Below are 40,563 nucleotides of genomic sequence, written 5' to 3'. Positions count from 1 at the left end.
CGGAGCAACTCGACCTGTTCGAAGCATTGAGCCTGCCGAAACCCGCCTGACGCACCTTGTCGTCACAAAAACGCGAACTCCCCGCCAACAATATCAATCGCTTATCGGATCAACTGTCGAACTTCGGCGCGCCGGTCGCCGCGCGACGCGGGGCGGCCCCGACGCCCGGCCGCGACCGGCGAGCCGACCGTGCGAAGGGCGCGTGAGGGCGGGGGGCGCGTGAAGGCGGGGGGCGCGTGTCGGGCAGGCCCCCTGCGCCGGGATCATGGCCGGCGGGCGATGCCGTCGATCTCGACCAGCGCGCCCACGGCCAGCGCGGTGACGCCCACGGTGGTGCGGGCGGGGCGGCGATCGGCGGGGAAGAACGTCTGGTAGGTCGCGTTGAAGGCGCCGTAGTCGCGCTCGAACTGGGTCAGGTAGCACCGGCACTGGACGAGGTGGGACAGATCCAGCCCCATCTCGCCGAGGATCAGCTCGAGGTTCCGCATCACCCGGATCGTCTGCGCCTCGATCCCCTCGGGCAGGGGCGCGTCGGGCGCGGCCGGGTCGGTCGGCATCTGCCCGGTCAGGATAACCCACCCGTCGCTCTCGACCGCATGCGAGAACGGCGCGACGGGCCGGGGGCCGCTGGCGAAGAGGTGGAAGTCGGGCATATCAATAGCAGTAGTGAGCGTGGATCATCATCATAGCAGATCATCAGTTCGGCCTTGGGAAATGAACTCAGTCACATCTTTCACTACATACCCGGTGTTAAGCCATACCCCCTCATCTTCGGACCAGCTCTGATGTATTTCCATAGTGCACTTTATGGCGTCCCCATTGCCAATTGAAAACTGCCGGCCCAGCAGTCCAGCAATAAAGGCAGGGTCCTCAATGTATGCCGAAATCTTCACGCCCCGCCAGACGAACTCCCACTTCCGCCGCTGCCTTGAAAAAATCGCCTTAAGTATCACTAGCTCCACTTCTTCCTCGACAACTCTGTCACGCGGACCGGCAGCTGCCGTAAGTCCATACTCCCTAATTCTATTCCAGTCCCTCCTCGGCAGATCGACAATTGGATCCGGATCGTCTATGTGTTTAACTAAGCCGAAGCTCTCGACGCTGTCGTCGTCTTCGATAGCCTCAATCGCCCTTGACATATGTTGATGCACCCGCTCCGGGCGAGGCAGCTCTTTCTGTTGCTGGTAAGCAGAGCGAGGAATGATGATCTTATCTCGCCCACGCTGGATGATCACAGTGTCATCAGTTGTTGAAATCTCAAGGCCATCTTGGTCGACATAGTTGTCGTAGAAGAAAGCCACCAGTAATGGCAAAACAGTCAACTCAGCAGCTTTTGAAAAGAGCCCCTTTAGGCCCGATAGTTGTGATTTGACTTTGCCCCTAAAGCTTCCAGGCCCAACCGCCTGCAAGCTAAGCTCCACAGCCAACTCAGGATGAACCTGGGACGCGATCTCTCTATACGCATCGGTAAAGGCAACGAGGGAATGGGCGAACGTATATACGTTAACCTCATGAGGCCTTCCTCCGTAGTTCAGAACGAACCCATCGGAGTCTCGAAACTCAGAAAGATCTATTATGGCCATTTTCGCCCTTACGGCAAGCAACCCACGGTAAACAGCTGACTTGTCAAGAAAGCATAGTTGCGATCAAGCGTTAAGATGCTCTGACTGACGGCTGCTACCTGTTGCCCTTCCGCCGCTTCTTGTTCCCCCCACGCTGCCCGGCCCGTCCCGCCGTCGACCGGCCCGAGGCGGTATTGGCCGACTCCACCGCCTCCTGCACGGCGGACTGGCGGGCCAGCGGGTCGTCGGACACGGCGAGGTCGACCGCCTCCAGCCGCTTGATCTCGTCGCGCAGGCGGGCGGCTTCCTCGAATTCGAGGTTCTCGGCGGCCTTGCGCATGTCCGTCCGCAGCCCGTCGAGATGCGCCTCGAGGTTGGCGCCGTGCAGGGGCTTGTCGACCTTGGCCGTCACCCGGTTCATGTCGACGTCGCCCTGATACAATCCTGCAAGGATGTCCTCGACGTTCTTCCGGATCGTCGCGGGGGTGATCCCGTGTTCCTCGTTGTAGGCGATCTGCTTGGCGCGGCGGCGGTCGGTCTCGCGCAGGGCGCGCTCCATCGAGCCGGTGATGCGGTCGGCATACATGATGACGCGGCCCTCGGCGTTGCGCGCCGCCCGCCCGATGGTCTGGATCAGCGAGGTCTCGGAGCGCAGGAACCCCTCCTTGTCGGCATCGAGGATCGCCACCAGCCCGCATTCGGGGATGTCGAGCCCCTCGCGCAGCAGGTTGATGCCCACCAGCACGTCGAACGCGCCAAGGCGCAAGTCGCGCAGGATCTCGATGCGCTCGATCGTGTCGATGTCGGAATGCATGTAGCGCACCTTGACGCCCTGCTCGTGCAGGTAGTCGGTCAGGTCCTCGGCCATGCGCTTGGTGAGCGTGGTGCAGAGCGTGCGGAAGCCCTTCTGCGTGACGTGGCGGATCTCGTCGAGCAGGTCGTCGACCTGCATCTCGACGGGCCGGATCTCGACCTGCGGGTCGAGAAGGCCGGTGGGGCGGATCACCTGCTCGGTGAAGACGCCGCCGGTCTGCTCCAGCTCCCAACTGCCCGGGGTGGCCGAGACGAAGATCGACTGGGGGCGCATCGCGTCCCATTCCTCGAACTTGAGGGGGCGGTTGTCCATGCAGGAGGGCAGGCGGAAGCCGTGCTCGGCCAGCGTGAACTTGCGCCGGTAGTCGCCGCGATACATGCCGCCGATCTGGGGAACGGAGACGTGGGATTCGTCGGCGAAGACGAGGGCATTGTCGGGGATGAATTCGAACAGCGTCGGCGGCGGCTCGCCTGGCGCGCGGCCGGTCAGATAGCGCGAATAATTCTCGATCCCGTTGCAGGAGCCGGTGGCCTCGAGCATCTCGAGGTCGAAATTGGTGCGCTGCTCCAGCCGCTGCGCCTCGAGCAGCTTGCCCTCGTCCTCGAGCTGTTTCAGGCGCTGCGCCAGTTCCACCTTGATCTGCCTCGCGGCCTGCTGAAGCGTCGGCCGCGGCGTGACGTAGTGCGAATTGGCGTAGATGCGCACGCGCTCGAAACTGCCGGTCTTCTCTCCGGTCAGCGGGTCGAACTCGGTGATCGCCTCCAGCTCCTCGCCGAAGAACGACAGCCGCCAGGCGCGATCCTCGAGGTGGGCGGGCCAGATTTCCAGCACGTCGCCGCGCACGCGGAAGCTGCCGCGCTGGAACGCCTGATCGTTGCGCCGGTATTGCTGGGCGATCAGGTCGGCCATGATCTTGCGCTGGTCGTAGTCTTTCCCCGTGAACAGGTCCTGCGTCATCGCCCCGTAGGTCTCGACGCTGCCGATGCCGTAGATGCACGAGACCGAGGCGACGATGATCACGTCGTCGCGTTCCAGCAACGCCCGGGTGGCCGAGTGGCGCATCCGGTCGATCTGCTCGTTGATCTGGCTTTCCTTCTCGATATACGTGTCGGAGCGCGGCACGTAGGCCTCGGGCTGGTAATAGTCGTAATACGAGACGAAATACTCGACCGCGTTTTCAGGAAAGAACCCCTTGAACTCGCCGTAGAGCTGGGCCGCGAGCGTCTTGTTGGGGGCGAGGATGATGGCGGGGCGCTGCGTCTCCTCGATGACCCTGGCCATGGTGTAGGTCTTGCCGGTGCCCGTGGCGCCCAGCAGCACCTGGTCGCGCTCGCCGTCGGTCACCCCCGCGCTCAGCTCGGCGATGGCGGTGGGCTGGTCGCCCGCGGGGGCGAACTCGGTATGCATGACGAACCGCTTGCCGCCCTCCAGCTTTTCGCGCGCCGCCACGTCGGGCGCGGCATGGGCGAGCACGGGCATGTCTTCGGGCGAGTTGTTGTGCATCGGGCGCACCTCCTTGGCTGGAATGTGCGGCCTGCGCGGCGCATTGCAAGCCGTATGGCGTGGCCGGTCCGGGACGCTTCCGCCGCGCAGAGGTGGCCTCGGGGACAGGCACACGCGCGGTGCGGCGCTCGTGACACCTTGATGCGCCGCCCTCTTCGCCCTTATTCAGCGATGAGTGACGGAGGAGCGGATGCGCGCACGGATCTACAAGCCCTCGAAGACGGCTACCCAGTCGGGCACGGCCAACGTGCAGAAGTGGGTGCTCGAGTTCGCCCCGGCGGAGAAACGCGAGCTCGACCCGCTCATGGGTTGGACGTCGTCGGGCGACATGCGCTCGCAGGTGCGCTTGCGTTTCGACACCAAGGAGGCCGCGCTCGACTACGCGCGCGCCCACGGGATCGAGGCCGTGGTGCAGGAGCCGCATCGACGCAAGCCCAACATCCGCCCCCGTGGCTACGGAGAGAACTTCGCGACCAACCGCCGGGGGTCCTGGACGCACTGAGCGGGTCTGCCGTTGCTTCCGCTTTCCCGGGGCCATCGTCGCCATTGCGCCGGCCGCGCGCGCTGGCTAGAGCGTGAGGGGCGCGGCCCCGTAGCTCAGCTGGATAGAGCAGGTGACTTCTAATCATCAGGTCGGGGGTTCGAGTCCTCCCGGGGTCGCCATGAAGCCGGCACCTTGGACCGATCGGCGCTTCGGGCTGAGCAGGTTATTGCCCTCCCCGGACACGACCGATAATCTCGGGTTTAGAATTGCCGCGCGCAATCCGTACGGGGCATAGGTGAAGGCTGTGCGCCTTGTTCGCCTCCAAGTGACTGCTTGGCGCGCCTTCAGCTTCCGCAGGTTCCGGTGCCAGCCGGCCACTCTGCTTTGTCTTGTGTGGCCATGAGCGTGTAGACGAGCTCGTGGAAGCCGCCGATGTCCGTCTTGGAGTATATGCTGCGCAAATGGCTGCGAACGGTGTTGCTCGTGACGCCCAGTTCGTGTGCGATCGACTTGGCCGTAAGCCCGCGCGAGGCAAGTTCGCAGACACGCCACTCGCTCCTCGTCAGCATCGAGGGATTGTCGTAATCGAGGATGTTCCTGCCCGGCAAGCTCTTGGCCTGCTCGGCATGGGCGGCAACCTCACGCTCCCTGCTGGATATTTCCGCGTCGACCCGCGCCGACTTTCCGAGCTGGTATGCCTTCAGCAATTTCGGTGCTATCCACGCAACAATCCGCCGACCCTCGCTGTCAGGGCGCCGATCGTACAACAGCTCCAGCAACTCCACGATGCCACGGCGCTTTCCGACGCAGATGAAGAGAGCGTCCTCGACGCCCAAGGCGGCCAGGTCCGTGTCGATGCCGCCGCTCAGCCGGTAGGGTAGCTGCCCCATGCGGCTGAGAAATTGATAATCGCCGGGCTCAATGCGGCGGAGATCTGCGCGAAGAACGCCAGCACCGAACGCCGCGACTCGATCCGATTTTGTCGAAGTGAAACTGCAGGTTTCGGTTCCGGCGATTTCGCTCGCCATGCTAGCGAGATGGACCGTAACCAATGAACAGCGCATCGCCCCGAAGAGTTCGGCAGTTGCTCCAAGGGCGGTTTCCAGCTCGACCTTTCCATGGCTCCATTGAGCCATTCGAAGCACGCCAGTAATGGAAAGCTCCGCGATCTCTACATCGACATGCGGCCCGGACGCCCCCAAACTCGCAAGCCTGCCCTTGTGCCCGGGCATGCCGCCGGACACCACAAAACCAGTAGGCACCCCCCGTACCTCCACGCTGCTATCCCGAGAACAATGTAACAGGGACGTGTCAAAAACTCAACGAATTCAGGGCGCCCCGGGGTGCGACAGACGGCGCCCGCGGGTGCCGGAACCCGCCCGCCGTCTCCCCAAGGCGACAGATTGATGGCGAGCGGCGAAGATATGCTATATCTTGATTATGTTGGGCGATCTGGCTGGTCGACCGGCAGGTTCCACCTGCCATGTCCGGCGACTGAACCATGGCAGATTGAAGGCAGGGGATCGCAATGCCCCTTGAAAATGAAACTATTGTTTCGCTCGTTCACGCTCTGGCGCTCCGCGCGACCGAATCGCTCCCAGAAAGAGACGAGCCGCCCGACTCAGGTGAACGTCGCCATGTAACGAATGATGATCGGCGTCAGGATGAGCGCGATCAGAGCGGGCAGCATGAGCGATGCCATCACCGCCGACATCTTGACGGGCAGCTGGTTGGCCTTTTCCTGCGCCCGCATCTCCCGGGCATAGCGCATCTCGTTGGCGTATGTCGTGAGGGCCTGCGCCAGCGGCGTGCCGAACCGTGCCGATTGCATCACCACATTGGCGAACGACAGCATCTCGTCGATGCCCGTTCGCCGGGCCATGCCGAACAGGGCGTTATCACGGTCTCGCCCGGCCTGGATCTCGCCTTGCATGATGAGCATCTCCTCGGCCAGTTCCGGGGACGCAAGCTGGATTTCCTGGGCGACCTTCGTGAAGGCCTGGTCGAACCCCATACCCGCCTCGACCCCCACCTGGAGGAGATCCAGCATGTTGGGAAAGGCATCCTCGATCGCCTGCCTGCGGCTGCGGATCCGGGAATCGAGCCAGAACGACGGGCCGAAGAACCCCACACCGCCCAGAATGGAAAGCCATTGGATCATCGAGACGCCGCTCATCCCCGCTAGCGATCGCGCGAGCCAGTCGGGCGCGTAGGATGACCCGGCGACGGCTATCAGAAGCATGAAGCACAGTGGCAGGCCGATACCGAGGCCGACGCGGACCAGATAATACCCCCAGAGTGCCCGCGACCCGCGGAAGCCCGCGCGCGCAAGGGCCTGGACGACCTGAAACCGCTCCATCTCGTCCTCTGGCACGAGGGCCGCGGCCATCCCCTTCGGCGCGGGCGTCGCGGCGAAGATGCTGCCGGCGGTGACCGGCAGTGTGCGGCGACGGCGCATGGCCTCGAGGCGCTCGGCGGCCACCGATTTTTCGGAGAGCTGCCGCCCGATCCCGACGACCGCCATCATGACGCCGACACCTATCGCCAGAATGAGGAAACCGTGCGAGGTCATCAGCTCCGCAAGGGTGTCGAGTTCGAACGCGGGCATCCTCGCCTCCTTCAGATTCTGAAATTGACCAGCCGGAACAGGATCACGGCGTTGGCGATCACGGCAGCGAGGATGCCGCCCATGATCGGCCAGAAATGGGGCGCATCCGTCACGTCGAGGTAATAGGAGGGCTCCGCGTACATCATGAAGCCGGCGATCATAAAGGGCAGGGCCGACAGGATGTAGGCCGTCATGCGGCCCTCCGACGAAATCGCCTTCACCTTTCGGCGCAGCGCCATCCGGGCCCGAACAACGCGCGACAGGGTGCTGAGCACTTCGGCGAGGTCGCCGCCCGTGCCGTGCTGCATGGCGATGGCGATCGACATGTACCTGATGTCTTCCTCGTCGATCCGGTCCGCCAGTTCGCGCACCGCCACCGGCAACTCGTCGCCGTAGGTGATCTGATCGACCACGATACCGAATTCGGTCCCGATCGGGTCGGGCATCTCGTCGGCCACGCTTTGCAGCGAGACGTTGAGCGGGTGGCCCACCTTCAGACCGCGCGCCATCAGGTCGAGCGCGTCGGGCAGTTGCTTGAGCAGACGGGCCCGGCGCCGGCGCTCGTTCGCGCGCAAGAGGACGAGGGGGAGGGCGATGAAGGCAGCGAAGGACAGGGCAACGGCGACGGGCGGCCGGTAAACCTGCGTGCCGAGCACCGCTGCCACGGTGCAGGCAGCCAGGCAGCCCGCGAGGAAAAGCCCCGGTGGCATCCGTACGCCGGCGGCCCTCAGGGAGGCCGGCAGATCGCCGACGATGGGCGGGCGGTTGAGCGGGCCCCTCTTCTCCGAAGGTTTGAGGAAGCGAAGGCCGTCACGGTGGTTTTCGCGATTGCCCGGATCGCCTTTGAGGCGAGCGATCGCGCGGCGGCGAAACGCTGCTCGACATGCGCGCGGGCCGGAGCGCGTTCGGCTCGCCACCCGGTTTTGCGCCACCTTCTTCACGAACCCGCGCTTGTCGAGGAGGGCATCGGCGAGATTGACGGCGAGGGTCGAGGCACCGACGCCGCCACGAGCCTTCGACACCGCGATTACCTTTCCCTCGCCTGGGCCACCCGCCCAGATCGCCGGCAACCTGGCGTCACGGCGCATGCGCCATTCGTCGAGGACGACTGCAAGCTCGCCGTCGAGCGTGTCGCGCAACAGGATATCGTCGACGCCGGCCCGGTGCAGTTCGCGCACCTTTGTCAGCGGCAGGTCGGAGCGCGCGACACCGATCAGCACGGATCCGGGCGCCCGGTTCTCGCTCAACGTATGGATCGCCGTCTCGGCCTCGGCCCCGATGTCTTCGGTGTCGAACAGCACCAGGTCGTGCCTGAGCGCCAGCGGCCCTGCCGACCCGTTGAGCGCCGTGAAGGATTCCTCCTTGCTCGTGATCCTGAATTCGCTGGCGGAAAGAGCGCCCCGAACGGTGTCCTGCAAGTCCTTGTCGGGAGAGATGACGAGCAATGACGTAATGGACTTTTTCATTTCGGGTCTCCTCAGTTGGTGCCCGTCCCGTTTCCGAGATCTTCGGCCGGAAGCGACGCGCTCATCCGCGGGAACGCGACGGCCCTCGACCAGGTGCTCGAGAATGTCGTGCTTCCAGACGCGAGTTCCGCCAGCGGGCCGAGTGGCATGACGAACTCGAAGAGCGGATCCTGCCGCGTATCGACGATCTCGACCGTGATCTCGGGCGTGAATGGTCCGCCCAGGAACCCGAGATCGGCATCGGTCTCGTAGGCGATCCGTATGTGGGTCTTCTGCGAGCCTGGCGGCATCAGCGGCTCGATCCGCCGCCAGATCTCGTCGGACGTGGCGAGACGCAGGGCGCCGGCCGTGTCGCCGCTGCCCGGCGCGGGCACCTCCAGCGAACAGGAGACAGCGACGCTTGCGCAGACATTCGCCTCGGCCCGGCACAGGGTGCCGAAACGCGCCGGCCCGCTCGCCGGATCCTGCGCCGCCGGTTCGTGCTGCTCCGGCAGACCGGCGCAGATCGGGGGGCGCACAGACGCCACCCGCACGGCGATCTCGGTCGCCTTTCTGGATGACGAGACCAGCCAGTGCAGCCGTCCGTAGTCCACAATGGCGAAGATCATCAGGAAGGTGAGCGGCAGGATGATCGCCAGTTCCACGAGCGTGCTGCCGCGCTCGTCCCGCCGGAAGCGGCGAAGGGTATGTCGCCCGACCGTCATACGCCGTAAATCCGCGCCTGATCGGCCACCCGGACGGTCACCTTCTCCAGCGGGGTGCCGACCAGACCGAAGATTCCGCCCCAGACATAGGTTATCTCCACGTCCGCGCTGACCTCGACGACCAGCGCGTCGCCGCCCCGGAACCCGCCCGCGACGCAACGCGGCGTCACCTCGACATTGGTGATCGTCGCGAGACTGCCATTGATCGTTGCCGCGAACGTCTTGTTGATGACGTTCGTGGCCGTCGTCTCGAGGGCATCGGTGTTCGACGGCGGGCAGGGCGCGACGAGCGCGGTCCGGGCTACGTAGCGGGATGCGTCGCGGACACCTCCTGCGGCGGCCTGGTAGACCCACGCGATACGACCGGTCTCGACGATCAGGGCCATGAAGACTAGCATCAGCGGCAGAACCAGCGCCGCCTCGACCAGCATTGCGCCACGGTCGTCGCGCCGGAACCGTCGCAGGAATCCGAGGGGCGGTGTCGGGATCATCGATAGAGCTCCACGACATCACGGAACATGCCGTAGAATTCGCTGTTTCCGCCGCCGGCGCTGCCCACGATCTCGACGTCGATCTCGTAGGGCGGAGGGCTGCTGTTGGCCACGTCACGGCTCGGCCCGAGAAGAAAGACCTCGAAGAACTCCTTGACCGGCACATCGGTCGCAGCCCCCCGGACCGGGTTCGCCTCGCAGTCGATGCCGGCGGCTATCAGGATGCGGCGTTCCGGCCCGTACGGCTCGTCGCCTTGGCCAGGCTTCGCGGTGCTGCATTGCGGCAATCCGCTTTCGGACCGATCGGGGGGGAGGATGGCGCCGCCCGGGCCGGCTTCCCGGATTTCCCGCAGGTATACCTCGTACCGCGTGGGCTGATCGGGGCCGCCGGCCAGCGCCGCCATGTCCGTCCACGGCTGGGTGGCGGGCGTCAGCTCGAACGAGAGTTCGCCCGGATCCTCTTCTCCGTCGCCATCGGCATCGTTGTGGGTCTTGATGCCGTGGTTCGTTTCCAGGTATCCCCGGATATCCCAGTTGCCATCGCCGAAGCGCCCGCAAGAGCCGTTTGCGACGCAGCTGTCGGCGGGAAACGCCATCGTATCGAGCGAGTCGGGGTCCTTGTTGCTGACACAGGTGCTGCCTTTCTTGCCCCCCTTCTTTGCGACCTTCCCGGTGACGACATGTGGCCCGGGCGCGAAGCGGTAATCGTTCCTGTTCTTGTTCATCGTCGCCTCGAAGATATCGAGGCGCGTGTTGAAGATCGCCGCGTTCAGCCCCTGCTTCTGACCCGGCTCGATATCCACCCCCCTTGTCGAGAAGCACTGGCTGACGTTTCCGGCGGCGGCGATCTGGCAAGCCTTGAGATTCGCGCCGTTTTCTCCGTCGCATGCCCCGTCGGGGACGATCTCTGCCTCGGGGCGGAGAAAGCCGAAGAAGCCGGGCTGCCACGATGCGTTCTGCCCGACCGCGCGCATGCGGATGGTCTTGCCGATATTCGCCGTCGCCGTGTAATTCTCGCTCGGCAGGCAGAACGCGAGCGGAGATATGTCGCACGCCCAGCTCGTGTAGCCGGCAATCGCGGTTGCGCCGATCTCCGAGCTTTCGTTGGTCGATCCGAAGAACGAGGCCAGGGCGTTGGCGAAGGGCGTAAACACGGTGCGCGGGGTGGCGGTCACTTCCACGAGCACGGCGTCTCGGCCGGCATTCGCGCGCGACGTGTCGATCACGAAGGCGCTGACGTCGGATGATCTGTTCGCTGACGCATCGTAGTCGTCGTCGGGCAGGCCGCTGAGAAACCGCAGCGAATAGTCGAGCGCCGAGCCGAGGTCCTGGCCTCCGTCGGCGAAGGTCTGGCGGTCGCGGATCATGGCTTCGGCGGCGTCGGTCGCCCGCTATATGGCATCGCTGCCGCCGTCGAGTTCGCCGGCAGCGGCGAGGGCGACGTGGTCGACGTAGGATTGCAGGTCCGTCTGCGTCGCCGACATGCGGCCGAGATCGAAGGTCACCGCCGAGAAGGCGAGGAACACGACGAGGCACATGGCGACGAACACGAGGATCGTGCCGCCCTCGTCGTCGGAGAAGTCTTTGACATGGCGATACATGGCATTCCCCGCCCCACGATCATTCGGTCGCGGTCATCCGCAGTGGCACTTCCTCGATCGGCTCGGTGCCGCGGCGGACGCGCACGATGGGCCGCGGGCCGTCGTCCGCGACGGGCGATTCATCGAGAAGAATGTCGCTCAGCCGAACCGCCTGAAGCGGCCCGTCCTCGTTGCCTTCGAGCGAGCGCAGGGTCAGGCTGAGGCTCCCGGCCTGCTGGGCGAGCGCCAGTTTCTGGCCCTGCTCCGGCGTCACCTCGACCGTGACGGTCCGCGCGATGCCCGGCTTGTCGGCCTGTTCGTCGGCCCCCTGGTCGACGCCGATGACGCGGATGTTCTGCAGCACGGTCACGGCGCGCAGATCCTCGTGGCGGCCCTGATGCTGTTCGTGCCGCCGGGCACCCATTCGCTCTTTTCGCTGCTTCTGTCGCTCTCGCTCCTCGTGACGCTGGTGGCCGTGCTTGCACTACGCAGGTTGCCGCAAGGCCCGCAGACACGCCTGATGGGCATCCGGGCGAAAGGCGTGCTGCCGTTGGGCCCCGCCATCGCGCTGGCGGGTCTGGGCCATCTCGTGGTGCTGGGCACGTCGTGAGGCGCTTCTGCGCCGGGCGACACCCGGCGTCGAGATCGTGCCGCTTCAACCGCGCGAGGCCTCCTCGACACGCACGAGATCGAGACGGACATCGCCCGCATCGACGGACAGGCCCACGACCGCGACGGACTGCGCCCCGACATGCTGCAGCAGGGCCTCGGCGAGAGGGTTGACGAGATAGCGCTCGACCCGGTTGATCACGCCGCGCCCGCCCTCGAGAACATGCGACAGGCACTGTTCGGCGAGCCTGTCGCGCACATCCGCCTCGAGGCGCACCTCGATGCCGAGGGCCGCGTTCACCGTTTCGAGCGTGCGCTCGACCGACGCCTCGAAGATCTGCGCCGCCGACAGACGATGGATGAAATCGAAGGCAACGATGTTCTGCCCGATCCGGTTGAGCAATTCGGGGCGCCGCAGGTCCTTGATGAAGTGCTTCTGGATGCCGTCGAAGAGCTTGTGGCGGAGCGTCTCGTAGGAGTCTGACGGAAGGATTTCCATCCCGAGATTTGTGGCGGCGTCGGAGCCGAGCATGCCGACATTCGACGTGAAGATGATCACGGCATCCGAGAAATGACAGGTTTCGCCTCGTGAATCCGTCAATCGCCCGTCGTCGAGGATCTGCAGAAACATGTCGAGAACACGCGGATGCGCCTTTTCGACCTCGTCGAACAGGACGACGGAGAATGGGCGCCGGCGCAGTGCGTTGGTCAACTCGCCACCGAGCTCGTGGCCGGCATAGCCGGGAGGCGCCCCGATCAGCCGGGCGACCGAGCGTTCGGAGTTGAACTCCGTCATGTCGAAGCGGTGGCACATCGCCTCGTCCCCGAAGAGGAGCTCGGTCACGGCCTTGGCAAGTTCGGTCTTGCCGACGCCGCTCGGGCCGGCGAAGAACATCACCCCGCGCGGCCGTTTCATGCGCCCGCTGGCCTGTGCCCCCGACAGACCGAGCACGGATCGCGTGAGGATCTGGAGTGTCTGGGCGATGGCCCGGTCCTGCCCCTTCACCCTGTGGCACAGGACCTCCGCGCCGCGTTGAAGGCGCTCGAGCAGCAGAGGCGAGGCCCACGGGTTGCGCCGCGCGCCCGTTCGGAAGACGCGGAGTGCATCCCCCGACCGGTCGAGACCGAAGCCGTGACGGCTGGCCAGACCGGCGACGGCCGCGATCTCGCGCAGCGTCATCCCCCCCGTTTCGAGGGCGAACTGCTGGAGGGCGGCGCGCTCCGCCTGCGGCGTGGTCGCGGTCATCCTGGCAAAACGCGACACGAGGGTGCGTGCGAACGCGTATCGGGTCTCGAGGTCGGGCAGATCGACCGCGATCTGCCGGACAGCATGATTGCCTGCGAGGAACCAGTCTGGAAGGTCGCCGGGCCGGTCCAGCAGCCACAGGACAGGTGTGCGGGGGCGCCCGCCCCCGGCATCCATGCCCGGATCGTCCCGGCTTGTCGCCTTTGCAATCTTGTCGATGGCGACGAACAATCTGTGCTGCTCCAGGCTGCCCGGAGGCGCGAGATGCGAGGCGTAGCGAACGAGAAGCGCGAGAGGGGCCTCCGTCGAAGACCCCACCGCGTGCAGAAGGTCGACAAGAGACTGGTTGCCACCCGTGAGTCCTCCGCCCTGCGAGTCCTTGGCCTGGACACCGTGCATCGGCGTGCTCGAGCCACCCCTCTGGATCGTGAGCCCGTCGACGGGGTCGAAGGTGAGCAGGGTCTCGAGGCCGGCCCTGGAAAGCTCGGCAAGGATCGCGTCCTCGATCGGCAGGAAATCGAGCCCGCTCTCGGTGACAACCGGAAACAGGTCGTCGAGGTTACCCGACAGCGCGAAATGGCTATGGGTCGAGAGGCTGGTGCCAATCGTTTCCAGCCAGGCCGGGTTGGCGATTTGCTCCCGGTTTGCATCCGCGAGCACGGATCCTTTCCCGAAGGAGTGCAACTGCTCGGTCGTCAGAACCCCGTTCCTCCGCGCTTGCCGCCCCATCCAGGCCGGCTTCGGCTCGAGTGGGCCCGTGGATCGAATGAACATCGGGCGGCCCGGCCCCGTGCCGTCGGAGGCTAGGCCGAGCGGTTCTGCTTGAACATACCCGTTTGCACGAGATGCGCTCGCCGTTCCGTCTCATGATCGATCTGCAACGGGCTGCGTGGTCTGCATCGGCATGTCGCGCTCGCCCGATCAGCCGTGGCGCCTCGGCCCCCAGCCCGGATGACGCCCCCCGGTGACGACAAATCTTCGGGTTAGGCGTGGTCGGTCCCCTCGCCGCCGGCACTGCGCGCTCGCCGCAGCCGGCGCGGCCGTCCTCGTTGCGACGCATGGCACGGCGCCGGTCGCCGCCTGCGACGGATTGGTGGGTGTCGCACCGGCGAGGCCGCGGGATGGCCGACCGTACCCTGCCGGTGAGACCGGAGGCCGCCCCCAGCCATGCAAACATCCGCATGGGTTGACCTGTGTCAAATCCCGGCGGCGAGCGACACCCTACACAGCCCCCTTAAGATGTATTTGCCAGAGAGCTTTCCTTGCGAACCCCGGAGGGACCCAGCCATCGAGCTCGACGTTTCCGGGCTGTCGCGCCTGATGTTCGCGCTGACGGTCATGATCCAGGTTCTCTTCGTGCCGTTGGTGATCGGCCTGTCGCTCATCGTGGCGATCATGGAAACAGTCCACCTGACGACCAACCGTTACGGCTGGCGGCAGCAGACCAAGTCCCGCGGCAGGCTTTCGGCATCAACTCAATACGGCCGGCCCGGTCAGGGCGGCGGAGGAGGCTCACCCGCGGTGGCGGCGCGATCTTGGCCCCGTGGCCGCTTCTCCGGCACCTCCGACAGCGTGTACCGAAAAAAGCCACGCGCATCTGGTATTTCGCCTGGTGGCTCGGCCTGCCGCGCGCCGCGATGTTCGCCGTCCGCGACACCATCTGGCTGGACCTGCGCGAGGATGCGCGGCTGGCCGAGGAAACTCCCCACCGCGACGCGCGCTGATCACCCGCGGACCGGCGCCGCCGGCCCGCATTGCCACCGAAGAGAAGGAGACCCAAGAATGAAACGCATCCTCGCCGCCGTGCTCGCGACGCTCGCCGTCGCCGGTGCAGCCCAGGCCCAGGAGGGCCCCTCGCGCCTCGTCACCGTGCTCACCGCGCCCGAGCCGCAGACCCAGCTCATGGCAATGGTGCTGACGATGCAGGCGGCCGAGCAGGGCGCGACGCCGCACATCCTGCTCTGCGGCCCGGCTGGCGACATCGCGCTCGCAGACGCGCCCGAGAGCGCCACGGCCGGCCAGCCGCCGAGGGACGTGAGCCCGCAGGCCCTGATGAAAGCGATCATGCAGCAGGAGGGCGCCCGCGTCGAGGTCTGCGCCATCTACCTGCCCGGCCGCGGCGAAGGCCCTGAGGTGCTGCTCGACGGGGTGGGCGTCGCCGAGCCCGGCCCGATGGCCGCCGCCATCATGGCCCCGGACACCCGGGTCATGAGCTACTGAGGACTGGCGGGGCGCGCACCCGCCACGCCACGTCGTGTGCGCGCCCCCCGACCCTAGCCCGGCGCCGTTGCCCCGCGCGCGGCGCCGCGCCGAGCGCGATACCGTCGAACCGCTCTCGGCGCCTCCGGACCTGCCGGTGGGGGATACCAGGCCAGTAGCGCCGTGAGCTGGCCGCTCGCGCTGCGCCCGACTCACCCGGAGCAGCTCCGCGAACCGCCAGGTCGCGTCGTGCCGGACAGCGAGCCGGACGGCGAGCCGATGCGCCGCGTTCCGGGGCCGACGGCGCGGGGCGGCACGCCTGCCCCCGGCCCCCTTCGCGGGCATGCCGCGACAGTTCGCCACGCGGCGGCGTTTCCGATATACGGGGACGAATCGCGCCGGACCACGCACCGCCCCGCGCGCACGGAGGAGGATACCCATGCCAGACGACACGATCCGCAGCCTGATCGCCACCCACCCCGACGACGCGCCCGCGCTCGGCGCGCCGGGGCGCGACTGGCTGAGCTATGGCGGCCTGAGGGCGCTGGCGGATCGGGTCGAGTCGGGGCTGCGCGCGGCCGGCGTGAGCGCCACCGATCGGGTGGCGATCGTGCTGCCGAACGGGCCCGAGATGGCGGCGGCCTTCGTCACCGTCGCGCAGGCGGCCACGACCGCGCCGCTCAACCCCGCCTACCGAGAGGACGAGTTCGCCTTCTACCTCGAGGATCTCAAGGCGAAGGCCATCGTCGTCGAGTCGGGCTACGACGGGCCGGCGCTCGCCGCCGCCAACCGCTTCGGCCTGACGGTACTGCGGCTCGAACGCGACGAGGCCGACCCGGCCGGTACCTTCACGCTCGCGCCCGAGGGCGCGACGCAGGCAGCCCCCTCCGGCACGCCGGGGCCGGGCGACGTGGCGCTGATCCTGCACACCTCGGGCACCACCTCGCGCCCCAAGATCGTGCCGCTTCTGCAATCCAACGTCGCCGCCTCGGCTCGGCACATCGCGGAGTCGCTCGCGCTGACGCCCGACGACCGGTGCCTCAACGTGATGCCGCTCTTCCACATCCACGGCCTCGTGGCGGCGGTCTCGGCATCGCTCTCGGCCGGCGCCTCGGTCTGGTGCGCGCCGGGCTTCGACGCGCTGCGCTTCTTCGGGTGGCTGAAGGACGCGCGCCCGACCTGGTACACCGCCGTTCCGACGATGCACCAGGCGATTCTGGCCCGCGCGCCGCGCAACGCCGAGATCATCGCCGAGGCCAACCTGCGCTTCCTGCGCTCGTCGTCGGCCTCGCTGCCCGGCCCGGTCATGACCAAACTCGCCGAAACCTTCGGCGCGCCGGTGATCGAGGGCTACGGCATGACCGAAGCCGCGCACCAGATGGCCTCGAACCCGCTGCCGCCCCGGCCCCAGAAGCCCGGCTCGGTCGGGCTGCCCGCGGGGCCGGACGTGCGCATCGCGCACGAGACCGAGGACAGGCTGCTGGCGGATGCGGGGCCCGACACGGTGGGCGAGGTCGTCATCTCCGGGCCCAACGTGACCCCGGGCTACGAGGGCAACCCCGATGCCAACGCCAAGTCGTTCTTCGAGGCCGAGGGCAAACGCTGGTTCCGCACCGGCGACCAGGGCGCCTTCGACACCGAGGGCTATCTCGCGCTGACCGGGCGGCTGAAGGAGATCATCAATCGCGGCGGCGAGAAGGTGAGCCCGCTCGAGGTCGACGGCGTGCTGTCCGATCACCCGGCGATCGCACAGGTCGTCACCTTCGCCCTGCCGCACGCCAAGCTCGGAGAAGAGGTGGCCGCGGCCGTGGTGCTGCGCGAGGGAGCCGAGGCGACCGAGCGCGAGATCCGCGATTTCGCCGCCGGGCGGCTGGCCGACTTCAAGGTGCCGCGCAAGGTGGTGATCGTGGGCGAGATACCCAAGGGCGCGACCGGAAAGCTGCAGCGCATCGGGCTGGCCGAGAAGCTGGGGCTGGCCGAGACCGCCTGACACCGGTCCCGGCGGCGGCCCGCGCCGCTGCCGGAGGATTTTGCGTACTTGAAACAGAAAGAAGCAGGGGCGGGCGTGGCAAGCGTCCGGGGAGGAGAGATGCGGATCTGCGTGTTCGGGGCCGGGGCGATCGGCGGCTACATGGGGGCGAAGCTCGCCCAGGCAGGGGCGGAGGTAAGCCTCGTGGCGCGCGGGCCGCACCTCGCCGCCATGAAGGAGAACGGCCTGACGCTGATCGAGGAGGGCGGGCAGACGACCGTGCCCGTGACCGCCTCGGACGACCCGGCGGCGCTGGGGCCGCAGGATTACGTGATCGTCACGCTCAAGGCGCATTCGGTGCCGGCCGTGGTGGGGAAGATGCAGCCCTTGATCGGCGACGCCACCACCATCGTTTCCGGCGTCAACGGCGTGCCCTGGTGGTATTTCCACAAGATCGGCGGGCCTCTCGAAGGCACGCGGCTGGAAACGGTCGACCCCGGCAACGCCCAGTGGGACGGGTTCGGCCCCGACCGGGTGCTGGGCTGCGTCGTCTATCCGGCAGCCGAGGTGATCGAGCCCGGCGTGGTCAAGCACATCGAGGGCAACCGGTTTTCGCTGGGCGAGCCGGACGGCTCGAAGTCGGAGCGCGCGGTTCGGCTGTCTGAGGCGCTGGGCAAGGCCGGGCTGAAGGCACCGGTGCGGCCCAAGCTACGCGACGAGATCTGGGTCAAGCTCTGGGGGAACCTGTCGTTCAACCCCATCTCGGCGCTCACCCACGCCACGCTCGACGTTCTGTGTACCGACGAGGGCACGCGGCAGGTCGCGCGCGACATGATGCTCGAGGCGCAGACCGTGGCCGAGAAGCTGGGCGTCAAGTTCCCCATCGACGTCGACCGGCGCATCCGCGGGGGGGCCGAGGTGGGCGCGCACCGCACCTCGATGCTGCAGGATCTCGACATGGGCCGCCCGATGGAGATCGACGCGCTCGTGGCCTCGGTGGCCGAGCTCGGCCGCGTGACCGAGACGCCCACGCCCACCATCGACACGGTGCTGGCGCTGGTGCGTCTGCGCGCGCGGGTGGCGGGTCTCTACGGCTGAGGCACGCGCCGGGGCAGATCGGGGCGGCGCTTTCTCCGGGGGCGCCGTCATGTGCGGTTTACCATTCGCTTTCTGCATGACGGGCATGCTTGCGGACCGGATTGTGCCCAAATGGCGGGCAGATAAATAACATCCATCGGCCGGGTCCCCGGCCATGCCAGTCATTTCGGAGAGATATCATGGCAACGATCGCCCGGGCGCATGGCGCCCAGAATTTCGCCGTCGCGGGCTGGTTCGCCCGCACCCTCGACGACCTTCGCCGCGCCCGTCTCGAGCGGCAGACCTATGCAGAACTGTCGGCGCTGTCGGACCGCGAACTCGACGATCTGGGGCTGACCCGCGCCACCCTGCGCGAGGCCGCCCGCAGCGCCGTAGAGGCGTATTGAGCGCGCATCGCAGCGCTCTGACACCCGAGCGAAGGGGCCGCGCCGGCGGCCTTCAGCCGGCTCGCCGCAGCCGCGCCTCGAGGCGCAGCGCATGCGCCGGATCGCGCGCCACGTCGGGCAGGACCGGATCGTAGGCCGCCCGGATCACCGAGGCGACGCCCGAGCGAAGCACGGTGTGGCCCTCCGGGGTGCGCGCGAGCGGCGGCTCGGCCGCCCGGCCCCCGGCCTCGGCCGAGAAGGCCGTGTCCGACCACAGCAGGATCGCCTGCACCGCCTGCGTCAGTGCGAGCGCGTCGGCAGGCGTGGCGGCCATGTGCGCATCCATCCGCACGAAGGCGAAGCAGGCTCGGATCGCGCCCGCCTCGTCGAAGCGGAAGACGCGATACTGGTTGGCCTCGGCCCGCTCGAGGCGGGCGACGAGCGGCGCGAGATCGGGGATCAATCGGTCGAGGCCGGGTGTCTCGGTCAGTTCCTCCCAGTCGCGCACGAAGAACAGCATCAGGTTGGCGCCGAGCTCGGGGTCGGTCTCGGCCACGTCCAGGCCCGCAAGCGCGGCCACTGCCTCGATCGCGCCCTTTATCGTGCCGAGGCTCTCCTCGGTCACGCCGAAGACGACGGGAGCCAGAGGCCGCCCCCACCGCGCGCAGAGGAAGCTCCCGTCGGAGCGGGTGAAGTAGCCGGCGATGTCGTCGACCGAAAGGGGATCGGGCGGGATCTGCGGCGTCGCCATGCGTCCTCCTGTCAGGCAGCGGCGAGATGGCACGCGGCGAGAGCCCGCCGGCGGCACGGCCTCGCCCCTTCACTTGGCGGGCAATGTCGCACGCCGGCGCCGCGCGTCCAACCGGCCTAGTCCTCGAAAAGGCCGGGCTGGGGGGGCGCTGCCCCGCCGGGCGCCGGCAGGCCCAGATGCGACCAGCCTTTGTGCGCGAGCATCCGGCCGCGCGGGGTGCGCTGGATCAGGCCCTGCTGGAGCAGGTAGGGCTCGATCACCTCCTCCAGCGCATCGCGGGATTCGGCCAGCGCGGCGGCCATCGTCTCCACCCCCACGGGACCGCCGCCGTAATTCTCGGCCATCAGCGTCAGGTACCGGCGGTCGGCCCCGTCGAGGCCGAGCCGATCGACGCCGAGCCGCGTCAGCGCGGCATCGGCGAGCGCGCGGGTGATCGTGCCGTCGCCCTCGACCAGCGCGAAGTCGACCACCCGGCGTAGCAGGCGCCCGGCGATGCGCGGCGTGCCCCGCGCCCGCGACGCGATCTCGCGCACCCCGTCGGGGGCAGCGCCCACCCCCATGAGCCGGGCGCCGCGAGCCACGATCTGCTCCAGCTCGGGCACGGTGTAGAATTGCAGCCGCACGGGAATGCCGAAGCGGTCGCGCAGCGGCGTCGTCAGCAGGCCGAGGCGCGTGGTGGCGCCGACGAGGGTGAAGGGCTGCAGGTCGATCCGCACAGTGCGCGCCGCCGGCCCCTCGCCGATCACCAGATCCAGCGCGAAATCCTCGAGCGCGGGGTAGAGCACCTCTTCGACCACCGGGTTCAGACGGTGGATCTCGTCGATGAACAGCACGTCGCGCGCCTCGAGATTGGTCAGGATCGCGGCGAGGTCTCCGGGCCGGGCGAGCACGGGGCCCGAGGTGGTGCGGAAACCGACGCCCAGTTCCTTCGACATGATCTGCGCGAGCGTCGTCTTGCCAAGGCCGGGAGGGCCGTGAAACAGCGTATGATCCATCGCCTCGCCCCGCCGCCGGGCGCTTTCGACGAAGACGGCGAGATTGGCGCGGGCTTCCTCCTGGCCCACGAAATCGGCCAGCCGCTCGGGCCGGAGTGCCCGGTCGACGGTGTCGCCCTCGATCGGCTCGGGGCGCAGGGTGGGGTCGGGCTCGCTCATCTCAGCCCTTCGGCGCGAGCGCCTTGAGCGCCGCGCGGATCAGGGCAGAGGCGTCTGCCTCGGGCGTCTCGGAGGCCGCCTGCGCCACGGCTGCCGCCGCCTCGCCCTGTGCGTAGCCAAGGTTGACCAGCGCCGACAGCGCGTCCGCCTGCGCCGAGGCCGTCTGCGGCGGCGCGGCGGGCGCGGGTGCAGGCGGGGGGGCCGGCGCGGGGGCCGCGCCCTCCGTCGCCGGGGCCGCGACAGGGGCAGGTGCCGTGCCCATCGCCATGACCTCGGCCGCGCGGCCCTTCAGCTCGTTCACCACCCTCTGCGCCAGCTTGGGCCCGACGCCCGGCGCGGCCTTGACCGCCGCCCAGTCGCCCAGCGCGATGGCGCGGCTCACGCCGTCCGGCCCCAGTGCGCCGAGGATGGCGAGGCTGGCGCGGGCGCCGATCCCCTGCACCGAGGTCAGCAGGCGGTGCCACTCCTTTTCCTGCAGCGTGGAAAAGCCGAAGAGCTGCAGCAGGTCTTCCCGCACCAGAAGGTCGGTGTAGAGCGCCGCGTGCCCACCCACCGCCGGCAACGCCGCGAGCGTGCGGTCGGAGACGTGGACGATGTAGCCCACCCCGCCCACGTCGAGCAGCACGTGGTCGGGGCCGCGCCAGTCCACCCGGCCTGCGAGCCGCCCGATCATCGCGCCCCCCTCACTTTGCCGCGGCCCGCGCCAGGGCGGCCGACAGACGCCCGGCCGATTGCAGGTGATGGGCGTGGCAGATGGCGACGGCCAGCGCGTCGGCCGCGTCGGCGCCGGCCAGCGAGACGCCGGGAAAGTGCAGGCCGATCATGTGCGCGACCTGCCGCTTGTCGGCATGGCCTACCCCCACCAGAGCCTTCTTCACCGCGTTGGGCGCGTATTCCCCCACCGGCAGACCTGCCTGCGCCGGCACGAGCAGCGCCACGCCGCGTGCCTGGCCCAGCTTCAGCGTTCCGGCGCCGTCACGGTTGACGAAGGTCGCCTCGACCGCGGCGTGGGTGGGGGCATGGGCGGCGATCACCTTCGACAGCGCGTCGTGCAGGGTCAGCAGCCGCTCGGCCAGCGCCTCGCCCGCGCCGCGGCAGGTGCCGTTGGCGACGTGCGCGATTCGGGCGCCCGACACGTCGATCACCCCCCAGCCCGTGCTGCGCAGGCCCGGATCGATGCCGATCACCCGCATCGCTGCCCCTCTCCCGCCTCGGAGTCCGCGCGCCTGCGGCGGCGCGGCCACACATTCTTGCGACGTTTTGACGAGACTTAGCACGAACGGCGAACATCCGCCAATGCCCCGCGCCCTGCCGTCGCTTGCACAGCGGCCCGGAAGCGACATCGAACGGCCGGAATTCGCCATCTCTTTCCTGAAAACGACATCGGCGGCGTCGCGAACAGACCTCTGAGAAGAAAGGATAAATTTGGACTACCCGTCATGCGCGCGGTGCATGGGAGCGATGCGGAACACACGGATTGCGCGGGAAATTCCCGCCTCATAATTCAGCGGTGGAAGCGATGCTTCCCCGACCGGTTCCCCCACCCCGCGCCCGCGCGGACCAGCCCACGGAGCAGCCCAATGGCCTATTTCGACATCAGAACCCCCGCCACCGCCGGCCGCCTGGGCCGCGCCGTCGACACCCTGATCGCCTCTGTCGCCGAGTGGCGCGAAGCGCGGATCAACCGGCGTGCCCTCGCCAAGCTGTCCGACCGCGAACTGGCCGATATCGGCCTGCAGCGGTCCGACCTCGACACGATGACCCGCCGCGCGCTCAAGCGCTTCTAGGCCCGGTCCCGCCGGGGGCCGTCGCCCCCGCGAGCCTCGGTCGCCCGAACCCCCGCCGTGCTTGCCGCCGGCGGGGGTTTTCCGTTCGGGCGCCGCTCAGTCCGCGCCCCGCACCGGCACCGCGTCAGGGTCGGGGTGAAGCACCCGCTGCGCGAAGAGCGCGAGCGCCGCACAGGCGAGCCCGGCAAGGTCGGTGGCCCAGCCCCCCTCGATCATCAGCAGTGCGGCGAGGATCAGAAGCGCGCGCAGATACCATGCCGCACGCCCGCCCAGAACCCAGCCCTGCACGCCCGAGGCCAGCAGGAACACGCCCGCGGTGGCGGTCACGCCCGCGCGGCCGACCTCGAGCCACGTCCCGTCCATGAGGAGCGCCGAGTTGTAGAAGAACATGAACGGCACGACGAAGGCCGCGATGCCGATCTTGAACGAGGCGACCGACGTCTCCATCGCGTTGGCTCCGGATATGCCGGCGGCCGCGTAGCTCGCCAGCGCCACGGGTGGCGTGATCGCCGAGAGCACGGCGAAGTAGAACACGAAGAAATGCGCCGTCAGCATGGGGATGCCGAGCTCGACCAGACCCGGCGCCACCACCGAGGCCGCGACCGCATAGGCGGCCGTCGTGGGCATCCCCATGCCGAGGAGGATGGCGATGCACATGGCGAAGAACAGCGCCAGCAGCTGCGACACTCCGGCGAGGCCCAGAAGCAGGTTGGAGAAGCGCGCGCCGACCCCGGTCAGCGAGATCACGCCCACGATGATGCCCGCGCAGGCACAGACGGCGATGATCTGCAGCGACATGACGCCCGCCAGCTCGAAGGCCCGGCGGATGGCGCCGAGACCCATCCGATAGGGGGTCAGCCACGAGACCACGGCCGCCGCGACGGTCGCGAGCGTCCCCGCCCGGATCACCGAGTAGCCGGCGAACAGCGCGTAGATCAGGATCACGATCGGGATGAACAGGTAGATCTGGCGCAGCATGCGGCCGAGCCTGGGGATCTCGTCCTCGCTCATCCCGCGCATGCCGAGCTTGGCCGCCTCGAAATCGACCATGAAGAAGACCGAGACGAAGTAGAGAACCGCGGGAATGATCGCCGCGACGGCGATCTCCTGGTAGGGGATGCCGGTGATCTCGGCCATGATGAAGGCGCCGGCGCCCATGATGGGCGGCATGATCTGCCCGCCGGTGCTCGCCGCGGCCTCGACCGCGCCCGCGGTCTGCTTGCGATAGCCGACCTTCTTCATGAGCGGGATGGTGAGCGAGCCGGTCGCCACCACGTTGCCCGCGCTCGTGCCGTTGATCATCCCCATCAGGCCGGAGGCGAAGATCGCCACCTTGGCCGGCCCGCCCCGTGCCCGCCCCGCCGCGGCGAAGGCGAAGTTGACGAAGTAGTCGCCCACCTTCGAGGCCTGCAGGAAGGCGGCAAAGATGATGAACAGGATGATGTAGGTCGACGACACCGCCGTCGTCGGGCCGAGGATGCCCGCATCGGAATAGACGTGACCGAAGAAGCGCTGCCAGGAATACGGGTTCTGCACGGCGAGGATGCCGGGCAGCAGGTGCGCGGTGAAGACGTAGGCGAGGAAAATCCCCGTGATGATCACCAGCGCCAGACCCGCCACCCGGCGCGTCAGCTCGAGGATCAGCGCGGTGCCGGCGGTGGCGGCAAAGGCGATGCCCACGGGCACGAAGGGCGTGCCGACCGAGTTGCGCGCCGCCGTCGAGTAGATCGGGATGAGGTAGACCGCCACCACGATGGCGCAGAACCCGAGCACGAGATCGGAGGCGGCGAACCGGTCTCGCTCGCGCCGCTCGATCCAGCCCGCGACGATGCCGCCGAAGGTCGCCACCAGCAGCGGCACGCCGAAAAACCAGACCTCTCTCGCGTAGAGCTCCATCCCCGGCTGGGCCGAGGCCCATGTCACCAGCCCGCCGAACTCGGGCAGGGTGCCGGAGTTGATGAGCCGGGCGAAGCCGAGCGCCGAGACGAGCGAGACCGCCGCCGGGATCAGCAGCGCCAGTGCGGCAAGGCTGAGGGCAGGCGTCGGCCCGCGCGCCTCGTCACGGAACTCGTGCGCCGCATAGAGCTGGAAGCCGAGCGCGAGCGCCCCCGCGATGTGGACGATGCGGAAGTTCCACGTCTCCATCGGGAATTGCGGCAGGAACCAAAGCTCGATCCCCTGCGGATCCTCGGCACCGATCAGCCCCATGAGCCCCGCCGTCATCCGCTCGATCGACAGCCCGTTGAGCGCGGCCATGTGGAAGGCGGCGTAGAGCGCCGCGGCCGCCGCGATCGCAACGTGTGCCCGCCCCTCGAACAGCCGCTTGTTGGGTTCGACAGGCTCGACGTCGACGTTCTCGGCGATCAGGTGGTCGTCGTGCTGCGCCGTGCGCTCGCTCATGCGGGCCCCCTCCCTTGAAGCATCCCGCAGTCATAGCGCGTCGCGCATCCCCGGCATAGTGCGACGGGTCGCGCCGCCGCCCGGTCGCACGACAGGCGCCGCCGAGGTGGCGCGGCGACGCCCGGGGCGCCCGCCCGACCGTCGGCCGGGCGGGCCGACGGGGCGCTCAGCCGCCGTGGATCATGTCGTCGGGGATGTCGGCGCCCGCGTTCTCCTCGAACCACTGGGCCGCGCCCGGGTGCCACATCAGCACGCCGTTCTTGTCCCAGTTCTCGGGAACGGTCGACCGGGCGGCACGGTGGATGTTCACCATCCGCTCGTTGTCCGACATCACCACGTCGACCACCGCGTTGACGAAGCTCGCCGGCAGATCGCAATTCGCGATGGCGAAGTTCCACATCGAGACCGAGCGCGCGGGCTCTTCCAGCGTCTGGTAGGTGTCGGCCGCGATCTGGAACTCGGACACCGGGAACGCCTCGAGGATCTGCGCCTGCTCCTCCTCGGTGAACTCGATGATATTGATGTCGGTCTGCACCTCGAGCTGGCTCACGGCGGGCACCGGCACGCCCGCGGCGAAGGCGATCACGTCGAGCAGGCCGTCCTGCAACTGCCCGCCGAGGTCCGACCAGCCGCCATTGCGGCGCTCGAACTCGACGCCGAGCTCTTCCATCATCCGGGGGAAGTAGGTGTCGGAGGTCGAGCCGGCCGGGCCGTAGCCGATCCGCGCGCCCTCGGGGATGTCGTCGATCGAGGTGATGCCCGACGAGGCCAGCGCCGTGATGGAGAAGGGCGTCTGGTACATCGGGAACATCGCGCAGGCGTTCGTCATCTGCACGCCCGGCGCGATCGGGTTGGTGCCCTGCAGGCTCTCGGCCGCGGGGCCCATCGTGGTCATGCCGAACTGCGCTTCGCCGGTATGCACGAGCGCCATGTTCTGCATCGGGCCGCCGGTGACCTCGCCGCCGCCCGACAGGCCCAGCTCGTCGGCCACGAGGTTGGCCCAGCCCGAGCCGTAGGCGAAGTAGGTGCCGCCCTGGCTGGCCGTGCCGACGGTGAAGCTCTCGGGCCAGCCTTCACGGTCCTGCGCGACGGCGGCACCGGCGGTCGCGACGGCGACGGCGGCGGCAGTGATGGTGGTGATCTTCATGTTGCTCCTCCTGTTGGGGCGCGCGGGGCAATGCGCCGTGGCGCCCTTCCCCGCCCCTTGTCGTTGTGGCGACGTTGCATCACCGTCGCGCAGTTACCGTCAGTGGCGCCGGATATGCAATCTTTTAGCACCGGCGGCGGCCGGCCTTGACCCGCGCCGGGGCGCGGGCCAGCAAGGCGCCGCGGTGCCGGCGGGGCGCGGCCGGGTAGCGGGAGGGGCGAGCATGATCGAGGTCAGGCCGGTGCGGAAAGAGGGGCTCGACGCAGTGCTCGACGATCTCGCGCGGCTGCGGATCGAGGTGTTCCGCGCCTTCCCCTATCTCTACGACGGCGACATGGACTACGAGCGTGGCTATCTCGGGCGGTTCGCCGCCACGCCGCGCCCGTTCGTCGCCGCCGCCGTCGACGGCGACCGGCTCGTGGGCGCCGCCACCGCCAGCCCGATGGAGGAGCACGAGGACGATTTCGCCGCGCCCCTCGCCGCGGCCGGCATCGCGCCGGAGACGGTCTATTACTGCGCCGAGAGCGTGCTCCTGCCCGAGTATCGCGGCCACGGCCTCGGCCATCGCTTCTTCGACCTGCGCGAGGCGGAGGGGCGCGCGCTGGGCCGCAGCCATGCCGCGTTCTGCGCCGTGATCCGACCGGCCGATCACCCCGCCCGCCCCGAAGGCTACCGCCCGCTCGACGGCTTCTGGCGCAAGCGCGGCTATGCGCCGGTGGAGGGGGCCGTTGCCCGCTTCTCCTGGCGCGATCTCGGTGACGCGAGCGAGACCGAGAAGCCGCTGCAATTGTGGATGCGCGCGCTGTGACCGCCATGCTGCCCGCCCGCTCCGTGCGCCTCGCGGCCGCCTGCTACCCCGTCGAGGCGCTGGCGGGGTGGGACAGTCTGGCCGACAAGCTGGGCGGCTGGATCGCCGACGCCGCACGCGAAGGTGCAGAGATCGCCGTGCTGCCGGAATATGCCGGGCTCGAGGCCGCCTTCGCTCTCTCGCGCGAGACGACGACCGCCGGCTGGTGCGAGGCGTCGGCCGCCGCGGCCGGCCGCTACGCCGCGCTCTGCGCCACGCTCGCCCACGACCACCGGCTGACGCTGCTCGCCGGAAGCCTCCCCGCCCGCGCGCACGGCAGGCTGGTCAACCGCGCCTTCCTCTGCCGCCCCGACGGGCAGGTGATCGCGCAGGACAAGCAGATTCTCACCCCGTGGGAGCGTGCAGAGACGCCCCTCGCCCCCGGCGTGCCCCTCATCGCGGTCGACACCGGGCTGGGCCGCCTCGCCACGCTGGTCTGCTATGATTCGGAGTTTCCGCCGCTCGCCCGGGCGCTCGTGCCCGACATCCTGCTGATCCCGTCCTGCACCGAGGCACCGGCGGGAGACGCCCGCGTGCGTGCGGCCGCGCGGGCACGCGCGCTCGAGGGGCAATGCGTGACCGTGCACGCGCCGCTCACCGGCGCGGTGCGCGCCTGCGAGATCGTCGACGCCAATACGGGCGCGGCGGGCATCTTCGGCCCGCCCGACCGGCATTTCCCCGACGACGGTGTGCTGGCGCTGGGCGAGACCGATCGACCGGGCTGGGTCGTGGCCGACCTGCCCGAGGGCGCGCTCTCGGCCACGCGCACCGAGGGCGCCGTCGCGCCGCGCGCCCACATGAAAGAGGCCGAGGCCCGCGCCGCCGAGGCCACGCTGCGCCCCGTCGGGCGGCCCGGGCCGCAACTTGGCCCTTGATTTGCGGGCGGTTCGGGCGCATCTAGCGAGCACGTCGTCGCGGCAGGGCCGCGTGCGGCGCTTGACGTACTGGACGAAGGAGTGACCATGGCCAAGGAAGACACGCTCGAATTTCCTGGTGTCGTGAAGGAACTCCTGCCCAACGCGACGTTCCGGGTCGAGCTGGAAAACGGCCATGAGATCATCGCGCACACGGCAGGAAAGATGCGGAAGAACCGCATTCGGGTGCTCGCGGGCGACCGCGTGCAGGTCGAGATGACGCCCTACGACCTCACCAAGGGACGTATCAACTATCGCTTCAAGTAAGGCGGTGAGGCCCCGGCTGATTCTCGGCTCGGGCAGTCCGCGCCGGCTGGATCTGCTCGCGCAGATCGGCGTCGCACCCGACGCCATTCGCCCCCCCGACATCGACGAGACGCCGCACATGGGCGAGCTTCCGCGCCCCTATTGCGCCCGCATGGCCCGCGAAAAGGCACAGGCGGTCGCCGCGTCCGAGGGCGAGATCGTGCTGGCGGCCGACACGACCGTGGCGCTCGGGCGTCGCATTCTCGGCAAGCCCGGGGGCGAGGAGGAGGCTGCACGCTTCCTGCGGATGCTGTCGGGCCGGCGGCACCGCGTCTACACCGCCGTCGCCGTGCGCAGAGACGCGCGGCTCTGGGAGCGCGACGCCGAGACGGTGGTGCGGATGAAGCCGCTCTCCGAGGCCGAGATCGCCGCCTACCTCGCCACCGGCGACTGGCACGGCAAGGCGGGCGGGTATTCGATCCAGGGGCCTGCCGGTGCCTTCGTGCCGTGGATCCGCGGTTCCTACCCCGCCGTGGTGGGCCTGCCGCTGGCCGAGACGGCGGGCCTCCTGCGCGGCGCGGGCTACCCGATCTGCGAGGCGGCGGAATGAAGGGGCGCTCGGTGCTGCTCGACACGCTCGCGGGGCGCCGCGTGGCGGTGCTGCTCTCCGACGGGCGGCTCGACGACCTGCTGTTCGATCCGCCCGAGGGCGCCCCCCCCGGCCCCGGCGCGATCGCCCGCGCCCTGCCCGAACGGCCGATGAAGGGAATGGGCGGGCTGTTCGTCCGCCTGCCGGGCGGCGTTCGCGGGTATCTCAAGGGCGAGAAGCCGCTGCCGCCGGGCGAGCCGGTGCTCGTGCAGGTGACCGGACGCCCCGAACCCGGCAAGGCGCTGCCCGTGACCCGCAAGCTGCTGTTCAAGTCGCGCTTCGCCATCGTCACGCCGGGTGCGCCGGGCCTCAACGTCTCGCGCAGCATCCGCGACGAGCAGGCGCGCGCGCGGCTGCGCACGCTGGCGGAGGATGCGATGGACGGCAGCGCGATGGGCCTGATCCTGCGCTCCGAGACCGAGCACGAGGCAGAGGACGAGGTGGTGGCCGACATCGCCGACATGCGCGCGCTGGCCGAGGCGGTGACGGGTGACGCGGCGGGCGATCCCCAGTGGCTGACCGAGGCGCCCGACGCCCACCACCTGGCGTGGCGCGACTGGGCCCGACCCGACGAGATCGACACGGGCGCCGGCTGCCTCGCCGATCGCGGGCTTCTTGAAGAAATCGCCGCGCTCGCTTTGCCGGACGTTCCGCTGCAGGGTGGCAGCTTCATGTCGGTCGAGCCGACCCGCGCGCTGGTGGCTGTCGACGTCAACACGGGGGCCGAGTCCTCGCCTGCGGCCGCGCTCAAGGCCAACCTCGCCGCCCTGCGTGCGTTGCCGCGCGCCCTGCGCCTGCGGGGTCTCGGCGGGCAGGTGGTGGTCGACCTCGCGCCGTTGATGAAGAAAGACCGCAAGCAGGCCGAGCAGGTCGCCAGGGCCGCGTTGAAGGCGTGCCCGGTCGAGACGGCGCTGGTCGGCTGGACGCCGCTCGGCCATCTCGAACTGCAGCGCAAGCGCGAGCGTGCGCCCCTCGACGCCGCCCTGCTGGAGGCCGCCCGATGACCTGCCCGATCTGCCGCAAGCCCTCCCACGCCGAGTACCGCCCGTTCTGCTCCCGGCGCTGCGCCGAGGTCGATCTGGGCCGCTGGCTGACCGGGGCCTACGCCATCCCCACCGACGAGGGCGAGGACGACGAGGCCGAGCGCCCGCCTCGCCCGACCGAAGACTAGAGGCCCAGGTCGCGAGACGTCAGCCGATAGGCCTTGCCGAAACCGCCGTTGAGGTGGGCCTCGGCGACGTCGAGCACGGCGAACGAGAAATCGGCGAAGTCGATGTAAAGCTGCGCCTTCGGGTGCTGCCCGAGGTAATGGTCGCGGAGCGCCGCGTGCCCCGCCTCGCCGTGGCGCACGAAGCGCGCCCGGCATTGCAGCGTGATCCGCGGATGGGTCAGCGGATCGCCCTTCGGCCCCGGCTCGCCCACGAGCAGCGAGCAGACCGGGTCGGCCTTGAGCGCCCTCGTGTGGTGCGACAGGTCCGAGACGAGCGTCATCGGGGCGCCCCTGTCCGTCGTGCCCACGGCGACGCGGCTGACCATCGGCGCGCCCGTCTCGGGGTCGCGCACGCCCAGCGCACCGAACCGTGCCCCGTCGATCAGCGACCGGGCCAGCGTGCGCGCCTCGTCGTCGGTCTCGCGGATCGGGTCGATCTTCCTGTCGGGCGCGTCGGCCATCTTGTGCCCCCCTGCAACCGTGCGCAGGGTAACCCTGCAGACAGGCCACGCAAGGGAGGGCGCGATGCCGCTGGTCGAACCGCTGGAGGAGGAGGCGCTAGAGCCCGCGCTCCGCGACGACGTGCAGTTCTTCAAGGGGCCGCTCGGGGTGATCCCGGCGAGCGTGCGCACGATGGCGCACCGCCCCGAGATCGCCCGCGCCTTCACCGCGCTGAACCGGGCGGTGATGGCCGAGCACGGGGCGGTCACGCCAGAATTCAAGCGGCTGCTGGGCTACATCTCCTCCTTCGCCTCGGGCTGCCGCTACTGCCAGGCGCACATGATGCTCGCCTCCGAGCGTTTCGGCGCCAGCGAAGAGCGGGTGGAGACGGTCTGGACCTACGAGACCAGCCCGCACTTCACCGAGGCCGAGCGCGCCGCGCTCGCCTTCGCGCAGGCCGCGACCGAGGTGCCCAACGCCGTGACCCCCGAGATCGGCGCCCGTCTGCGCGCCCACTGGGCGGCGGAGGACATCGTGGAGATCATGGGGGTGGTCGCGCTCTTCGGCTGGCTCAACCGCTGGAACGACTCGATGGGCTCGGCGCTCGGGGACCTGCCGCGCGAGACCGCCGAGACACGGCTCGCCCGCCAGTCGGGCTGGGAGATCGGCAAGCACGGCTGAGCGCCCGCGCGAGATGCGCCGCGCGAGACCGAGGGCGGAGACGGCCCCCAGGGAGGTGACGGGCGCGACATGGCCACATCTTGACCTGAAGGCACCTTTCCCGTCCTAGTCGTGTCCCGCGCGCCCGCATCGCCGCAGCCCGTGGGTCAGGAGGGGTGATGTACGACAACATTCTTGTGCCCGTCTCGTTCGAGCCCGACCGCAACGCGCAGGAGGCGATCGACATCGCCCAGGGGCTTGCCGAGGGTGGCGCCGACATCACGCTGTTGCACGTGATGGAGCAGATCCCACCCTATGCCGCGGCCTACCTGCCGCGCGATCATTTCGATCAGGCACACCAGCGTATCGCCGAGGCGCTGGCCACGCTCGCCGAGGGAGTGCCCGGCGCACGGGTCGAGGTGATCTCCGGTCATGCCGGGCGGTCGATCGTCGACTGGGCGACCGAGCACCGGGTCGACTGCATCGTGATCGCCTCGCACCGCCCCGGCATGGCCGACCTTCTGATCGGCTCGACGGCCGCGCAGGTCGTCCGCCATGCGCCCTGCGCGGTGCACGTGCTGCGCTGAAGCGCGCGCCGCCCGCGACGCCCCGCCTTTTCGCGCCCCGCGCCGGGGCGTGCTAGGGTCGGCTTGCGCATATCGAGGGAGGAGGCGATGCCGAGGATCGAGACGGACGCGCCGGGCCAGACCGTGATCACCACGTTCGAGATGACGCCCGGCACCGCGCAGGACCTAATGGACGAACTGCGCGCCGCCTATGGCGGCTTCATCTCGCGCCAGCCCGGCTTCATCGGCGCGGGGCTGCACATGAACGACGCCCAGACGCGGATCGCCAACTACTCGATCTGGGCGAAGCGCGAGGATTTCCAGGCGATGCTGCGCTCGGACGAGATGCGCGAATACAACCGCCGCTTCGCCGCGCTCTGCTCGCGCTTCGAGCCGGTGATGTACGAGGTGATGGCGACCTACGAGGGAGGACAGGAATGAGACGGACGATCGGAGCGACGGCGGTGGCCGCCGTAGCGCTGACGGGGGCGGCCCTGGCCGATGACCGGGCGGTGGGCCTCGCCCCCGACCTGCCCTCGGTCACGGTCGAGACGGCCGACGGGCCGGTGGTGATCGAGCGCATCCAGGACCCCGACCACGAGGTGACGGGGGAGTGGGCGCGCACCTCGCGCGAATGCCCGCCATTCTGCATCCAGCCGATCGAGCCCGCACCCGGGGTGGCAACGATCGGCGAGCTGGAGCTGATCGCGGCCCTGCAGGACCCCGACGTGGTGGTGATCGACAGCCGCACGCGCGACTGGTTCGCGGGCGGCACGATCCCCGGCGCGATCAACGTGCCCTACCTCGAGGCGGTGGAGCGGATGGGCGAGCTCGGCTGCGAGATCGGCTTCGACGAGTGGGATTGCACCGGGGCGACGCGGATCGCGCTGTTCTGCAACGGTCTGTGGTGCGGGCAGTCGCCCACGGCGATCCGCTGGATGATCGAGGCCGGCTACCCGGCCGAGCGCATCTCGTATTACCGGGGCGGGATGCAGTCGTGGCGCGTGCTCGGCCTGACGGTGACCTTGCCCGACGACTGACCGGCGGCCCGACGACCGGCCGGGGGCGCGACGACCGGCCCGGGGGCGCTCCCGCCTCCGCTCGCGGCCCTGCGGCCGCTCGCTCCGTTGGGCCCGGCGCCCGCGCGCGCGGGCGCTCGGCACGCCGGGCCAGCGCGATGCTGCAGGATGGCAGCCCGCGCAGGGCTTGGACGGGGCCGCGCCGATGCGCGCGAGGCCGCCCTCGAGAGGCCGGGACGCTGCCGCCCGCAGCGCCGCATCGCCGCCGTGCCCGACTGTCGGGGAAGATCGCCGCGCGCGGAGCCGGCGCATGGCGCCGGTGGAGGCGGGGCGGCCTTGCCTCGGCGCGCGCGGCGGGGAAGAGTGGCGACCGGATCGCCCGACGGCGAGACGGAGGGAGCGACGTGCACCGTTATCCGCGCGACATGATCGGCCACGGAGCCGTGCCGCCCGACCCGCGATGGCCCGGCGGCGCGCGGATCGCCGTGCAGATCGTCGTGAACTACGAAGAGGGCGGCGAGAACTGCCTGCTGCACGGCGACCCGGCCTCCGAGGCATTCCTGTCGGAGATCGTGGGCGCCGCCGCCTGGCCCGGCCAGCGGCACTGGAACATGGAATCGATCTACGAATACGGGGCGCGGGCCGGCTTCTGGCGCCTGCACCGGATGCTTTCTGCACGCGGCATCCCCGCGACGGTGTTCGGCGTGGCCACGGCGCTGGCGCGAAGCCCCGAGCAGGTGGCCGCCATGCAGGAGGCGGGCTGGGAGGTCGCCAGCCACGGGCTGAAGTGGATCGAGCACAAGGACATGCCCGAGGACGAGGAGCGCGCGCAGATCGCCGAGGCGATCCGCCTGCATGCAGAGGTCACCGGTGCGCGGCCGCGGGGCTGGTACACGGGCCGCTGCTCGATGAACACCATCCGGCTCGCGGCCGAGGCGGGGATGGACTACCTCGCCGACAGCTACGCCGACGAGTTGCCCTACTGGCTGCGGATAGACGGGCGCGACCAGCTTATCGTGCCCTACACGCTCGACGCCAACGACATGCGCTTCGCCACGGCGCAGGGCTTCAACTCGGGCGACCAGTTCGAGGCCTATCTGCGCGACAGCTTCGACGTGCTCTACGCCGAGGGGCAGGCAGGGGCGCCGAAGATGATGTCGGTCGGGCTGCATTGCCGCCTCGCCGGGCGGCCGGGCCGGGCCGCGGCGCTCGCCCGCTTTCTCGATTACGCGGGCGGGCACGAGGGCGTCTGGTTCGCCCGCCGCATCGACATCGCCGAGCACTGGGCGGCGCACCACCCGCCGCGCCCGCGCGAGCGCCCGTCGGAGATGGACAAGGCCCGCTTCGTCGAGCGGTTCGGCGGCGTGTTCGAGCACTCGCCGTGGATCGCCGAGCGCGCGTGGATGCAGGAACTGGGCCCCGCCCACGACACGGCGCCGGGGCTGCACAACGCGCTTGCACGTGTCTTTCGCAGTGCGCCGGAGGAAAGGCGCCTCGAGGTGTTGCGCGCGCATCCCGATCTTGCCGGCAAGCTCGCGGCTGCCAGGCGGCTGACGGCCGCGTCGACCGCCGAGCAGGCCAGCGCCGGGCTCGACGCACTGACGGACGACGAGCGCGCCCGCTTCACCTCGCTCAACGAAGCCTATATGGAGAAGCACGGCTTTCCCTTCATCATCGCCGTGCGCGATCACGACAAGCCCTCGATCCTGGCCGCCTTCGCGCGGCGCCTCGGCAACGACAGCGCCACCGAACTGGCCGAGGCCTGCGCCCAGGTCGAACGCATCGCACGGCTCCGGCTGGACGACATGCTGTGAGACTCGACAACGCGACGACGCCCGTCACCTATGCCTTTCCCCGCTCCGGCCTGCCGGGGCAGCAGGCCGAGCCGCTGGGCCGCGCCGTCTTTACCGAGGCCTACGCGGTGATCCCCGCCGACGTGCAGACCGACATCGTCACGTCGTTCCTGCCCGGTTGGGAGAACGCCCGCGCCTGGATTCTCGCGCGACCGCTCTCCGGTTTCGCCGAGACCTTCGCCTGGTATGCGCTGGAGCTGCAGCCCGAGGGCGGCAGCGCCGATCCCGAGCCGGACGTCGAGGCCGAGGCGTGGCTGTTCGTGACGCATGGCCGGCCGCGGCTGACGCTGGGGCGCGCGCAGATCGACCTCGAGCCGGGAAGCTACGCCTACATCCCGCCCAGCGCGGTCTGGACGCTGTGGAACACCGACGGCGAGATGGCGGGCGTCCACTGGATCCGCAAGCGCTACCAGCGCGCGCCGGGCCTGCCACGGCCGGAGGCCTTCGTGAAGCACGAGACCGAGGTCGAGGCGGTGCCGATGGAGAACTGCGAAGGCATCTGGGCCACGCAGCGCTTCGTCGACCCGTTCGATCTGACCCACGACGCGCATGTCAACATCGTCAACTTCGCGCCGGGCGGGCGCATCCCCTTTGCCGAGACGCACGTCATGGAACACGGGCTGTTCGTGCTGCAGGGCACCGCGCGCTACCTGCTCAACCGCGACTGGGTCGAGGTGGGGCCGGGTGATTTCATGTGGCTGCGCGCGTTCTGCCCGCAGGCCTGCATCGCGACAGGCACCGAGCCGTTCCGCTACCTGCTCTACAAGGATTGCAACCGCCATCCGGGGCTCTCGCTGCCATGAGCGCGGCGCCCGAGCGCGCCCCTCTCGTGGCCGAGCCGCTGACGGCCGGGGCCTTCGCCCCGTTCGGTGAAGTGCTCGAGGCGACAGGGGCGCATGTGCTCATCAACGAGGGGCGGTGCCGGCGCTACTCGGATCTCGCGGCGCTCGACATCGCCCACGGGCGCGCTGGGGTCTCGTTCTTTGCGGCCGAGCCGCGCACCTGGCCGGTCGAGGTGCCCCTGGTCGAGCGGCACCCGCTCGGCTCGCAATGCTTCGTGCCGATGTCGGGCGGCGACTGGCTGGTGGTGGTGGCGGGCAACGGGCCGGAGGGGCCCGAGGGCCTGCGTGCCTTCCTCGCCCGCGGCGACCAGGGCGTGAACATCGCGCGCGATACCTGGCACGGCGTCCTCTGCCCGCTGGGCGATGCGGGCACGACGGTGCCGCGCCTGTTCGCGGTGGTGGACCGGATCGGGACAGAAGGCGAGCCCGCCGGCGCCAATCTCGTCGAGCACCGCTTCGCCGCGCCTCTGACCGTGCACCCGGGCGCGTGAGGGCGCGGGCGCGATGATCGAAAAGCTCGAGATGTTCGTGGCGCTCGCCAACGAGCGGCATTTCGGTCGCGCCGCAGAGCGCTGCGGCGTCACTCAGCCCACCCTCTCGGCAGCGATCAAGCAGCTCGAGGAGGCGCTCGGCGTGCAGCTCGTCCGCCGCGGCTCGCGCTTCCAGGGGCTGACGCCCGAGGGCGCCCGCGCGCTCGACTGGGCGCAGCGGATCGTGGGCGACGCGCGCACCATGAAGGCCGAGCTTCGCGCCACCCGCGAGGGCCTGTCTGGCAACCTGCGCCTCGCCGTGGTGCCGACCGCTCTCGCCATGGTCGACCGGCTGACGCGCCCCCTGCTCGACCGGCACGCGGGGTTGCAGGTGACCGTCTATTCCCGCACCTCGGCCGAGATCCGCGCGATGATCGACGGGCTCGAGGCCGATGCCGGCATCACCTATCTCGACAACGAACCGCTCGGCCGCCTGACCCGCGTGCCGCTCTACGAGGAGCGCTACCTGCTCCTCACCCATGCCGGCTCTGACATCGCGGGGCGCGATGGCATCACCTGGGCCGAGGCGGCGGCGCGGCCGCTCTGCCTGCTCACGCCCGACATGCAGAACCGGCGCATCCTCAACCAGCACATGGCCGACGCGGGCGCCGAGGCGGCGCCGCGCCTCGCCTCCAACTCGGTGCTGGTGCTGGCCGCGCATGTCAGGGCCGGCGGGTGGGACACGATCCTGCCCCACGCGACCGCCGAGCTTTTCGCCGGAGACGGGCGGCTGGTAGCGCTGCCGGTCGTGGAGCCCGATGTCGCGCACCTGATGGGTCTCGTCGCGGAGCCGCGCGAGCCGCATTCGCCCGTCCTTTCCGCCCTGATCGCGGCGGCACGGCGGATCGGCCGTCAAGCCGGGCTCGGCTGACGGCATGGGGTTACCACCACCGCGTGCCCGGGCCGCCCTTGACCGTGCCTTCGAGGTTCGGCGTCACCCAGCCGCCGTAGAAATCGCCAGGTTGCGGGGTCACCCGCGTCTCGCCCACCCAGCATTCATCCATCTGGCCGGAGTAGAAGGCGAGGTGGCCCGCGATGGGCGCGAAGCCGCCGGTCGGGCCGGGATAGGACCACGCCGCGCGTGGCCGCGTGAGGCCGCCGGCGGTCACGTCCCAATATGTCGCGCGGCCCTTCCACTCGCAGAAGCTCGAGCCGTGGGCAGGCGTCAGCGCGCCGCGCGTCACGTCTTCGGCCGGAATGTAGTAGGTCGGCGCGTGGTGCGTCTCGCAGACCCGCCAGCCTTGGGTCGTGTCGGCCACCGTCTCGCCCCCCAGAACCACGCGCAGTCGCAGCGCCACCCGCTCCAGCGCCGGCGGGCGCGGGTAGTCCTGCACGACTTCGGGCTCCAGCGACTCGATCACGCGCTTGGGCGCCTCACACGCCCACGTCGGGCGCGGCGAGGATGCGCACGCCGCCGATGCGCCAGCTCTCGCCGTCGGGCACCATCTCGTAGAGCAGGGTGTGCACGCGCCCCGCCTCGTCGGTGATCGTGACCCGCTGCATGACGCGCGCGCCCCGCTCCTCGGCGGCACCGTAGGTCACCTCGGCCGGGCGCCAGACCATCGGGTAGCCCTGACGCACCATGCGCCCGAAATTCTCCGGCGTGCCGAAAAGGCGCTGGATGCCCGGCGCGGCATAGGCGAAGGCCCCGGCGAAATCGTCGGCGAGGAACCGGTCGATCTGCGCGCCGATCACCTCGCGCGGGTCGCTTTGCGCAGCGGCCGGCGCGGCCAGAGCCAGCGCCAGCGCGGTTGCCAGCGCCCGGAGCCAGCCCCGCAGAGGGCGGCGAAACGTCTCCCTGTCCATCGGTCCCTCCGTCTTGGTCGCGCGTTCGGCACCCGCTAGCGTCGGAAGGTGGGGCGAGCGGCGCCCGCGGCAAGCGCGAGGAGGGACGATGGGCTTTCGCTTCGAGGAGGGCGACGCGGATCTCGCCGCCGGCATGCGCCGCATCGCCGCCGAGGAGGTTGCGCGCGCCGAGGCGGAACTGGCCGACGCGAGCCTCTCGCCCGAGCGCAGGATCCACCAGGCGCGCAAGCGGACGAAACGCCTGCGCGGCCTGCTCCGGCTGGTGCGCCCAGCCTTCCCCGGCTACGCCGCCGAGGCGGCGCACCTGCGCGAGGCGGCGCGCGGCCTGTCCACCCTGCGCGACCGCGACGTGATGATCGCCACCCACGACGCGCTGATGGCTGCGACGGGCGCCGACCGTCCGCGCTACGCCCCTGTCCGCGCCCACCTCACCCGCGCGCGCAACCGCGTCGCCGCCGAGGCCGACCCGGAGGCGGCGCTGTCCACCTACAGGGCCGAGATGCGCACGATCGCCGACCGCGCCGCCGGCTGGCGGCTCGAGGGCAAGGACAAGCCCGCGCTCGAAGCCGGGCTCGCCCGCACCTGGAGCCGCGCGCGCAAGGCGCTGAAGGCCGCGCGCAAGCAGGACGACATCGAGCACCTGCACGACTGGCGCAAGCGGGTGAAGGACCACTGGTATCAGGCCCGCCTGCTGAAGCCGATCGACCCCGACGCGCTCACGGCGCAGGCGCAAGTGGCGGGCGACCTCGGCGAACTCCTCGGCGGCATCCACGACCTCGACGTCTATCGCGCCCATCTCGGCGGCCCCGAGGCGTCCGGGCTCGATCCCGCGCGCCGCGAGGAAGCTGCGGCGCTCGCCACCGACCGGATCGCGGCGCTGGAACGCGAGTCCTTCGCCCTCGGCAAGCGTCTCTTTTCACCCGGGGCCGAGGATCTCGCCGCCGATTGGGCGGCGAAGTGGAAGGCATGGCGCAAGGCGACCGTGAAGGCGAGGAAGGCGTCGCGCGCCGCGTGAGCCCGGCTCAGCCCCGCGCGCGGCGGCGCCGGAGCAGGGCGAGTGCCGCAAGGCCCGAAACGAGCAACGGCACGCCGGCCGGCAGCGGTACCGCGGGCGGCGCCTCGGCCGTCAGGCTCACCGCGTCGAGGAAATTTCCGACCGAGGCGCTGCCGCTGCCGGTCGAGACGGCCGTGAAGGACAGCCGTACCGTGCCACCGAGCGCCGTGACGGGGGAGAAGGTCGAGCCGGTGTTCAGAACCCAGCCCGCCGTGCTGGCCGAGAACTCGTCGGAGAACAGCGTCGTGTCGTCGCCACCGCCGGGCCCGCCGTCGCCCCCGAGATCGGTGAGCGCGAAACGCAGAACATCGGTGCCCCGGCGTGCACGGTGGGCGAATTCGAACGTCAGGGAAGAGCCTTCTGCAATCCCGGCCACGTCCTGAAACAGCGTGCCGGCCCCGCGGGCGTTGAGCTCGACATGCTGGGTGCCCTCGTAGGAGGTCACGCGGCTGAAACCGTTGGCCCAGATCTCGATATCGCGCGCGCTGGAGTCCCAGCCCGGCACCGAGTCGGCCGAGCGAAACCTGAATCGCGGATTGTCGCCGAGGTCCGGCACCTCGAAGCCGCCATTGGCGACCGTCGCCGCCTGTGCCGGCGACGCTGCCGAAAGAGCCGACAGCATTGCCGCTGCCAGAACCCACACCATCGAGACCGGTCGCATCGCGCGCCCCTGTCACCACCGCCCCGGCACGCGGAATGCCCCCCGATTCGGGCCGTCCAGGGGCACGCGCGTGTCGGCCGCGCGGCGCCGGCGTCAGGCCGCGAGGCGCCCGGCCAGCCCGTCCTCGATCAGGCGCACGGTCTCGTCGACCCCATAGAGCGCGACGAAGCCGCCAAAGCGCGGGCCCTGGCTGGCGCCGAGCAGAACCTCGTAAAGCGCCTTGAACCAGTCCCGCAGCGGCTCGAACCCGTGCTCGCGCCCGACCGCGAAGACGACCGATTGCAGCGCCTCGGCGTCGGTCTCGCCCCGGTGGTCCTTCAGCCGCTCGGCCAGGTCGCGCATGGCCGCCGCCTCCTGCTCGGTCGGCTCGCGGAACACCTTGGCCGGCTTCACGAAATCGGCGTAGTAACGCACCGCGCCCGCGGCTGCCGCATCGAGCTGCGGGTGGGTCTCCGGCGAGGCGTCGGGCGCGTAGCGCCGGATGAAGCCCCACAGCGCGTCCTTGTCCTCGGCATGGGCCACCGAGGCGAGGTTGAGCAGCATCGCGAAGCTCACCACCATGTCCGAGGCGGGCGGGTGGCCCTCGTGGATGTGCCAGACGGGGTTGGCCAGCTTCTGTGCGAGATCCTGCTTCGGGAAGGCCTGAAGCTGCTGGTGATACTCGTCGACCGCCTTGGGGATCACGTCGAAATACAGCCGCTTGGCCGTCTTGGGCTTGCCGAACATGAAATGGGACAGGCTCTCGGTCGGGGCGTAGGCGAGCCACTCGTCGATCGTCAGGCCGTTGCCCTTCGACTTCGAGATCTTCTCGGCGTTCTCGTCGAGGAACAGCTCGTAGGTGTAATGCTCGGGCGCCCGCGCGCCGAGGATCTCGCAGATGCGGTCATAGACCGGCGTGTTGGTCGAATGATCCTTGCCATACATCTCGAAATCGACGCCGAGCGCAGCCCAGCGCGCGCCGAAATCGGGCTTCCACTGCAGCTTCACATGGCCGCCGGTGACGGGCAGCGTCCACTCGCGCCCGTCCTCGTCGTCGAAGGTGATCGTGCCCTCGCGCCCGTCGACATGCTTCATCGGCACGTAGAGCACGCGCCCCGTCTCGGGATGGATCGGCAGGAAGATCGAGTAGGTCTGTCGCCGCTCGTCGCGCAGCGTCTTGAGCATGACGGCCATCAGGTCGTCGTAGCGCTCGGCCGCGCGCAGCAGCACCTCGTCGAAGGCGCCGGAGCGGTAGAACTCGGTCGCCGAGTAGAACTCGTACTCGAATCCGAACGTGTCGAGAAAACGCCGCAGCATCGCGTTGTTGTGGTGCCCGAAGCTCTCGTGCG

Annotated in this window: 46 protein-coding genes, 1 tRNA gene and 1 pseudogene (1 of these 48 running past the window's edge); 25 read left to right on the top strand and 23 right to left on the bottom strand. The window is 69.5% G+C overall.

The window, feature by feature from the left end; translation table 11 throughout:
* Positions 1 to 263: 263 nt before the first annotated feature.
* From DLJ49_RS15315 to uvrB, 3 genes are all read right to left on the bottom strand, one after another.
* On the bottom strand, positions 264 to 653 hold the full coding sequence (locus tag DLJ49_RS15315) for a RidA family protein (protein WP_115394425.1): 390 nt from the start codon (positions 651 to 653) through the stop codon (positions 264 to 266).
* Positions 654 to 683: 30 nt separating this feature from the next.
* Positions 684 to 1,583, bottom strand: a complete 900-nt coding sequence (locus tag DLJ49_RS21465; RefSeq protein WP_147277322.1) for an LAPAL motif-containing putative phage structural protein — start codon at positions 1,581 to 1,583, stop codon at positions 684 to 686.
* Positions 1,584 to 1,677: 94 nt separating this feature from the next.
* Positions 1,678 to 3,879 carry an excinuclease ABC subunit UvrB gene (gene uvrB / locus DLJ49_RS15310; protein ID WP_115394424.1) on the bottom strand — a complete coding sequence of 734 codons (2,202 nt, stop codon included), beginning with the start codon at positions 3,877 to 3,879 and terminating at the stop codon, positions 1,678 to 1,680.
* Between the two features lie 190 nt (positions 3,880 to 4,069).
* On the opposite strand from uvrB, the gene DLJ49_RS15305 reads away from it, so the two are divergent.
* Positions 4,070 to 4,381, top strand: a complete 312-nt coding sequence (locus tag DLJ49_RS15305; protein ID WP_115394423.1) for an ETC complex I subunit — start codon at positions 4,070 to 4,072, stop codon at positions 4,379 to 4,381.
* Between the two features lie 84 nt (positions 4,382 to 4,465).
* A tRNA-Arg gene (locus tag DLJ49_RS15300) sits at positions 4,466 to 4,542 on the top strand.
* Between the two features lie 165 nt (positions 4,543 to 4,707).
* Here DLJ49_RS15300 and DLJ49_RS15295 read toward each other — a convergent pair.
* From DLJ49_RS15295 to cpaB, 8 genes are all read right to left on the bottom strand, one after another.
* Positions 4,708 to 5,640 carry a helix-turn-helix transcriptional regulator gene (locus tag DLJ49_RS15295; RefSeq protein WP_233489050.1) on the bottom strand — a complete coding sequence of 311 codons (933 nt, stop codon included), beginning with the start codon at positions 5,638 to 5,640 and terminating at the stop codon, positions 4,708 to 4,710.
* Positions 5,641 to 5,984: 344 nt separating this feature from the next.
* On the bottom strand, positions 5,985 to 6,971 hold the full coding sequence (locus DLJ49_RS15290) for a type II secretion system F family protein (RefSeq protein ID WP_115394422.1): 987 nt from the start codon (positions 6,969 to 6,971) through the stop codon (positions 5,985 to 5,987).
* A gap of 11 nt (positions 6,972 to 6,982) precedes the next feature.
* The gene (locus tag DLJ49_RS15285) at positions 6,983 to 8,416 is read right to left on the bottom strand and encodes a type II secretion system F family protein (RefSeq protein ID WP_158547482.1); all 1,434 of its coding nucleotides are present in this window, start codon (positions 8,414 to 8,416) and stop codon (positions 6,983 to 6,985) included.
* 32 nt (positions 8,417 to 8,448) lie between these two features.
* Positions 8,449 to 9,141, bottom strand: coding sequence for a TadE/TadG family type IV pilus assembly protein (locus tag DLJ49_RS15280; protein ID WP_115394420.1), 693 nt, complete (start codon positions 9,139 to 9,141; stop codon positions 8,449 to 8,451).
* Positions 9,138 to 9,632, bottom strand: a complete 495-nt coding sequence (locus DLJ49_RS15275) for a TadE family protein (RefSeq protein WP_115394419.1) — start codon at positions 9,630 to 9,632, stop codon at positions 9,138 to 9,140. The genes DLJ49_RS15280 and DLJ49_RS15275 overlap by 4 nt, the downstream gene beginning before the upstream one ends.
* On the bottom strand, positions 9,629 to 10,999 hold the full coding sequence (locus tag DLJ49_RS15270) for a hypothetical protein (protein WP_115394418.1): 1,371 nt from the start codon (positions 10,997 to 10,999) through the stop codon (positions 9,629 to 9,631). The genes DLJ49_RS15275 and DLJ49_RS15270 overlap by 4 nt, the downstream gene beginning before the upstream one ends.
* Before the next feature lie 24 nt (positions 11,000 to 11,023).
* Positions 11,024 to 11,233 (bottom strand): pilus assembly protein TadG-related protein, encoded by a 210-nt coding sequence (locus tag DLJ49_RS15265; protein WP_115394417.1) that lies wholly within the window; start codon positions 11,231 to 11,233, stop codon positions 11,024 to 11,026.
* 19 nt (positions 11,234 to 11,252) lie between these two features.
* Positions 11,253 to 11,582 carry a Flp pilus assembly protein CpaB gene (cpaB, locus tag DLJ49_RS15260; RefSeq protein WP_233489049.1) on the bottom strand — a complete coding sequence of 110 codons (330 nt, stop codon included), beginning with the start codon at positions 11,580 to 11,582 and terminating at the stop codon, positions 11,253 to 11,255.
* A gap of 15 nt (positions 11,583 to 11,597) precedes the next feature.
* On the opposite strand from cpaB, the gene DLJ49_RS21460 reads away from it, so the two are divergent.
* On the top strand, positions 11,598 to 11,822 hold the full coding sequence (locus DLJ49_RS21460) for a hypothetical protein (RefSeq protein ID WP_199533385.1): 225 nt from the start codon (positions 11,598 to 11,600) through the stop codon (positions 11,820 to 11,822).
* A 45-nt stretch (positions 11,823 to 11,867) separates the two neighbouring features.
* Here DLJ49_RS21460 and DLJ49_RS15255 read toward each other — a convergent pair whose 3' ends face one another.
* A complete protein-coding gene (locus DLJ49_RS15255) occupies positions 11,868 to 13,727 on the bottom strand; it encodes an AAA family ATPase (RefSeq protein WP_158547481.1) in 1,860 nt (619 codons plus the stop codon).
* Positions 13,728 to 14,234: 507 nt separating this feature from the next.
* Between DLJ49_RS15255 and DLJ49_RS22895 the strand changes: the two are divergent.
* From DLJ49_RS22895 to DLJ49_RS15225, 6 genes and pseudogenes are all read left to right on the top strand, one after another.
* A pseudogene (locus DLJ49_RS22895) lies at positions 14,235 to 14,471 on the top strand (cytochrome ubiquinol oxidase subunit I); the annotation flags it as partial.
* Between the two features lie 131 nt (positions 14,472 to 14,602).
* Positions 14,603 to 14,791, top strand: a complete 189-nt coding sequence (gene cydX, locus DLJ49_RS15245) for a cytochrome bd-I oxidase subunit CydX (protein WP_369932581.1) — start codon at positions 14,603 to 14,605, stop codon at positions 14,789 to 14,791.
* Positions 14,792 to 14,849: 58 nt separating this feature from the next.
* The gene (locus DLJ49_RS15240; protein ID WP_115394429.1) at positions 14,850 to 15,287 is read left to right on the top strand and encodes a DsrE family protein; all 438 of its coding nucleotides are present in this window, start codon (positions 14,850 to 14,852) and stop codon (positions 15,285 to 15,287) included.
* Between the two features lie 418 nt (positions 15,288 to 15,705).
* Entirely contained in the window at positions 15,706 to 17,256 is a 1,551-nt protein-coding gene (locus DLJ49_RS15235; RefSeq protein WP_115394414.1) for an acyl--CoA ligase, read from the top strand.
* A 99-nt stretch (positions 17,257 to 17,355) separates the two neighbouring features.
* Positions 17,356 to 18,333 carry a 2-dehydropantoate 2-reductase gene (locus DLJ49_RS15230; protein WP_115394413.1) on the top strand — a complete coding sequence of 326 codons (978 nt, stop codon included), beginning with the start codon at positions 17,356 to 17,358 and terminating at the stop codon, positions 18,331 to 18,333.
* A 179-nt stretch (positions 18,334 to 18,512) separates the two neighbouring features.
* Entirely contained in the window at positions 18,513 to 18,719 is a 207-nt protein-coding gene (locus DLJ49_RS15225) for a DUF1127 domain-containing protein (RefSeq protein WP_115394412.1), read from the top strand.
* 52 nt (positions 18,720 to 18,771) lie between these two features.
* Here DLJ49_RS15225 and DLJ49_RS15220 read toward each other — a convergent pair whose 3' ends face one another.
* From DLJ49_RS15220 to ruvC, 4 genes are all read right to left on the bottom strand, one after another.
* Positions 18,772 to 19,449, bottom strand: coding sequence for a hypothetical protein (locus tag DLJ49_RS15220; RefSeq protein WP_115394411.1), 678 nt, complete (start codon positions 19,447 to 19,449; stop codon positions 18,772 to 18,774).
* Positions 19,450 to 19,565: 116 nt separating this feature from the next.
* Positions 19,566 to 20,603 carry a Holliday junction branch migration DNA helicase RuvB gene (gene ruvB, locus DLJ49_RS15215; RefSeq protein WP_115394410.1) on the bottom strand — a complete coding sequence of 346 codons (1,038 nt, stop codon included), beginning with the start codon at positions 20,601 to 20,603 and terminating at the stop codon, positions 19,566 to 19,568.
* A gap of 1 nt (position 20,604) precedes the next feature.
* Positions 20,605 to 21,276: a Holliday junction branch migration protein RuvA gene (gene ruvA, locus DLJ49_RS15210; protein ID WP_115394409.1), complete on the bottom strand. Its 672-nt coding sequence runs from the start codon at positions 21,274 to 21,276 to the stop codon at positions 20,605 to 20,607.
* A gap of 10 nt (positions 21,277 to 21,286) precedes the next feature.
* Positions 21,287 to 21,796, bottom strand: a complete 510-nt coding sequence (ruvC, locus tag DLJ49_RS15205) for a crossover junction endodeoxyribonuclease RuvC (RefSeq protein ID WP_115394408.1) — start codon at positions 21,794 to 21,796, stop codon at positions 21,287 to 21,289.
* Between the two features lie 387 nt (positions 21,797 to 22,183).
* Between ruvC and DLJ49_RS15200 the strand changes: the two genes are divergently transcribed.
* Positions 22,184 to 22,390, top strand: coding sequence for a DUF1127 domain-containing protein (locus tag DLJ49_RS15200; protein ID WP_115394407.1), 207 nt, complete (start codon positions 22,184 to 22,186; stop codon positions 22,388 to 22,390).
* Between the two features lie 96 nt (positions 22,391 to 22,486).
* On the opposite strand, the gene DLJ49_RS15195 is transcribed toward DLJ49_RS15200, so the two are convergent.
* Positions 22,487 to 24,790: a TRAP transporter permease gene (locus DLJ49_RS15195; RefSeq protein WP_115394406.1), complete on the bottom strand. Its 2,304-nt coding sequence runs from the start codon at positions 24,788 to 24,790 to the stop codon at positions 22,487 to 22,489.
* Between the two features lie 166 nt (positions 24,791 to 24,956).
* A complete protein-coding gene (locus DLJ49_RS15190) occupies positions 24,957 to 25,937 on the bottom strand; it encodes a TAXI family TRAP transporter solute-binding subunit (protein WP_115394405.1) in 981 nt (326 codons plus the stop codon).
* A gap of 223 nt (positions 25,938 to 26,160) precedes the next feature.
* Between DLJ49_RS15190 and DLJ49_RS15185 the strand changes: the two genes are divergently transcribed.
* The 6 genes from DLJ49_RS15185 to DLJ49_RS15160 all read left to right on the top strand — a co-directional run bounded on the left by DLJ49_RS15185 (position 26,161) and on the right by DLJ49_RS15160 (position 29,764).
* On the top strand, positions 26,161 to 26,745 hold the full coding sequence (locus tag DLJ49_RS15185) for a GNAT family N-acetyltransferase (RefSeq protein WP_115394404.1): 585 nt from the start codon (positions 26,161 to 26,163) through the stop codon (positions 26,743 to 26,745).
* Positions 26,746 to 26,750: 5 nt separating this feature from the next.
* Positions 26,751 to 27,659, top strand: coding sequence for a nitrilase-related carbon-nitrogen hydrolase (locus DLJ49_RS15180; protein WP_233489052.1), 909 nt, complete (start codon positions 26,751 to 26,753; stop codon positions 27,657 to 27,659).
* Positions 27,660 to 27,746: 87 nt separating this feature from the next.
* Positions 27,747 to 27,965, top strand: coding sequence for a translation initiation factor IF-1 (gene infA / locus DLJ49_RS15175; protein ID WP_005620785.1), 219 nt, complete (start codon positions 27,747 to 27,749; stop codon positions 27,963 to 27,965).
* A gap of 4 nt (positions 27,966 to 27,969) precedes the next feature.
* Positions 27,970 to 28,554 (top strand): Maf family protein, encoded by a 585-nt coding sequence (locus DLJ49_RS15170; protein WP_115394402.1) that lies wholly within the window; start codon positions 27,970 to 27,972, stop codon positions 28,552 to 28,554.
* Positions 28,551 to 29,597, top strand: coding sequence for a ribonuclease E/G (locus tag DLJ49_RS15165; protein ID WP_115394401.1), 1,047 nt, complete (start codon positions 28,551 to 28,553; stop codon positions 29,595 to 29,597). The genes DLJ49_RS15170 and DLJ49_RS15165 overlap by 4 nt, the downstream gene beginning before the upstream one ends.
* On the top strand, positions 29,594 to 29,764 hold the full coding sequence (locus DLJ49_RS15160) for a DNA gyrase inhibitor YacG (RefSeq protein ID WP_115394400.1): 171 nt from the start codon (positions 29,594 to 29,596) through the stop codon (positions 29,762 to 29,764). The genes DLJ49_RS15165 and DLJ49_RS15160 overlap by 4 nt, the downstream gene beginning before the upstream one ends.
* On the opposite strand, the gene DLJ49_RS15155 is transcribed toward DLJ49_RS15160, so the two are convergent.
* A complete protein-coding gene (locus DLJ49_RS15155) occupies positions 29,761 to 30,264 on the bottom strand; it encodes a HugZ family pyridoxamine 5'-phosphate oxidase (RefSeq protein ID WP_115394399.1) in 504 nt (167 codons plus the stop codon). The two genes, DLJ49_RS15160 and DLJ49_RS15155, sit on opposite strands and share 4 nt — an antisense overlap.
* A gap of 64 nt (positions 30,265 to 30,328) precedes the next feature.
* Here DLJ49_RS15155 and DLJ49_RS15150 point away from each other — a divergent pair, with 64 nt between their 5' ends.
* The 8 genes from DLJ49_RS15150 (at position 30,329) to DLJ49_RS15115 (ending at position 36,585) form a co-directional block, all read left to right on the top strand.
* Positions 30,329 to 30,925, top strand: a complete 597-nt coding sequence (locus tag DLJ49_RS15150; RefSeq protein WP_115394398.1) for a carboxymuconolactone decarboxylase family protein — start codon at positions 30,329 to 30,331, stop codon at positions 30,923 to 30,925.
* 158 nt (positions 30,926 to 31,083) lie between these two features.
* Positions 31,084 to 31,491: a universal stress protein gene (locus DLJ49_RS15145; RefSeq protein ID WP_115394397.1), complete on the top strand. Its 408-nt coding sequence runs from the start codon at positions 31,084 to 31,086 to the stop codon at positions 31,489 to 31,491.
* Positions 31,492 to 31,578: 87 nt separating this feature from the next.
* Positions 31,579 to 31,911: an antibiotic biosynthesis monooxygenase family protein gene (locus DLJ49_RS15140; protein ID WP_115394396.1), complete on the top strand. Its 333-nt coding sequence runs from the start codon at positions 31,579 to 31,581 to the stop codon at positions 31,909 to 31,911.
* Positions 31,908 to 32,510: a rhodanese-like domain-containing protein gene (locus tag DLJ49_RS15135; RefSeq protein ID WP_115394395.1), complete on the top strand. Its 603-nt coding sequence runs from the start codon at positions 31,908 to 31,910 to the stop codon at positions 32,508 to 32,510. Before DLJ49_RS15140 ends, DLJ49_RS15135 begins: the two co-directional genes overlap by 4 nt.
* Before the next feature lie 383 nt (positions 32,511 to 32,893).
* Positions 32,894 to 34,303: an allantoinase PuuE gene (gene puuE / locus DLJ49_RS15130; protein WP_115394394.1), complete on the top strand. Its 1,410-nt coding sequence runs from the start codon at positions 32,894 to 32,896 to the stop codon at positions 34,301 to 34,303.
* Positions 34,300 to 35,145, top strand: a complete 846-nt coding sequence (locus tag DLJ49_RS15125) for a bifunctional allantoicase/(S)-ureidoglycine aminohydrolase (RefSeq protein ID WP_115394393.1) — start codon at positions 34,300 to 34,302, stop codon at positions 35,143 to 35,145. Before puuE ends, DLJ49_RS15125 begins: the two co-directional genes overlap by 4 nt.
* Positions 35,142 to 35,675: an ureidoglycolate lyase gene (locus tag DLJ49_RS15120; RefSeq protein WP_115394392.1), complete on the top strand. Its 534-nt coding sequence runs from the start codon at positions 35,142 to 35,144 to the stop codon at positions 35,673 to 35,675. Before DLJ49_RS15125 ends, DLJ49_RS15120 begins: the two co-directional genes overlap by 4 nt.
* A gap of 13 nt (positions 35,676 to 35,688) precedes the next feature.
* A complete protein-coding gene (locus DLJ49_RS15115) occupies positions 35,689 to 36,585 on the top strand; it encodes a LysR family transcriptional regulator (protein ID WP_115394391.1) in 897 nt (298 codons plus the stop codon).
* 10 nt (positions 36,586 to 36,595) lie between these two features.
* On the opposite strand, the gene DLJ49_RS15110 is transcribed toward DLJ49_RS15115, so the two are convergent.
* Together DLJ49_RS15110 and DLJ49_RS15105 are read right to left on the bottom strand one after the other, a co-directional pair.
* Positions 36,596 to 37,075: a DUF427 domain-containing protein gene (locus DLJ49_RS15110; RefSeq protein ID WP_115394390.1), complete on the bottom strand. Its 480-nt coding sequence runs from the start codon at positions 37,073 to 37,075 to the stop codon at positions 36,596 to 36,598.
* A gap of 13 nt (positions 37,076 to 37,088) precedes the next feature.
* Positions 37,089 to 37,520, bottom strand: coding sequence for a DUF4864 domain-containing protein (locus DLJ49_RS15105; protein WP_115394389.1), 432 nt, complete (start codon positions 37,518 to 37,520; stop codon positions 37,089 to 37,091).
* Between the two features lie 88 nt (positions 37,521 to 37,608).
* Between DLJ49_RS15105 and DLJ49_RS15100 the strand changes: the two genes are divergently transcribed.
* Positions 37,609 to 38,535 (top strand): CHAD domain-containing protein, encoded by a 927-nt coding sequence (locus DLJ49_RS15100; protein WP_115394388.1) that lies wholly within the window; start codon positions 37,609 to 37,611, stop codon positions 38,533 to 38,535.
* Positions 38,536 to 38,542: 7 nt separating this feature from the next.
* On the opposite strand, the gene DLJ49_RS15095 is transcribed toward DLJ49_RS15100, so the two are convergent.
* Both DLJ49_RS15095 and DLJ49_RS15090 read right to left on the bottom strand, forming a co-directional pair.
* The gene (locus DLJ49_RS15095; protein ID WP_115394387.1) at positions 38,543 to 39,235 is read right to left on the bottom strand and encodes a VPLPA-CTERM sorting domain-containing protein; all 693 of its coding nucleotides are present in this window, start codon (positions 39,233 to 39,235) and stop codon (positions 38,543 to 38,545) included.
* A gap of 93 nt (positions 39,236 to 39,328) precedes the next feature.
* Positions 39,329 to 40,563: the 3' portion of a lysine--tRNA ligase gene (locus DLJ49_RS15090; protein WP_115394386.1), read on the bottom strand. 346 nt of this gene lie beyond the right edge of the window; the window shows 1,235 of its 1,581 coding nt (coding positions 347–1,581); the start codon falls outside the window, past its right edge — the gene reads right to left on this strand; it ends in the stop codon at positions 39,329 to 39,331.

It is taken from the genome of Rhodovulum sp. 12E13, from assembly GCF_003340565.1.
GTDB lineage: Bacteria > Pseudomonadota > Alphaproteobacteria > Rhodobacterales > Rhodobacteraceae > HLUCCA09.
Note: the sequence above shows the minus strand (reverse complement) of the source record. Positions and strands in the feature narration are given on the sequence as shown.

Excerpts from the sequence above, each read along its gene's own strand:
- ruvB (WP_115394410.1), bottom strand. The coding sequence starts at position 20,603 with ATGAGCGAGCCCGACCCCACCCTGCGCCCCGAGCCGATCGAGGGCGAC.
- DLJ49_RS15290 (WP_115394422.1), bottom strand. The coding sequence starts at position 6,971 with ATGCCCGCGTTCGAACTCGACACCCTTGCGGAGCTGATGACCTCGCAC.
- DLJ49_RS21465 (WP_147277322.1), bottom strand. The coding sequence starts at position 1,583 with ATGGCCATAATAGATCTTTCTGAGTTTCGAGACTCCGATGGGTTCGTT.
- infA (WP_005620785.1), top strand. The coding sequence starts at position 27,747 with ATGGCCAAGGAAGACACGCTCGAATTTCCTGGTGTCGTGAAGGAACTC.
- DLJ49_RS15190 (WP_115394405.1), bottom strand. The coding sequence starts at position 25,937 with ATGAAGATCACCACCATCACTGCCGCCGCCGTCGCCGTCGCGACCGCC.
- DLJ49_RS15270 (WP_115394418.1), bottom strand. The coding sequence starts at position 10,999 with ATGATCCGCGACCGCCAGACCTTCGCCGACGGAGGCCAGGACCTCGGC.
- DLJ49_RS15280 (WP_115394420.1), bottom strand. The coding sequence starts at position 9,141 with ATGACGGTCGGGCGACATACCCTTCGCCGCTTCCGGCGGGACGAGCGC.
- DLJ49_RS15135 (WP_115394395.1), top strand. The coding sequence starts at position 31,908 with ATGAGACGGACGATCGGAGCGACGGCGGTGGCCGCCGTAGCGCTGACG.
- ruvC (WP_115394408.1), bottom strand. The coding sequence starts at position 21,796 with ATGCGGGTGATCGGCATCGATCCGGGCCTGCGCAGCACGGGCTGGGGG.
- uvrB (WP_115394424.1), bottom strand. The coding sequence starts at position 3,879 with ATGCACAACAACTCGCCCGAAGACATGCCCGTGCTCGCCCATGCCGCG.
- DLJ49_RS15150 (WP_115394398.1), top strand. The coding sequence starts at position 30,329 with ATGCCGCTGGTCGAACCGCTGGAGGAGGAGGCGCTAGAGCCCGCGCTC.
- DLJ49_RS15265 (WP_115394417.1), bottom strand. The coding sequence starts at position 11,233 with ATGTATCGCCATGTCAAAGACTTCTCCGACGACGAGGGCGGCACGATC.
- DLJ49_RS15100 (WP_115394388.1), top strand. The coding sequence starts at position 37,609 with ATGGGCTTTCGCTTCGAGGAGGGCGACGCGGATCTCGCCGCCGGCATG.
- DLJ49_RS15230 (WP_115394413.1), top strand. The coding sequence starts at position 17,356 with ATGCGGATCTGCGTGTTCGGGGCCGGGGCGATCGGCGGCTACATGGGG.
- DLJ49_RS15195 (WP_115394406.1), bottom strand. The coding sequence starts at position 24,790 with ATGAGCGAGCGCACGGCGCAGCACGACGACCACCTGATCGCCGAGAAC.
- DLJ49_RS15185 (WP_115394404.1), top strand. The coding sequence starts at position 26,161 with ATGATCGAGGTCAGGCCGGTGCGGAAAGAGGGGCTCGACGCAGTGCTC.
- DLJ49_RS15095 (WP_115394387.1), bottom strand. The coding sequence starts at position 39,235 with ATGCGACCGGTCTCGATGGTGTGGGTTCTGGCAGCGGCAATGCTGTCG.
- DLJ49_RS15160 (WP_115394400.1), top strand. The coding sequence starts at position 29,594 with ATGACCTGCCCGATCTGCCGCAAGCCCTCCCACGCCGAGTACCGCCCG.
- DLJ49_RS15315 (WP_115394425.1), bottom strand. The coding sequence starts at position 653 with ATGCCCGACTTCCACCTCTTCGCCAGCGGCCCCCGGCCCGTCGCGCCG.
- ruvA (WP_115394409.1), bottom strand. The coding sequence starts at position 21,276 with ATGATCGGGCGGCTCGCAGGCCGGGTGGACTGGCGCGGCCCCGACCAC.
- DLJ49_RS15275 (WP_115394419.1), bottom strand. The coding sequence starts at position 9,632 with ATGATCCCGACACCGCCCCTCGGATTCCTGCGACGGTTCCGGCGCGAC.
- DLJ49_RS15235 (WP_115394414.1), top strand. The coding sequence starts at position 15,706 with ATGCCAGACGACACGATCCGCAGCCTGATCGCCACCCACCCCGACGAC.
- DLJ49_RS15115 (WP_115394391.1), top strand. The coding sequence starts at position 35,689 with ATGATCGAAAAGCTCGAGATGTTCGTGGCGCTCGCCAACGAGCGGCAT.
- DLJ49_RS15120 (WP_115394392.1), top strand. The coding sequence starts at position 35,142 with ATGAGCGCGGCGCCCGAGCGCGCCCCTCTCGTGGCCGAGCCGCTGACG.
- DLJ49_RS15200 (WP_115394407.1), top strand. The coding sequence starts at position 22,184 with ATGGCCTATTTCGACATCAGAACCCCCGCCACCGCCGGCCGCCTGGGC.
- DLJ49_RS15220 (WP_115394411.1), bottom strand. The coding sequence starts at position 19,449 with ATGGCGACGCCGCAGATCCCGCCCGATCCCCTTTCGGTCGACGACATC.
- DLJ49_RS15140 (WP_115394396.1), top strand. The coding sequence starts at position 31,579 with ATGCCGAGGATCGAGACGGACGCGCCGGGCCAGACCGTGATCACCACG.
- DLJ49_RS15155 (WP_115394399.1), bottom strand. The coding sequence starts at position 30,264 with ATGGCCGACGCGCCCGACAGGAAGATCGACCCGATCCGCGAGACCGAC.
- DLJ49_RS15305 (WP_115394423.1), top strand. The coding sequence starts at position 4,070 with ATGCGCGCACGGATCTACAAGCCCTCGAAGACGGCTACCCAGTCGGGC.
- DLJ49_RS15240 (WP_115394429.1), top strand. The coding sequence starts at position 14,850 with ATGAAACGCATCCTCGCCGCCGTGCTCGCGACGCTCGCCGTCGCCGGT.
- DLJ49_RS15165 (WP_115394401.1), top strand. The coding sequence starts at position 28,551 with ATGAAGGGGCGCTCGGTGCTGCTCGACACGCTCGCGGGGCGCCGCGTG.
- DLJ49_RS15145 (WP_115394397.1), top strand. The coding sequence starts at position 31,084 with ATGTACGACAACATTCTTGTGCCCGTCTCGTTCGAGCCCGACCGCAAC.
- DLJ49_RS15225 (WP_115394412.1), top strand. The coding sequence starts at position 18,513 with ATGGCAACGATCGCCCGGGCGCATGGCGCCCAGAATTTCGCCGTCGCG.
- DLJ49_RS15105 (WP_115394389.1), bottom strand. The coding sequence starts at position 37,520 with ATGGACAGGGAGACGTTTCGCCGCCCTCTGCGGGGCTGGCTCCGGGCG.
- DLJ49_RS15180 (WP_233489052.1), top strand. The coding sequence starts at position 26,751 with ATGCTGCCCGCCCGCTCCGTGCGCCTCGCGGCCGCCTGCTACCCCGTC.